Here is a 57671-nt window from a genome sequence, read left to right as displayed (position 1 = left end):
TACAGCTTTTTGATTTTTTAAGAAAATGCTTGTGAGGCCAGGAAATAGAGAAGCGCAGGATCGTTCTGCTTTTCGTTCCCGCGAATCATCATAAAATGTGCGACGTTTGTTTTCGTAAATCCTGCTTCTACAAGTGATGCATGCAGGCGTTCAGCTGTTTCTTCCTGCATATCTAAACGAAAGGCGCCAGAATAAGACGTGAGAAGTGATTGAATGAGTAATAGCGCCGTTTGTTCATCGTTTGCTGCAAGCGGGCCAATCATCAGATTAGCTGGTGTTTCCACACCAAACGCGAAGCCGGTGATTTCGTGGTGTTCATCCTTTGCGATCAGTTTAAATGCTGCTCGCTCCATTCGTTTTATTAAGAAGTTTGATCGATTGGTTCCTGCGCCTTTTTCATCCAGTCTTTCAATAGACGGGAGGTGCGTTTCATCAGCGGGAAAAAGATGAATCTGATGTGACGGATGAAGCGCACTAGGGTTTGTTTTTTGTGCTTTGTATGTATGAATATAACCGGCTGTCTGAAAGCCGATTTTTTCATAGACTGGCTGTCCTTGTACAGTAGCCGTTAAAACGACAGGGACACTTGGATCACTATGACGAAGCAGTGTGTCAATCATTTGACGGGCAAGACCGAGGCCTCGATGTGTCTCAGATACAATGACCGCTCCAATTGATGCCACACTGTCATACTGAAAAAGTCCAGCGCATGAAATGACTTGTCCTTCAGTTGTTGTAAAACCGGTAAAATGTCCATTTGTTAAAAGAGATGTGAGCTCTTCCGCATTGTAATCAGGCCAATCGACCTCTTTTGACAATGCGACAAGGTCTGGTATGTCATCAAGGGTTAAAGATCGTTGAATAACGTTTGGCAATACACGCAACTCCTTCTTAGCTGATTTCTCTCTATGTATCGTACCATAAGAACGCATAAGAAAAAGGAAAAGGGGATACCTTTTCCTTTTGTCTAGTTTAATAATTGAGGTCACGGTTGTATTCATATTCAAAGGTGAGCTGTAAGTTCTTAATTGAGACAACGCCTACTTTGATTAACCGTCCACCGATCAATTGAGGAACCTCGGTTGCATTAAAAGAAACAAAAAAGCGGTCTTTTGCTGGCACTTGACTTGTTTTATAAGAAGAGATGTCAACTTTTTGACCGTTCCAAGGTACGTTCACTGTTCCGCCTTTTAAGGAAGAGACGGTGAATACATAATTATATGCATTTGTACTACCTTTTTCAGCTTCTAATGACAGGCCAGTGACAACGGCATCCTGCGGCAAGCTGCTTAAATCAAAAGAAGAATTGGGAGATCCGGCTTCATTGAAACTATTCAATGTGGCAGGTGATCCATATCGTTTGGTTGTGCCTTTTTCAATACTTTTATCAAAGACAATACGATACATGTTGTCCTCTTCATTTAATAATTGCTTTGGTTTGACGGCTAAATAGTAGTCAGTACTGGCGGCAATTTTCGGCATATGGATGATTTCATTTTGGTTGTTTGTTCGCACAGAGGAAGACACGAGTGACCCGCTCTGATTGTAAAGATAAAGATCGAAATCATTTCCAGCTTTCACATTGACGAGTTTGATAGAAAAGCGGCCATCTGCTCCATCAAATTTAGAGCTGGTGAACCGGTAAAAATCAATGTCATTCATAGAAGAGATACTGCCTTCGTGATATAAATAGGTCTTGTTTAGATGAAGAGAGTGCTGTAAGAATTGAGCTTTGTCCATCGTATCATTGTTTGCATAATCACTGTCTGGATACAGATGCTCCAATTCTTCTGTATAATATTTGGTTTGTTTAGTAGACGTTTCACTTGCTTGAGCAGGTGATTGGAAAAGAGGGCTAGCGATAAAGAGGCCTGTAAGCAATAAAACCCCGATCTTCTTTTTGAACATGACAAACATCTCCTTTTAAGTAAATGACTTTCATTTATAATATCGGTAAATAAACTTAATTTTTCATATTTATTCCATTTTTATTTATAAAAAGAACCTCCAATTCAGGAGGTTTTTTTAGTGAACGTTAAAATATCGAGCTTCAGGATGAGAAACGACAATGGCTGAAACGGATGCTTCAGGCTCCATCATAAACCCTTCTGTGAGATGAATCCCGATTTTTTCTGGCTGCAGCAGGTGGAATAGTTTTTCTTGGTCTTCTAGATTAGGGCACGCTGGATAACCAAAGGAATAGCGCTGACCTTGATATTTGGCTTGGAATCGTTTCTCCATCGTGAAATCGACTGGGTCTGGGAATCCCCATTTATCACGAATTACTTGGTGCGTTCGTTCAGCCAATCCTTCTGCAAGCTCAAGTGCTAAAGCTTGGACAGCATGCATTTTCAAATAGTCACCCTCTTGTTTAAATTGCTGCGCAACTTCTCGTATGCTGGCACCAGCCGTCACTGCAAATAAGGCGATATAATCTTTCTCGTTCTCTCCGGTTTTCCGCACATAATCAGAAATAGACCGGTACGGAAGTTTTTCCTGTCTTGGAAATTGGAATGTCTCAATGACGCGGTCAGGCGCTTCTGGATCATAGATATGCAGGTCATTCCCATTTGAATTGGCAGGGAAGAATTGATAGACGAATGCAGGTGCAAACCAGTTTTTCTCTCTGCCTTCTTGAAGAAGATCTGTGATCAGCTGTTTTAACTCCAATGCTTTTGGATGCTGTTCAGCCAAGAGCTTTTTGACCTTTCCTTTTAAACCGAGGTGATGGCCGATCAGCATTTGCTCATTGACATAGGGCATTATGTGGTGCAAATCAATATCCCGTACATAATGGCGTTTCGTATTTTCTGGCGTGAATATCGCTGCCTCCGGAAGTGTCGCGCGTTTTTCTAGTAATTCAATCACAGCTTTTGGCTGCGTTGTTTCTTTTTCCTTATGGAGCGTTTCTTGATCCTCTAAGGGTTTTGTTTGAAATTGAAGAGGGTTCGTTCTTAATTCATTCGCTAAAGACAGACCGTCCATTGCATCTTTGGCGTAAAGGACGGGGCCATCATATTGAGGCGAAATTTTCATCTTCGTAAACTTCCGTGAAAGCGCCGCGCCGCCCACCAAAATGGGAACAGAGATGTTTGCTTTTTGTAAATCTTGAGCGGTCAAGACCATTTGCTGTGCTGATTTGACAAGTAAACCTGATAGTCCAATCATATCTGGCTTTTCTTTTTGCACCGCTTCAATCAATGTTTGTGGGGTTACTTTGATTCCGAGATCGACGACTTGAAAGCCATTATTGCTCAAAATGATGTCGACCAGGTTTTTCCCTATATCATGGACATCTCCTTTGACGGTGGCGAGGAGAATCTTCCCTTTGCCGCTTGCGTCCTTTTTCTCCATAAATTGCTCAAGGTATGAAACAGATGCTTTCATGACCTCAGCGGATTGAAGCACTTCAGCTACAATCAATTCGTTTTGATTAAAAAGGCGCCCAACCTCTGACATTCCCTGCATTAATGGTCCATTGATGATATGAAGAGGTGATTCAAATTTCTCCAAAGCAAGGGCAAGGTCATCAATCAGGCCTTCTTTCGTCCCTTCGACGACATAGAGTGCCAGTCTTTCATCAAGCGATAAGGAGATCTTTGGTTTTTTCTCTGTTTTCTTTTTCCCGCGATAAAATTGTGTGAACTCAGCAAGGGTTTGATCATTTGTTTCATAAAGTAAAGTTTCAGCCAGCTTGATTTCTTCCTTTGGAATTGAAGCGAAGCGTTCAAGCTTTTCAGTATTCACGATCGCATAATCAAGCCCTGCTTTGACGCAGTGATACAAATAAACGGCATTCAATATTTCTCTACCAACTGGCGGGAGTCCGAAAGACACGTTACTAATGCCTAAAATGGTGAGACATTCAGGCAGTACTGCTTTGATTCGCTCAATGCCTTTAATCGTCTCTTCAGCAGCACCAATATACTGTTCGTCTCCAGTACCTACTGGAAAGACAAGCGGGTCAAAAATGATATCACTCGCAGGGATTCCATATTTTTTCGTGAGCAGGTCATGGGATCTTACGGCAATTTCAAGTTTTCGATCTGCTGTGACGGCCATCCCTGTTTCATCGATTGTTCCAACAACAAGTGCGCCGCCATATAGCTTGACAAGCGGAAGAATCTCTTCAAAGCGCTCTTCTCCATCCTCTAAATTAATAGAATTAATAATGGCTTTTCCTTGAGAATACATGAGTGCTTTTTCGATGACATGTTTATCGGTTGAATCAATGACAAAAGGAGCTTTCACTTTTTTCATGGCTTCTTTTAAAAAGCCTTCCATGTCTGCTATCTCATCACGATCAGGGTCTGCTAAACACACATCAATGACGTGAGCGCCATTTTTCACTTGAGCACGGGCAATTTCTGCTGCCTCTTCAAACTTTTGTTCTGCGATGAGCCGTTTGAATTTGCGTGAACCAATGACATTTGTGCGCTCACCAACAAAGAGGGGGCGCATCGCTTCTTCATAAATGAGGGGCTCGATTCCTGATACGGTATGCGGTGATGACTCATGCGACATGCTGCGGGGCTGAAGCGGACGTACTTCATCTGATAATGCCTTAATATGTGCAGGCGTTGTACCGCAGCAGCCGCCAACGATATTTAACCAGCCTTCTTTTGCAAAAGCGGCGATTTTTTTAGCAAGCGAAGCAGGGGATTCGTGATATTGTCCTTCTTCATCAGGGAGACCAGCGTTTGGATAGCAGCTGACAGCCGACTTTGAGATGGAGGAAAGTGTACGGATATGGTCTGTCATAAATTCTGGACCAGTTGCACAGTTTAGTCCGACGCTGATTGGTTTCATATGCTCAAGTGAGATATAAAAGGCTTCAATATCTTGACCGGCAAGGGTGGTGCCCATTGGTTCGATCGTCCCTGACACCATCAGTGGTAGCTCAATACCGGTTGCGTGAAAGGCTTCTTGAATGCCTTTAAATCCAGCTTTGACATTCAGCATGTCTTGACTCGTTTCTAAAAGAAGAGCATCACATTTCCCATCAATCAGGGCGCGGGCTTGTTCTTCATAATTTGCAACGAGCTCTTCAAACGTTGTGCCGCCTGTCACGGATAATGTTTTTGTAGTGGGCCCCATTGCGCCTACTACAAAGCGGGGCCAGTCTGGCGTCGACAAACGGTCTGCTTCACGCTTTGCCAGCTGAGCTGCTTTTACGTTCAATTCATAGGCGAGATGGCCAAGTCCATATTCATCGAGAACGAGCTTCGTCGCACCGAATGTATTTGTTTCAATGAGGTCAGCACTTGCCTCTAGGTATTGCCGGTGAATCGTGGAGATAATGTGAGGGGCTGTGACGTTTAAATATTCGTTACAGCCCTCATACTCTTCTCCGCCGAAATCCTCTGCTGTGAGATCGGCGTTTTGAATCATTGTGCCCATTGCACCGTCAAGGACGAGGATGCGTTTTTTGAGCTGTTCAGTGATAGTTGGCATGGATGTTTGGCTCCTTTTCTTTCTGATGGATGTAAGTTGTCAGTTCTGCTGTTAAATCTGATCGAAGGAAAGGGGTAATTAAATAGATACCATTAAACAATTCGCAAGCTGTATCTAATAAAGAGCGGGCAATCGCTAACCCTTCTGTCCGCTGCTTTTCTTTATTTTCGCCTGCCTTGGCCATAATCTCACGAATCGAGTCAGACAATTTAATGCCGGGAATTTCATGATGAATAAACTCTGCGTTTCGGCTGCTTGTTAGCGGCATAATGCCGATGTAAATCGGTTTATCCAAATGTCGGCTTTCTTCATGAATCTTCACAAGCTGTTCCTCAGAGTAAACAGGTTGTGAAATAAAATAATCGGCACCATATTCGATTTTCTTCTCGAGGCGTTTGACCGCTTTATCAATATGACGGACATTGGGATTAAACGCGCCAGCCACTGAAAAATTAGTCTTTTTCCCGAGCGGTTTCCCAGAGAAAGATAGCCCCTCGTTAAATTGTTTGATCAGACGGATCAAATCAAAGGAGGTTAAATCATACACAGATGTCGCACCTGGGAAGTCCCCAATTTTAGACGGATCGCCTGTGATGGCTAAAATATCGGTTAGTCCAAGCGTGTCCAGCCCCATTAAGTGGGATTGGAGTCCAATCAAATTGCGATCACGACATGTGATATGGACAAGTGAACGCATATCAAGCTGCTGTTTTAATAAAGCGCCGCATGCTACATTGCTAATACGCGGGGTAGCTAGAGAGTTATCGGCCAGCGTGAGGGCATCAATGCCTGCACTTTTTAATTCGTTCGCTGCGACGAGGAATTTTTCAAAGTTCAGCTTCTTCGGCGGGTCCAGCTCGACGATAATCGAACGTTTTTTCACAGCCAGCTCGTCAAGACCTGGTTCTGTCCGTTGATCTTGGATGGAAATAATTTCTTCTTTTAATACTTTCACTTCTTTTTCGGTGATAGGTGCTAAATCTTTGACCGCCTCTGCCATGGCGCTTATATGCTGAGGGGTTGTTCCGCAGCAGCCTCCAATGATTCGTGCGCCCTGATTTCTAAACTCAAGTGCACTTTTTCGGAAATAATCATTATCTGTATCATAGACGAGTCTGCCTTCTTCAAGGGAGGGGAGACTGCTGTTTGGATAGACAGATAAATGAGAATTTTCCAAAAGTGGAACACCTTCAAGTGCCTGAATCATATGATAAGGGCCCAGCCGGCAGTTAATGCCGACGACATCAGCGCCAAGTGAGGATAATTCAGATAAACCGTCTTTTAGCGGTGTCCCGTCCTGCAATACACCTTGCTCATGCATGGAGACGTTCATGACAATCGGAAGCGCTGTTTCTTTGCGAGCAATCTCAAGAACGGCTTTTGCTTCTTCAATATCGTAATATGTTTCAAGCAGTAATCCATCAGGCTCTTCATTTAAAAGGATATAGAGCTGTTCTCTAAAGCTCCGTTTAATCTCGTCTAAAGAGTAGGCATTTTTGTTAAATGTTCGAATGCCACCGATCGTTCCAAGGACATAAGCTGAGCCAGCGGCTGCTTTGGCAATTTGTACAGCTTTTGTGTTAATGCGTTTTGTTTCTTCTTCTAAACCGTAGCGGGATAGTTTAATATAATTCGCACCGTATGTGTTCGTTTGAATAATGTCCGCTCCAGCTTGCACATATGCCTCGTGCACTCTTTTGACTTCATCTTCTTTTGATAAATTTAATTCTTCAAAGCAACGGTCAATGCCATAAGAGTATAAAAGTGTTCCCATTGCTCCATCAGCAATCAGTACGCGATTTTGTAAGTCTTGTAATAGGCCCATTGGTTTCCTCCTTATTTCTATGTAACAAAAAAAGCCTTCTGATAAGAAGAAGACTTTTTGGCTGTATTGAAATTCTTCTCCTTATCTTCCAAGCAGTTGCTTGCTGGATTTAGCACCTTGGTCATAGAAAATAGATTTCTACTACACCGGTTGCTGAGGCTTCACAGGGCCAGTCCCTCTGCCTCTCTTGATAAGAAAGCGATATGAACATGTCAATGAATTGAACTTCCATCAACTGTATCGAAAAAATCGGAAATAATCAATGGAAAATTTGAAATTTATCGAAAATTTATAAATTGGACGTCAATCGGTAAATCTGCCTTACGCATGAGTGCCATCACTTCTTGTAAATCATCTTTATTTTTTCCTGTCACACGCACTTGGTCATCTTGAAATTGCGACTTTACTTTCATACCAGATTGTTTGATCAAGGCATTGATCTTTTTGGCATTGTCCTTATCAATCCCGCTAATCAGCTTTGCACGCTGGCGAACGGTTCCACCTAGGGCATGTTCTGTTTTTCCGTAGTCAATGTTTTTAGTCGGTACGTTTCGTTTAATCAGTTTTGTCACAAGGACATCCTTTAGCTGCTCCAGCTTGAAGTCATCATCAGAAATGAGAACGAGTTCTTCTTTTTCTAGTGAAATATCACTTTTACTTCCTTTAAAATCATAACGGTTTTTAATTTCTTTCAGTGCTGCTTGAATGGCGTTTTGCACCTCTGGCAGCTCCACCTTCGAAACAATATCAAATGAACTTTCTTTTGCCATCACATATGACCTCCAACTATAGATATTGCGTCTATTTTATCATGCCCATAGGGGAAGAAGAAACTTTATCGAGGAGAGTTCAGATGTATGCGGTATAATTCAAGTACAGTTTGTCCACTTTAGCTAACAGAACTAGAGATGTTCATGATGACAGAAGTATAGTAGAATAAAGTGAATCAAAAGATGAACGAACGCTCTTTTAAGGGCAGATAGGAAGGAAGAGAACATGAGACCAGGTGAGCAACTGACCTTGCAAATAGATAACGAGATGGAATACGGCTACTTTTTAACAGATGGCGAAGATTCTGTTCTCCTACATCGCAGTGAGATGACAGAGGATATTGGAGATCGTGATGAAGTAGAGGTCTACCTATATGTAGATCATGAGGAAAGACTGGCAGCGACGATGAAAATTCCTAAAATCAATGCACATACATACGATTGGGTAGAAGTCGTAGACGTTGTAGAAGATATGGGTGCTTTTGTCGATATAGGTTTGTCAAAGGATGCACTTGTTGCAACTGAACACCTCCCGCCTTTTGAGGAAGCGTGGCCGAAAAAAGGCGACAAACTATACTGTATGCTCAAAGTGACAAGTTACGGGAGAATGTTCGCAAAACCAGCCACTGAAGATGTGATCAGTGAATTGTTTACTGAAGCGCCAGAAACGTTAATGAACAAAGAAATTACTGGAACGATTTATCGCTTAATTGCGACAGGTTCTTTTATGCTGACGGATACAGGCGTGCGTGGGTTTATCCACCGCACGGAACGAAAGGAAGAGCCTAGATTAGGATCGACCGTGACAGGACGCGTCATTGCAGTGAAAGAGGACGGAACCGTGAACGTTTCTCTGCTTCCTAGAAAACAGGATGCATTATCTGTCGATGCAGAAGAAATCTTAACTTATATGAGAACGAGAAACGGTGCAATGCCTTACGGGGATAAAAGTGATCCAGAAGATATCCGGGAAAGATTTCAAATGAGCAAAGCAGCCTTCAAACGAGCATTAGGTCATCTGATGAAAAATGATCTTGTTTACCAAAAAGAAGGATGGACATACGAGAAAAAGTGAGCATTTGCTCACTTTCAGCGTGTAGACAAACCCTCGCATTCTTTGTCAGTCCTGCGCGCTGGTACTCACGAATGTCAAATTCGCTCCGTGCCAGTGCTCGTCCTTCCTAGACTGCAAAGGTTTTCTATCACGCTGAAAAGAAGACAAAGGGCTAAAATCAAGTTCATTTTAGCCCTTTGTCAACAATCTGAAGTGAGCATTTGCTCACTTTTTTTATTTTTGTCATAAATAATGGTTTTTTTCAGTGAAAAAAGTCATGAAAAAAGCTGAAAATCCTTCACTTTATCATTGAAACAATGACTCTCAAATCCGATAAATAAGGGGTAAGGATGATAAAAGGAGTGTGTTTTTGGATGAAAGTGAAGATTTCATTACTTCTGATGGCAGCTATGATCATGGTACTCGCCTCATGCAGCAATCAGCAGGGAGGACCACCGGTATCAAATACGAAGCATATTGGTGTCATGCTGACGGATGATGGTCTTGGTGATCAATCATTTAACGATTCATCATTTAAGGGATTAGAAAAAGCACGTGATGAGCTTGGCATTGAATTCGATTATAGAGAAATTGCAGAAACCGATACATATGAAAAAGGGCTGACCGAGCTTGTGAAAGATGGAAATGACCTGATCATCGGTGTAGGTTTCAGTATGCAAGAAGACTTAGAAAAGGTAGCGAAAAAATATCCGAAAAAGCAATTTTTACTCATTGATGCTGTGTCTGAATTGAAAAATGTCACATCAGTGACTTTTAAAGAAGAGCAGGGCAGCTATTTAGCGGGAGCACTTGCTGCCATGACAACAAAAAGTGATGTCATTGGTTTTGTGGGCGGAGTCGATGCAGAGGTGATCCATCGATTTGAACAAGGCTATCAAAAAGGCGCAAAATTAGTGAATCCGAAAATCAAGGTCGTATCCACGTATGCTGGCACATTTAGTGATGCAGGCAAAGGCAGTAAAATAGCGAAAGACATGATCAAAAAGAAAGCAGATGTTTTATATGCCGCAGCCGGTTATACGGGTGTTGGTGTATTAAAAGAAGCGCAAACGCAAGGCAAATATGCAATCGGCGTGGACAGCGATCAGTATTATACAGCTGAAAAAGCCGTTATTTCGTCTATGGTCAAAAAAGTAGATGAAGTCGTCTATCAATTCAGCGAACAGCTCGTCAAAAGCAGCAAAATCAAAAGTGGACATATCGTTTATGACTTAAGTAATGACGGAATCGATATGGCAAGAATCCGGGTGCTCAAAGATGCTGAGAAATTGACCAAAAAATTAAATGGACTGAAGCAAACACTTCTGAAAGAAGAGGGGGCAGCATCATGAGCTTACGCATCAAAATTTTGCTCAACTCACTCATTTCACTTCTTTTAGCGGTTGGCGTAATTGCCTTTATTATTGTGAGCATGACAAAGATTCAGTCATCAAGCGAAACAGAAGTTCAAACCTTACTGAATGTACAAAAAACGAAGGCCAGCTTTGAAAGTGTCGAACAAGCCATGACCAATTATTCCATGACCCTTTCAGATGAACAGCTAGAGGTCGTTCAAAACGATATATCGACAGCGAAAAAACAGCTGCAAACGTTAAACAAAAACGCAGGAAATATGAACAAAGAAGCCCTAACACGGTTAAATTCAAAGTTTGACACATGGACGCAAGAAGCAAACAATGCCATTGGTGAAAAAAATGCCTCTGATGCCAGACGAGTGGCTGCCAGAATTGACGGTGTTTTAAACGACGTGCATACGATGAATAAAAGAGCACAAGAAGCGTATGAATACCATTTAGAGGAGGCGGCAGACAATGTGCAAAGGATCATTACCAGCGCATCTGTCGCAGCCCTCACGCTGATTGTCATCGCCGTCTTTTTAAATATTGGGTTAACGAGATCCATTGTGACACCAATCAAATCCCTTTCTTACCGGGCAAAACAGATTGCCGAAGGAAACCTCGCTGTGGAGCGGATGAACATCAAGCGGAAAGATGAAATCGGCGGATTAAATGAGTCGTTCAATCAAATGACGGATCAGCTGATTAGCTTGATTCAAGAAATCAGCCATGTCTCAAGCCAAGTAGAATCATTCTCGATTCAGCTAGATGATGAAAACAAAAAGCTTATGGAATCGGCCAATCAAGTGTCTGTATCGACAGACGAAATGGCGAATGGTTCACAAGCGATTTCAGAAGACCTTCAGCATGGCGTTAGTTTGATTGAGAAAATGGATTCACATGGCCGTAAGAATTCCGAAAGATCACATACAGTCATCCGTAGTACAGAGGATGCCATTGAAGCGGTGGATAGCGGAAAGCACACGTTAACAGAAACAAAAGCAGCCATTGAAAAAAATACACGTGCGACGAGACAAATTGAAGAGTCAGCAGGAGAATTCACTCAGTACGCAAGCGGAATCTCCGCAATGGCCAAAACGGTTTCTGATATTGCGGACCAGACAAACCTCCTCTCGCTTAATGCGGCGATTGAAGCGGCAAGAGCAGGAGAAGCTGGCAAAGGGTTTGCCGTCGTAGCGGACGAAATCCGTAAGCTGGCAGATGAATCGTCTCGTGCAACAAGACAAATTTTTGACATGGTGAGTCATATTGAAAAAGGCATTCAATCCATTAGCCAAACTGTACAAGAAGGGGTCAAGCTATCACTTCAGCAGCAAGATGCAATGGACAAAACCTCACACTCCTTTGAAGATATAGAAACAAAAGCACAACATATTAAGCAAGAAATGGCGGTCTTAAATGACCAAATCATTCAATCAACAGAGCTTGGTGGACAAGTGCTGCACTCGATTGAAAATATTAGTGCCGTTGTAGAAGAAACGGCAGCGGGCAGCGAAGAAATTTCTGCCTCGGCAAACGAACAGCTGCAATCTTTCCATCAAATGAACAAACAAGTAGAAGAACTGATGAATATGACAGCAAGGTTAAACGAAACCGTTCATCGATTTAAGCTATCATAAGAAAAGCACCCTTCCCGTGATGTTTCAGGGAAGGGTGCTTTTTATGATGGGCTGCCTGTAAAGAAGATGGCAAGTGTGCTAGGGCCTGAGTGGGACCCAACAGCCGCGCCGATGACCTGGATGTCGATTTCTTTTGGGTGAAATTCCGCTTCGATTAATTGTCTCATTTCTTCTGCAAGTGCAGGGTCATCTCCATGACTAATGCCAACAGTTTGACTAGACCAGTCAGATCCGCGTTCTTTCATCAGCTCGATAATGCGTTTCAATAATTTTTTACGGCCACGAATTTTTTCAAGGGGTATCAGTTTTCCATCCTCAACGTGTAAAATGGGTTTAATACTTAACAATCCGCCAACAAATGCGGACGCTTTACTGATTCTTCCGCCTCTTGCTAAATACGATAAATCGTCTACAGTAAAAATATGTTGTAAAGATTCACAAAAATGCTTTACAGACGTTTCAATTTCTTGTATTGTATTTCCGTCAATGGCAAGTGATTGAGCGTGTTTGACAGCTAGTCCATAACCAAGTGAAGCACATTTAGAATCAATGATTCGTAAATCGAAATCAGGGTATTCTTCCTTCACTTCGTTTGCCATCATCACAGCGGTTTGGTATGTACCTGAAAGCTCTGATGAAAAGGCAACATAGATAGCGGATGTATGGGTTTGGGCTGCAGAAACAAAGGCTTCTTTGATCCGGTTCGGTGAAGCTTGTGATGTTTTTGGACTTGCGCCTTGTCTCATCGCATCAAATACTTGTTTTGGTTCAATGGTAATCAAATCCTCAAATTCCTGCTCGCCGAGTAACACACGCAGCGGAATGAGTGTCATGTTTTGTTCATCATAATAAGAAAGAGGCAGATCAGCAGCACTGTCTGCTATGATATGAACAGTCATCAAAATCCCTTCTTTCTAAAAAAATCAACCATATTTTACATCTTTTTAGCCTAACTATATCATAGAAAATCATTTTTTCGTGTTCAAATTCTAAATTTTAGGGAAAACCATAGAGAGAATGGTAAGTGGAGGAATGACAACATGTTCATTGGAGAAGCAAAAAAATTCATCGTCGTCGTCATTGGTGCCTTACTCAATGCGATTGGGCTGAATTTATTTTTAATCCCTGCTGACGTATATGCAAGTGGTTTTACAGGGGTTGCCCAGCTATTATCTAGTTTAATCGATCAATATGCACCGTTTTATTTATCAACAGGAATCCTATTATTTATTTTAAACATTCCGGTCGGCATTTTAGGCTGGATGAAGGTTGGTCGTTCCTTTACTTTGTATAGCATTATTAGTGTGGCACTGACAACGATTTTCCTCGGCATTTTACCAGAGACAAGTGTTTCTGAAGATATTTTATTAAATGCTGTATTTGGCGGAGTCATTTCTGCACTTGGCATTGGGATTACCCTGAAATATGGGGCATCTACAGGCGGCCTTGACATTATTGCGATGATTTTAGCGAAATGGAAAGACAAACCAGTCGGCACGTATTTCTTCATTTTAAACGGAATTATCATTTTTACAGCAGGATTGTTACAAGGTTGGGAGAAAGCTTTATATACCCTTGTCACATTATATGTGACGACTAGGGTAATTGATGCCATCCATACGAGACATGAAAAGCTGACCGCCATGATTGTGACAAAGAAAGCAGATGAAATCAAAGAAGCCATTTATGGAAAAATGGTCAGAGGGATTACGACTGTTCCGGCCAAAGGGGCATTTACCAATGAACAAAAAGAAATGATGGTCATTGTCATTACAAGGTATGAGCTGTATGAACTTGAACAAATTATAAAGGAAGTCGATCCAAAAGCCTTTACAAATATTGTTCAAACAACCAATATTCTTGGATTTTTCAGACGAGATTAAAAGGTGGGTAGAAGATGAAAAAAGGGTTAGTGCTTTTTCTCGTTCTATTGGTTTTAACAGCTTGTGGACAACAAAAAAAGGATGAACCAGACAAGGAGGTATCCGGTCAAATGGGAGAAAAAACCGTTGTGCTCACAGTAGACCCCGTCCAAAAAGGTTCTTCGGTTCAATTTCATATGTCACTCAAAAATGAATCAGATCGAGATATTGAATTCACGTTTAACACAAGCCAAAAATTCGAATTGAGTGTGTACGATGAAGACGGAAATGAAAAATACCGTTACTCGAAAGACCGTATGTTCACACAAGCCATCCAATCCTTTGTGCTGAAAGCAGATGAAACATATGACTTCCAAGATACGTGGTCAAACGGTGTGGAGCCGGGAACGTATGAAGCGGTCGTCACATTTAAAGGAAAAGCAGAAGGGCTAAAGCAAATCACTGAGAAGAAAACGTTCCAAGTGAAATAAGCATAAGAAAAGCTGTCCACAAAGCGGACAGCTTTTTTCGTTAAAGATCATCAAGCAGGTCTTGGAACGTATGCAGCTGGTTTCTTTCTGCATCTGTCGAATTAGCAAATGCAGATGATACGGCGTTTTTAGCTCGCTGAACTGCTTGTTGACGCTCTAAACCAGATGGAAATGAAGAAGTAAGGGCTTCCTCAGTAAATGATTTGGCTTGATCAAAAAGTTCGTTTCTCACAATGAACCTCCAGAAGCATCAGTCTTCATATTTCCCCTGTCCTCCGCAGCTTCTTCAAGTGTGGAACGATACGGAAAACGTGCGTCATGCAGACTGACTGAATCTTTACCTTGTTGTATAAAGCGTTTCGATTTGCTTCTTTTACCCATTCGGAATCCGCCCCTTTACACAAGCTGACAGGACAACCTGTCTAACGGTAGTATGCCCGCTTCGACCTGCTATGTATGAATGGAAAAATTAAAGCGAGAAGTAATTCGTTAGGAATTTTGCAATCCCATCTTGTTCATTCGTATCTGTCACTTCATTAGAGACGCGTTTCACTGCATCAATCCCGTTGCCCATTGCAACCCCGCATCCAGCAAATTCAAGCATCTCTAAATCATTGTCTTCATCTCCGAATGCCACAATCCGTTCCTGAGGCACACCGTAATAATCACTAATTTTTTGCAGTCCAACGGCTTTGTTCATGCCTGTTTTAATGATTTCAATGACGTGCCACGGAGCAGCCCAGCGTCTGTGGTCAATCACTTCTGCATGAACATCTGTCAAATAGCTCCGAATCGCTCCGACGTCTTCTTCTTTTGCGTGAATTAAGACGCTTGTGACATTCTCTCCAAGATTGTTCCGAAGATCTCCAACGGTCACTTTGTTTGCATTCATATTAAATATATCAATGAGCTTTTCATCATGATAATGGAAATACAAATCGTCTAGCACTTCAGCTAACACATTGTGTACTTTATATTCCTCACTAATATCCACAAGCTGTTTTACGACTTGAAGATCAAGTGATGTGTGAAATCTGCCCCATTTTTCATCAAGAGGATGATGGACAAACGCTCCATTAAAGTTCACAATCGGAGAATCGAGCTGCAATTGCTGATAATAAGGAGAGCTGGAACGAAATGGCCGGCCAGTTGAAATACAGACATGATGCCCGCTGTCTTTCACTTTTTGAATGACATCAAGTGTGTGTGCTGAAATCGTTTTATCGTCTTTTAATAACGTGCCATCCAGGTCAAGTGCGATTAGATAAGGTTTAGTCTCCATAAAATCTCCTTTGATCTGTAAGTAATAGGAGGCAGCTAGTGCGGGTGCCTCCACCTATAGTGTATCTTTATCACATCTTCGTTGTCTACATGTTAAAATAAACAAAGACGGGAATGATAAAGGAGGATTCATAGGCTGTGATCACCATTGATGAGCAAATGACGCACGATATTCCATTTTTACATATCGTAAAAGCTGAAAATAAAGACAAACCACTGCCACTTGTATTTTTTATACATGGATTTACAAGTGCACGCGAGCACAACTTACACTTCGCCTTTCATTTGGCGGAAAAAGGCATGAGAGTCATTTTGCCTGACTGTGCTTATCATGGTGTAAGATCAGAAAACCTCAGCTTAGAGGAACTGGCATCAAAGTTTTGGGAAATCGTCCTAAACGAAATACGTGAAATCGATATACTTAAGACACATTTTCAAGAAAAACAATTGATTGAAGCTGATCTAATAGGTGTTGCAGGTACATCTATGGGAGGGATCACGACCTTTGGTGCACTTGCAAAGCATGATTGGATTAAAGCGGCAGTCAGCTTGATGGGCAGTCCGAAATATACGACATTCCTACAAGCACAAATCATGGACATGCGTCACAAAGGGTTGATGAAAGATATCACGGACGAAGAAGTCAATCAGCAATTAGACGCTCTGCGTCCTTATGATTTAACGCTGCAAACAGATCGATTAAACAAAAGACCGCTGTTATTCTGGCATGCAGAAAACGATCCAGTTGTCCCTTACAGACATGCAAAAGCTCTTTATGACGAGTTAGCAGAAACCCAATATAAAGAAGATCCGCACCTGATTCGTTTTATTACAGATGGACAGGCTGGCCATAAGGTCTCAAGACAAGCGATGTTTGAAACGATTGATTGGTTTGTGACACACCTGAAAAGCACAAACGTTTAGCCAAAAGGAAAAGTACGTTATACTAGTTGAAAAAGGAGTGGATATCATGGATGAAGCATTGAAAGAAAATATTTTAGGCGCCCTAGAACAGGTGATTGACCCTGAGTTAAACGTAGACATCGTCAACCTTGGACTTGTCTATGATGTCGATCTTGATGAGAATGGAAAAGCGGATATCACAATGACTTTAACATCAATGGGGTGTCCCCTTGCACCAGTTATCGTGGATGAAGTGAAAAAAGCATTAAGTGACTTGCCTGAAGTGAAAGAAACAGAAGTTCACATCGTATGGAATCCACCTTGGACACGTGACAAAATGTCAAGATACGCTAAAATTGCGCTTGGTATTCAATAAGCACAAAATGAAAAATGCCTGGTATGAGATAAACTCGTACCAGGTTTTTTTATGAAAAATTAAGGTAGAGGAGGAGTATGGCTTGATATAATGGATGTAATTTTATAGAACGGAGTACCTATAATGAAACGAAAGTGGATATGGATCGTTCTTTTGATGGGATATGGTGCTGCCTTTTTTGCATCAGTCTCTATACGTGAAGGTCAAGCACACAAAAGACAAGGACTTGAGGCGTTTACAGATGTGAGTCACCTCATGCCGGTCAAAATAAAAAAAGTCGTGCAAGGAAAAGAAATAGAATCTTTAAAAGAAGTATTAGAAGAAGCAAAAGAGAAAAATCTGCCCATTTCAATCGCCGGAAAGCAGCATAGTATGGGCGGCCACACGTATTATGAAAATGGCATTGTACTAGACATGACGAAATTTCGCCGAATCGTATCATTTAATGAAAAAAAGAAGACCATTCGGGTCCAAAGCGGCGCCACATGGGATGATATTCAAAAATATGTGAACCCATATGGTCTTGCAGTAAAGGTGATGCAATCTCAAAACATCTTTACAATTGGTGGCTCGTTAAGTGCAAATGCACATGGACGGGACATTCGCTACGGCTCACTTATTGACACTGTGCGCTCTTTCACACTGTTAAAAGCAGATGGAGAGATCATCACAGTAAAGTCTAGCGATGATTTATTTACTGCCGTGATTGGAGGATACGGCTTATTCGGTGTCATTTTAGATGTTGAGCTTTCCTTAACAAAGGATGAATTATATAAAATGGAGACAACCTCTTTACACTTCGATGAATACACTGATTATTTTCAAAAGCATGTAAAGAACAATAAAGAAGTGCGCATGCATCTCGCAAGAATCTCTACAGCGAAAACAAATTTTTTGAAAGAGATGTATGTGACGAATTATTCGCTTACTTCTGATCAACAGATCGATCCATACCGCGAGCTCAAAGAAGATCAGCTCGTCATCCCTTTAAAATTTATGCTCGGCCTTTCGAGAAGATTTGATATGGGGAAAGATTTGCTATGGAACTTGCAAAAGAAGTATTTTCAAAGTCAAAATGACCAGCTGATCACAAGAAATAACGTGATGCGGTCTGATTCTGCTTTTTTAGAATATGAAAATGAGTCAGATACCGATGTGCTTCAAGAATACTTTGTTCCAGTTGATCGTTTTCGTGCGTATATCGATGACATGAGAGGTTTTTTACAACAGGAAGAATTGAATTTAATGAACATCACGATCCGCTACGTACAAAAAAATGAAAAAGCGGATCTCTCATATGCGAAAGAAGATATGTTTGCACTTGTTTTGTTAGTGAATTATGGTTTTGAGAAAGAAGAGAAGGCAGAAGCAGAGCGGGTCATCCGGCAAATGACAGATATCACCTTGCGGCACCATGGAAGCTATTACTTACCATACATGCCTTATCAAACGAAAGCACAAATGAAACAAGCGTATCCAAAAACCGATCTATTCTTTCAAAAGAAAAAGCAAGCAGATCCAGATGGCAGATTTATCAACTACTTTTATGAAAGGTACAATACACAATGAATACTAAAGCAATGAAATGGTTCGTCTATTCACAAAGTCTACTGTTTTTCGCCAGTAGTCTCATTTTCCCTTTTTATATTCTTTTTATTAAAAATGTTGGGTCGAGCTATTCTCAATTTGGTCTTGCTTATGGTCTGTTTGGTTTGAGCGGTGCGTTCATTCATTTATTATTAGGAAAACTTCCTGAAACGACCGACAGGCGTCTCTTTTTAATCATTCATTCGTTTGGTATGGCGTTTCTTCTTCTCCTTTTTCCACATATCACAGAAGTAGAGCAAGTTTATATGATTCAGCTTGCCTTAGGTGTGCTAGGTGGTGTTCAGAAGCACGGAGAGAAACTACTCGTCACCGAACTCACAAACGAGAAAAAGCGAATGAAAGAAGTTGGGCACTATCATTTTTGGACAGCGCTTTTTTCATCCATCGCCATTATGCTTGGCGGCCTGTTTGCTGATTTCTTCACCATTCATTTGATTTTTTATGCAAGTTCCCTATTATATTTATGCAGTACGCTTCTGGTCCTCAATATGAAGAACAATAGATAAAATCCGCATGTCTCACGAAGATATGTGGATTTTTTTATGAAAAAAAATGAAAACAAATATTAAATATACAATTGAATTAATTTTTATACATGTTATAATGTTAAATAATTTCACAAAGATCAAGAGGGTGTATTGACGTTGAAAATAGGTATTATAGGTGCTACAGGGTACGGTGGTGTGGAATTAGTTCGTATCTTTAAGCAGCATCCACATGTGGAGGAATGTATATTGTATTCATCAAGTGGTGATGGGCAATTATACAGTCAATCTTATCCGCATCTGACAACGATTACTGACCAAACATTAAAAGCCATTGATCCGGCTACCATTGTGCAAGAAACAGATGCTGTGTTTTTAGCGACACCAGCAGGCGTTTCAAGTGAACTCACACCGAAGCTCATGAATCAAGGGGTGCCAATTATTGATTTATCAGGTGACTTGCGCATTCAAGATGGAACTGTTTATGAAGCGTGGTATAAACGAAGGGCAGCGGATGAAGCATCGGTTCAACAAGCTGTATACGGATTATCTGAATTGAATCGTGAAACCATTAAGCAAGCGGAAGTCATTGCAAACCCAGGCTGCTTTCCTACTGCAGTTCTTCTAGGATTAGCACCGCTGATGAAACAGAATTTAATCGATGAATCTATGATCATAATAGATGCAAAAACCGGGGTGTCCGGTGCAGGACGATCAGCCTCACTTGGCACACATTTTTCAGAGCTGAACGATAACTTTAAAATTTATAAGGTGAATGAACATCAGCACACACCTGAAATAGAACAAGTACTTAGAGAATGGAACCCGCAAACGGCGAACATCACATTTTCAACACATCTTGTCCCGATGACAAGAGGGATTATGGCGACGATGTATACACAATTGAAATCAGATGTCACAAAAGAAGAATTAATGAAACGGATGAAGGACTTTTATGAAGATTCCTATTTTGTAAGAGTGAGAGATCACGGGATATATCCGCAAACAAAAGAAGTATACGGCAGTAACTTCTGTGACATTGGTTTTCATTTAGATGAGCGAACAGGCAGACTGACGATTGTATCTGTCATAGATAATCTCATGAAAGGCGCAGCCGGCCAAGCGGTTCAAAACTTCAATATCATCAAAGGCTTACATGAAGAGGCGGGCCTCACAATGACACCTCTCTATCCATAAGAACAGGGGAGACAACAAACATGATCGAATTGAATGAAAAAAGTATTGTCAAAATTGACGGGGACGTATCATCACCAAAAGGTTTTGAAGCAAAGGGGATTCATATAGGATTACGCTATTCAAAAAAAGACCTTGGCTTGATCATCAGTGAAGTACCAGCAGCGAGTGCAGCGGTATACACTCAAAGTCACTTTCAAGCTGCGCCTCTTCAAGTCACACAAAAAAGCTTGAAAAAGACGGGCAAACTAAAAGGTGTCATTGTCAATAGTGCCATCGCCAACGCATGTACAGGTGAGCAGGGATTAAAAGATGCATACGACATGCAGGCAGCCTGTGCAGACATGTTAGGCACAGAGCCTGATTACATTGCTGTTTCTTCTACTGGTGTCATTGGAGAGTGTCTGGATATGGATAAAATCAAAACAGGCATCGCTCAGCTAAAAGAAGCAAAAGCAGGAAATGGCCACTTTGAAGAAGCGATTCTAACAACAGATACAGTCATTAAAAATACGACATACTCCTTGACGATAGACGGGAAAGAGATTCTCATTTCTGGTGCAGCAAAGGGCTCTGGTATGATTCATCCGAACATGGCAACAATGCTCGGGTTTGTCACAACCGATGCAAATGTCGAACAAGAAGCTTTGCAAAATGCTCTTCGTGACATTACAGATGTGACATTTAATCAAATTACCGTCGATGGAGAAACATCAACTAACGATATGGTGCTTGTGATGGCAAATGGAATGGCAGAAAACCAGGCACTGAATGAAGAACATCCAGAATGGCCATTGTTTAAAGAAGGATTAAAACTAGCCTGCGAAGATCTAGCAAAAGAGATTGCAAGAGACGGAGAAGGCGCAACCAAATTAATCGAAGCGAAAGTTGTTGGTGCAAAAAACAACTTAGAAGCTGGTATTATTGCAAAAAAAATCGTAGGTTCAAGTCTTGTGAAAACAGCCGTATACGGTACGGACGCCAACTGGGGCCGGATTGTCGGAGCAATCGGTCATAGCGCAGCTTCTGTCACGCCAGAAGAGGTTGAAGTTTACTTAGGCGGGCAATGTCTGTTTAAACATAATGAACCCCAGTCTTTCTCAGAAGAGGAAGCAAAAGCGTATCTAGAGCAGGATGAGATTACGATTTTCATTCAAATGAATGAAGGAAATGGTGAAGCGGCCGCATGGGGCTGTGACCTTACCTATGATTATGTGAAAATTAACGCGAGCTATCGCACATAATGAAGGAGATAGACATGGATAAAACGATCGTGTTCAAGTGTGGAGGCAGTGTCATTCGAGAACTTTCCGATACCTTTTATGAAAATGTCCGCTCACTTCAAGCTGCTGGATTTAAACTGGCTATCGTACATGGCGGAGGTCCTGAAATTACGAGCATGCTGCAAAAATTAGAAGTGAAAACGGAATTTGTAGATGGACAGCGCAAAACAACAAAGCCGGTGTTAGAGGTAGCCGAAATGGTCCTTTCAGGAACGGTGAATAAATACTTTGTTTCAGAGCTGGCAAAGCATGATATATCATCTGTCGGTGTATCTGGTAAAGATGGACAGATGCTTGTCGCCGATTTTCTCGATCAAGATGTATATGGGTACGTTGGCGAAATCAAAGAAGTCAATCCAGAGATGGCAGAAGCACTAATGGAGAAACAATTCATTCCCGTCATTGCGCCGCTATCTATGACCGAAGAATGCCAAACGTTAAATGTAAATGCTGATCTTGCAGCATCAGCAGTCGCAGGAGCTATGAAAGCTGATAAGCTCATGTTTGTCACAGATGTGGAAGGAATTTTAAAAAATGGTGAGCTGTTAGACGTTGTCACCGAACAAGAAGCGCTCAAGCTCATCGATGAAGGTATTATTTCCGGGGGAATGATTCCAAAAGTGCAATCTGCGCTAAGTGCTTTATCAGGAGATGTGGATGAAGTCATGATTGTGAATGGAAAAGGCAGTATTTTTACAGGAGATACCTTTAAAGGAACTCGAATTGTAAAACAAAAGGAGGCGGTCCTGTGAGTCATCTCTTTCAAACGTACGGACGGTGGAATGTTGAAATTAAAGAGGCAGAAGGTTCTTGGGCAGTTGATACAACTGGGAAAAAATATTTAGACTTTATACAAGGCATTGCGGTCACGAATTTAGGTCACAATCATCCAAAGGTCAATCAAGCCATCAAGAAGCAGCTTGACGAGGTCTGGCACGTATCAAATCTATTTGAAAATGGACTGCAAGAAAAAGCAGCGGAAAAGCTGGCAGCAAACAGTTCAGGAGATCTCGTATTTTTCTGCAACAGCGGGGCTGAAGCGAATGAAGGGGCTATCAAATTGGCCCGAAAAGCAACAGGTAAAACAAATATTGTGACGTTTTTGCACTCTTTCCATGGGCGCACGTATGCTGGTATGGCTGCCACAGGTCAAGATAAAATCAAAACTGGTTTTGGACCGATGCTGGAAGGCTTTCATTATATACCGTTTAATGACCCTGAAGCGATCACAGCGTGTGAAATCGATGATGTCGCAGCTGTCATGCTGGAAGTGGTGCAAGGTGAAGGTGGAGTGAATCCAGCTACAGCTGAATTTCTAGAAGCCGTTCAAACGTTTTGCAAAAAACATCAAGCACTTCTGATTGTAGATGAAATCCAAACGGGTATTGGGCGAACAGGGACAGCATTTGCCTATGAGCAATCGGGACTTGATCCTGATATTATTTCAGCCGCAAAAGGTTTAGGAAATGGGTTTCCAGTCGGTGCAGTGATAGGGAAAAAAGCTTTAGGGGATGCATTTTCTCCAGGCTCTCATGGCACAACATTTGGTGGGAATATGCTCGCTATGTCAGCTGTGAACGCAACCCTTGATGTAATATTCAAAGAAGACTTTCTTTCAGAAGTGAAAGAAAAGGGTGCGTACCTCTTAAAGAGACTACAAGAAGTCAAACAGCTGAACATCGTGAAAGAAGTACGAGGCAAAGGATTAATGGCAGGAATTGAGTGTCATCAGCCAGTAGGTGATTACATCACAGCCCTTCGAGCGCAAGGTTTGCTGGTGCTTCCAGCTGGTCCGAATGTCATTCGTTTATTACCTCCACTGAATGTCAAAAAAGTTGAATTGGATCAAGCAATAGAAGCGATCATTCAAGTGTTAGCAAATGAAGCAGTAACGGTCTAAATTTTTTTACACTAGAACGCATAAACATGCATTTATATTATTAATTATTCAATATGGGGTGACACAAGCATGAAAGGTTATTTAAATTTAGAAGATGGAGCCTCTTTTGAAGGAGATCTGACAGGAGAAGCTGGCATGACAGGTGAAGTGGTCTTTTTTACAGGGATGACAGGTTATCAAGAGGTGCTCACAGATCCTTCTTATAAAGGACAAATCATTGTCTTCACATATCCGCTCATTGGAAATTACGGCATCAATCATGAAGATTTTGAGAGCAAAAAACCACAAGTAAAAGCGGTCGTTGTCTATGAGGCGGCTGACCATTTTTCTCATCACCTTGCAGCCGTAAGCTTAAAAGATTATTTACAGAAGTGGAATATTCCGCTTCTTACACATACAGATACTCGCGCAGTCGTGCAGAACATTCGAGCAAATGGAACGATGAATGCAGTGCTTAGTTTAGACGAAAATGAAACGCCACCTGCAATGAAGCAAGACAATGTGGTTGAGCAGGTCACAGAAGATGAAGTATACACACAAGGCAGCGGCGAGGATCATGTAGCGCTCATTGATTTTGGCTTTAAAAAATCAATTGCGGACTCACTCGAAGCGCGCGGCTGTAAAGTCACAGTGATTCCGTACAAACAAATGGAAAAGGTATTTGATATCAAGCCAGATGCGATCCTTTTGTCAAATGGACCTGGAGATCCAAAAACAATGAAGCCATATTTAAAAACCATTCATGACATCATGATGACCTTCCCGACACTAGGCATTTGCTTAGGTCATCAATTAATTGCTCTTGCGCTTGGCGGGGATACGTATAAGCTTCCTTTTGGCCACCGCGGGGCGAATCATCCGGTACAAGATACAGAATCAAAACGTGTCTTTATGACAAGCCAAAATCATAGCTATGTGGTCAATGAAAAAAGCATGAATGACAAAGAAGTGGACGTCAAATTCCTCCACGTGAATGACGGATCTGTTGAAGGATTCATTCATAAAGAGAAGCTGATAATGTCCGTTCAATTTCATCCAGAAGCACATCCAGGCCCTGCAGAAAGTGAATGGGTATTCGATGATTTTATTGAGAAAGTGAAACAAGCAAGGAGAGAAGTCGCACATGCCTAAAGATCAAAGCATACAAACCATTCTAGTCATCGGGTCCGGTCCAATCATCATTGGTCAGGCAGCAGAATTTGATTACTCAGGAACACAAGGTTGTATGGCCTTAAAAGAAGAAGGCTACAACGTCATCTTAGTGAATAACAACCCAGCAACCATTATGACAGACGAGTCATTTGCTGATGAAATTTATTTTGAACCGCTTTCAGTTGATTCAGTGACAAGAATCATTGAAAAAGAGAAACCAGATGGTCTTTTAGCCAATCTTGGAGGACAGACGGCTTTAAACCTTGCTGTCGAGTTGGAAAAAGCCGGTGTGCTGAAAAAGCATGGGGTAAAACTGCTCGGAACGTCAGTTGAAACAATTGAAAACGGTGAAGATCGTGAGAAATTCCGTGCTCTCATGAAGCATTTGAATGAACCTGTACCAGAAAGTGAAATTGTGGATAATGCGAAAGACGCCCTTCAATTTGCAAAAGAAGTGGGCTTTCCTGTCATTCTTCGACCAGCCTACACACTTGGTGGTAAAGGGGGAGGCATCGCTTTAACTGAAGAGGCTTTTAAACCGCTGATTGAAGGTGCTCTTCTAGCGAGTCCGATTCATCAGTGCTTAGTTGAAAAAAGCATTGCTGGCTTTAAAGAAGTCGAGTATGAGGTCATGAGAGATTGTCAAAATACGTGTATCACTGTATGTAACATGGAAAATATCGATCCAGTTGGTGTGCATACAGGTGACTCGATTGTCGTTGCACCGTCACAGACATTAACGGATCAGGATTATCAAATGCTCCGTTCAGCGAGCTTAAAAATCATTTCAGCGCTTGATGTCGTTGGCGGCTGTAATATCCAGTTCGCTCTTGATCCACTTAGCAAAGAATATTTTGTCATTGAGGTCAACCCTCGGGTCAGCCGGTCTTCTGCTCTTGCATCGAAAGCAACAGGCTATCCGATTGCCAAAATGGCGGCAAAACTTGCGGTCGGTTATACACTAGATGAATTGAAAAATCCGCTTACAGGAACAACGTATGCTAGCTTTGAGCCGGCACTCGATTATGTCGTGGTGAAATTCCCGCGTTGGCCGTTCGATAAATTTAAACAGGCAGACCGGAAATTAGGCACAAAAATGAAGGCGACTGGTGAAGTCATGGCGATTGACCGTAATTTAGAATCTGCCATTCAAAAAGCCGTCGCATCACTTGAAATCAAAACAAAGGGCTTCCACTTGCCTGAACTGAAAGAACATTCGACTGAACAGTTATTTGAATTAATCAAAACACCGGACGATCGCCGTTTCTTCGCTGTCATGGAGCTGCTTTCCAGACAAGAAACCGTTGAAACGATTCATGAAACGACGAAGATTGATCTGTTTTTCTTACATGTTTTCAAGAATATGATCACACTCGAACAAGAATTGAAGAACCATCAGGGGACGCTATCCAAAGACACCTTAAGAAAGGTGAAAGAAAAAGGCTTCCTTGATGAAACAATCGCTTCTCTGACGGATCGCAGTGAACAAGATATCAGACAGCTTCGCCAAGAGTATGGCATTGCCGCTTCATTTAAAATTGTCGATACATGTGCGGCTGAATTCGATGCAAAAACGAATTACTTCTATTCTACGTACTTTGGCAAAAGTGATGGAGAGCATCAAGAGAAAACAAAGGAGCGTGCACTCATCATTGGCTCTGGTCCGATTCGAATTGGGCAAGGGGTCGAGTTTGATTATAGTGCCGTTCATGGCGTTCTTACTTTACAAAAGCTTGGATTTGAAACCATCATGATGAACAACAATCCAGAAACGGTTAGTACCGATTATGAGATTGCAGATCGTTTATACTTTGAGCCGATCACGTTAGAACATATTTTAAACGTAGTTGAAGCGGAGCAAATTGATTTTGTCATCGTTCAATTTGGCGGGCAGACAGCAATCAATGTGGCGGAAGGTTTAGAAAAAGCCGGCGTTACCTTGTTAGGCACGTCCTTTGACACACTAGATGCATTAGAAGATCGCGATTTATTCTATCAGCTTCTTGATGAACTGAATCTTCCTCATGCAAAAGGAGATACAGCACATTCAAAAGAAGAAGCACTGGAGCATGCTGCAAGCATCGGGTACCCTGTTCTTATTCGTCCATCATATGTCATTGGGGGAATGGGCATGATCGTTGTCCATACAGAAGCTCAATTGGTAGCAATACTTGATCAGCCAGATCATTTACCTTATCCGATCTTAATTGATGAGTACGTCGCTGGAAAAGAAGTGGAAGTGGATCTCATTTCAGACGGAAAGACGACATTCATTCCAACAATCGTTGAGCATATTGAAAAAGCGGGCGTACACTCAGGTGACAGCTTTGCCATCTTGCCAAGTGTCTCTATTAGTGAAGACATCAAAGAGCAGGTGTATAACGCTTCTGAACAAATCGCAAAGAAATTAGCTTTTAAAGGCATTATGAATATTCAATTTGTGATAAAAGGGAACCAGGCGCTCGTATTAGAGGTGAATCCTCGGGCAAGCCGGACTGTTCCAGTTGTAAGTAAAGTCATGGGTGTTGACATGATCCCAATGGCGACTCAGCTGTTAGCTGGTGCAACGCTTGAAGAATTGAAACCGGCAACGAAGAATAAGGGGGGCACAGCTGTTAAATTCCCAGTCTTCTCCTCACATGCCATTCAAGATATTGATTTAAAGCTCACACCTGAAATGAAAGCGACGGGTGAAGGAATGTGTGTAGGAAAGAACGTCGAAAGCGCCTTGAAAAAAGTGTTTGCACCGATCTGGAAACAGAAAGGAAGCCTCTTTATACAAGGCAGTGAATTATTCGTAGATGAAGCAAAACGAGCAGGCTTTGACGTCTGGACTGGCAGCTTTGAATCGTGGCTGAAACAAGACGATAAATCGCTTCACATTCATTTAGGTGATGATGAAGAGGCAAAAGAACAGCGTGTAAAAGCACTCACACATGGTGTTCAAGTTCTAACCGAATATGAAACAGCGCAAGCGTTCCTGCAAGGAAAAGATGGAGATGTATCACCAGTATCTCTCCACGAATTATATAAAAAGGAAGTGACGGCATGAGCCAAGTCGACGTGCAACCGGCATTATACGGAAAAGACTTTTTATCGTTAAAAGACTTTTCGATCAATGACATTGCGTACTTAATTGAAAAAGCAGAAGAAATGAAACAACATCCATATCAAGATTTATTCAAAGGAAAAACATTAGCGATGATCTTTGAAAAATCTTCAACTAGAACCCGTGTCTCGTTTGAAGCGGGCATGACGCAGCTAGGCGGACATGCGCTCTTCCTCAGCTCAAATGATCTGCAAATTGGCAGAGGAGAAACGATTGGTGATACAGCGCAGGTGCTGTCTGGGTATGTAGATGGCATTATGATTCGAACCTTTGAACATGAGAAGGTAGAAGAACTTGCAAAATACGCCTCTATTCCAGTGATCAACGGACTAACGGACTACTCTCATCCATGTCAGGCACTGGCTGATTTACTGACGATTAAAGAAGCAAAAGGCACACTAAAAGGTGTGAAAGTGGCGTACATCGGTGATGGGAATAATGTGGCTCATTCCTTAATGGTTGGCTGCGCGCAGTTAGGCTGTGACATTGCCGTTGCATCACCAAAAGGCTATGAACCTCTTCAAGAAGTGACAGAGACTGCCCAGGCGTTTGCAAAACAATCAGGCGCAGAAGTCATCGTCACAACAGATCCAGTAGCTGCTGTTCAGGATGCAGATGTCATTTATTCAGACGTATTTACAAGCATGGGACAGGAAGCTGAAACAGAGAAACGTCTAGCTGAATTTAAAGAATATCAAGTCAATGAGGAACTCATGCAACATGCAGCAGCAGATTATATCTTCCTTCATTGTCTGCCGGCACACCGAGGAGAAGAAGTGACGGCTGATATCATTGATGGACCACACTCTAAAGTATTCCAGCAAGCAGAAAATCGCTTGCATGTGCAAAAAGCGTTAATCAAAGAGCTCATGTATCAACAACCTAAATAAATCACAAGTGTCCCTGTCTCGACTGAGCAGGGACTTTTTACATGTTGGATTGGAGAGACAATGGACGGGACATAATAACATCAATCGAGAAAGGAGGATGGAAATGGGTCAACAGCATCAGTTTAAATCTGGTAATAAGGCACCTAATAATGGTGTTTATATCGAAATCGGTGAGACCGGTAGTATGGTGAAAGATCCTTTAAAGATAAAGCTTAAAGCAGGAGACGTCTTTCCGGATAACTCGAACCATAACCGTGTTTGGACTTACCAAAGAAAGCCGTAAGCAATTGACTAAGAGTCCATATGAATAAGTCTTTAGAGGCATGTGTCATGCCTCTTTTTTCTTTATAATAAAAAACAATTAAGTTCCAATTTTCAAATAAATAGTATGAAAAAAAGAAAGATTAAGGTAAAATATGTAAGAATAGTATAAGGTTGAAAGGATTTGTGTGATGGAAAAGATGAATCTCAGTGAAAGTGTTTGGAATAAACGCTTCACCTCATTGTTCATATCAAGACTCATAAAAAATACAGGAGAAAGTTTTGCTTTTACATCCGTTCTTTGGTTATTGATTTTAAGAGGGGATGGAGCGCTCGGTACCGGACTTCTTCTAGCAGTGACAGTTCTTCCTTCATCATTGTTGGCCCCAATACTAGGACCTCTTATGAAAAGACATCATTTATCTAAATGGATGTTTGCTTCAGATGTCATTCGAGCAACCATTGTACTCATTATTCCACTACTGCATTTTTCGCACATATTGCCTCTATGGTTATTGATCTCATTAATGGTTATTCAATCGGCAACAGGTGCAGCCTATAACCCGGCTTCTGTGGCTATCCTTCCGCAGATTGTTCCAAAGCATCTCATTCAAAAAGCAAATGCGATCCTGCAATCATCTTTTGAAATTGTCGCACTTGCTGCGGTGATGGTCGCTGGTCTTTTGGTCAAATTAATTGGACCTGCAGATACGCTCCTGATCACCACTGCTTTATTTATCATATCGGGCTTGTTCATTATTGGCGTTAAACTCCAAAAGTCAGATGCAGAAAAAGCAGCAGACATTAAACAAGCAAAGAATACATATCTGTATAACTTAAAAAGAGGCTTTCTAGTCGTTAAAAATCATCATATTTTATTTGCACTGACCCTTTATTGTATTTTAATGAATGTCGCTGCAGCTCCGTGGCAGGCATTATCCGCTGTATATGTAGCAGAAGCGCTGCAAAGTGATTCAATGGTGTATTCCATTTTAAGAGGTGTCGCCGCAGTCGGTGCGTTTATGATGGGCTTTGCACTGGCGAAGGTGAAAATCAAAAGGTTTGGCTTGTTCTTTATTGTCGCAGGCATGATTGAAGGAGCTGCATTCTTTATCACTGGAATGAGTACATGGCTTCCAGTCGTTCTTCTAGCTTCCTTTATTTTTGGTGCAGCCGTCAGTGCGATCAATGTTCCAGAGATGGTCATTATTCAAACGTCTGTTGACCAAGAAGATCAGCCGCAAGTATATGCCGTGATCAATGCGTCATCAAATGTCTTTCTCCCGCTTGCAGCCGTCATATCGGGCGTCCTGGCAGAACGCTTTGGAGCAGGACCTGTCATTGCGGGGGGCGGTGTGCTTGAAATTTTATCGGGCATCGCGATCTTCCTGTTCACAGGGCTTGCGAAAAGCCATTTGTCAGCAGACAAACAGAAGTCCGAAACGGTTGAGGTGTAACTCAAAAACCCCCTGTAATTAACGGCAGGGGGTTTTAGCGTGCGCTCTCAACTTCTGGTCATCATTCTGAAAAAAAGAAAAAGAGCTAATCTCAAATCATTAGCTCTTTTCCAGCAATATTAAGAATGTTCTGTTGAACTTTCTGTTTCTTTCATTGGACTTACTTCAGCAAAGATGAATAAAATAACCGTAAACACTATGGCAAGAATGGAAGTTAACGTAAAATCATAAGCAGCTCCATTCATAGATGCAACGATGTAACCAGCCATATGTGTCAGCAGAAAAGTCCAAATGAGGGTGATAATGTAATGCATTATTCCACCGTCCTTTATGTAACAATCTATTGACTATCATACCATAGATACGAGTTCAGAGAAAAGACTGTTTTCCGCCTTTATGTGACCATTTTGAGACCTTCTACTATAAAAATAAAAAGAATTCTTCTGTCTTTAGGGGATTTCCTTATTCCTACAAGAGTTGTTGTTCATATCATAGAAAGCAGAATCACTGAAAGGAGGCTGGCCATATGGGTGTAAGCGAACGTTTTTTCCAGCTTGGTTCCCAGTGGAACGTCATTCACCTTCCTCAAAAACCAAATGGCTTTGGCATTCTAATCCTCGGTGACCGAAATCACTTTGTGCAGGAAAATACATCATTCTGGCTTCAGCATTACGGAAGAAACCAGCTTTTAACTGCTTTAAAGGATGAAGGATATACATTGTTTAATAGTCATCTTCATGGGAATCACTGGGGATGTGAAGATGCTGTTTTTAGTGCGAAACAGCTTGTTCATCACACATTAAAACAAGAAATATTAAACCGGGAAATTCATGTGCTGGCAGAGGGAATGGGTGCACTTGTCGCCATGAGTCTTGCCGAAGAAATGCCAGAAGTGCTAAGGTCTATAGCCATGATGAATCCATGTTTACACCTGCAAGCACAAAGAGAAAGAGAAAAGGAACACAAATTCTTCTACAAACAGTTCATGAAAGAACTCGCACAGAGCTATGGGTGCTCTGCAAAGGAAGCAGAAACGTATCCACTTCCTTCTTGCCCCGTTCATTCAGCTCATGTACCGATTCATATATGGCAGAGACTAAACGGCGCACCGTATGCCTATGAACTACATGCAAAGCCTTTTATTGATCAACATATGATGAATCCAGACCATTGTCAGATGGACCTTACCTTGCATATGTTTGATCATCCAAGAAGAATCTTTCAGTCCATTCACAAGTTTTATAAATCGCATGAAAGAGAATTGTAATGAATAGGATGATAACAGCCCTTCATGGAAAGGGCTCTTCTTTTTATTCGATATGCTAAAAAAGGGGACATGAACATGGAAACAGGACTGATCATAGGTGCAGATGAATTTTTTGGCCTGACACTTTGTGAATATATGATGAAAGAGGGCATACAAGTGGATATCACATATCCTAAGGAGAAGTCAGAGGAGCAAAAAATGTTATTAGAAGAGCGGATGATGTGGCTTGGCCGCAATGATCTTGTCCGCGTTATTGATGGTCAAGATAGGAAAGAGGCATATGACCTGATCTTTTTTCAATCAGATGATTCAATGAACAGAGAGACAGACCTCGAAGCGAAGCATGGCATATACCGCTTGTTTTACGAAGAACCCCAAAGCCATTCGCATGAACAAAGCGTTTCGGCTGTTATCCTTCCACGCATGTTTGGTCCGTGGTCACTCCATGAAGAGAGACGAACAAAGGATGATCACGCATTTTTTGTAGAAGATGTCGCAAAGGAGCTTTTAAAGTGGGCACGCACCGATCAAAGGCAGGAAATGATCCATCAATTAAAGGTAGAAAGACAAACAGGTGACAAACAAGCAGAAGAAATCATAGCAGAATGGAAAAGACAAAACTCAACATTTTTCGACAAAAAGCAAGAATGATCTTCCATCTTATCTTTTTTCAGTATAAAATAAACCTATATTTAACATACAGGTTCATGCCTGCGTGTTGCAAAGGGAGTTGAACATGGCATGAAGTACCAGCGGCTTGTCATGATCTTTTCGTTCCTTCTTCTTATGCTATCTGCCTGCTCGCAGGCGCCGTTAAAAGGACATATTGAGAAGGTGGGTTTACTCGTCCCCGATACGATTAATGATCAAGTTTGGGGAACGAAAGGTTATAAAGGCTTATTAAATATCCAATCAACATTTGGTGTAGATGTTTATTATAAGGAAGGGATGGTCGACAAGGAGAAAATCGTTGATGCCATTGAAGAATTTCATAAAAAAGGAGTCAATTTGATTATTGGCCATGGCAATGAATACAGCGAAATTTTCAACTTGATCAGTGAAGATTATCCGAAAACACAATTTATCACGGTCAATGGAGGCAAGCCTCAAGCTGATAATGTCACAAACGTCACGTTTAAAGGAGAAGCAATGGGCTTTTTCGGAGGCATGACAGCAGCACATATGTCCAAAACAAAAAAGATTGGTATTCTGGCTACATATGATTGGCAAAGTGAAGTAGACGGTTTTATCAAAGGTGCAAAATATCAGGACGAACATGTGCAAGTCCTAGCGGAATTTGTCGAAAACTGGGATGATGCTGACAAAGCGGTGAACCTCTATCAAAAATTGAAAAAACAAGGTGTAGATGTTGTGTATCCAGCAGGTGATGGTTATAATATCCCTGTCATTGAACAAATCAAAAACGACAATTTATCTGCGATCGGATATGTCACTGATCAATCCAACCTTGGAAGCCATACGGTGTTAACTAGCACAGTACAGCATGTCGATAAAGCGTACAGTATCATTGCGAAGAAGTTTAATGAAGGCAAGCTAAACGAACAAGGTGAGTACTCCTTTGACTTTAAAGAAGGAGTGATCGAAATGGGGAAATTTAGCTCAACCATAGACCGTGCTTTTGTGAAAGACATTGAGAAGGATATTGCGAATTACAAAAAAACAGGCAAATTGCCAAATGAAAAGTGAGGACGTTAAACATGCAGCACGAAAAATCGATGGAGTTTTTACAAATTGCGATGAAGTATTTTCCACAAGCAAAAGAAGAATTAGATAAAGCAGGTATTCAGCTTGATCCACAAGCACTTCAGCCGCTTCTCTCTTTGTTTACATCTGTCATGCAAGAGGCATATGAGCTTGGAAAAGCAGATGCAGCATCAGAAAAAGCCACAGAATAGTGGCTTTTTTTTATGATAATTTTTTCTTGAAGGCACTAATCATAGGGCCGACATCTTTAAACACAGGCTTCAGCTCATCGATGGAGTTCATAATGTTTCCAATTTGATTCATGACATGCATGTAGTCAATGGAGTCATCACTTGAAGAAGTCTCTGCACGCTCCTCCTTTTTCTCTGTCTTGCTTTTCTCCTTTTCAAGCGGCTGACCAAACATCATTGCTGAGAAAATATCCTTTTGCGCCATATCACATGTTCCTTTCTACTATTGGTATATCATTAATCTATGAAAAAAGTGAGAGGAAAGGTTAGACGTTTGTATTGCCAAGGAGAAAAAAATAAGGTAAAATTAGTACCAGATACTAATATAAGATCACAATATCACATGCTCGTATGAGTAAAAGGAGTCTTATTCAATGAATGCTGGAATTATTGGCCTTGGCCGCTATATACCTGAAAAAGTATTAACAAATCGTGATTTAGAAAAAATGGTTGAAACTTCTGACGAGTGGATTCGTACTAGAACAGGTATAGAAGAAAGAAGAATTGCATCTGATGATGTCAATACATCTCATATGGCGCTTGCTGCTGCAAAAAAAGCATTAGCTGACGCAGATGTGGCTGCAGAAGATATTGATATGATTCTTGTAGCGACAGTTACGCCAGATCAAGCATTTCCGACAGTCGCTTGTATGATTCAAGAGCAGCTCGGTGCACATAAAGCATGTGCAATGGATATTAGCGCTGCCTGCGCTGGCTTTATGTATGGGCTTGTTACTGGAAAACAATTTATCGAATCAGGCACTTACAAACACGTGCTTGTCGTTGGTGTAGAAAAGCTTTCTCGCATTACCGACTGGGATGACCGCAACACAGCTGTTTTGTTTGGAGATGGAGCAGGTGCTGCTGTACTAGGAACAGTCAGCGAAGGCAAGGGAATTCTATCATTTGAGCTTGGAGCCGATGGAAGAGGCGGGAAGCACTTGTACTTAGATGAAAAAGATCATACAATCATGAATGGAAGAGAAGTATTTAAATTTGCTGTGAGACAAATGGGCGAGTCAAGCGTAAACGTGATAGAAAAAGCTGGACTATCAAAAGAAGACGTAGACTTCTTGATTCCGCATCAAGCAAACATTCGCATTATGGAAGCAGCACGCGAACGCTTAGAGCTGCCAGTTGAAAAAATGTCGAAAACAGTCCATAAATATGGAAACACATCAGCAGCATCCATTCCAATTTCACTATGTGAAGAAATCGAAGCCGGAAAAATTCATGACGGCGATGTGATTGTAATGGTTGGTTTTGGTGGCGGATTAACGTGGGGCGCAATCGCTATGCGATGGGGCCGATAAAAGAGTGGGGTGCACAAATTAATGGATAAGAAACGAGTAGTTGTTACAGGATTAGGTGCTTTGACACCTCTTGGCAACGATGTAGAGACAACATGGAAAAATGCTGTAGCAGGTGTATCAGGTGTTGGCCCGATCACACGTGTTGATTCAAGTGAATATACAGCAAAAGTAGCTGCAGAACTAAAAGATTTTAACATCGAAGATTACATGGAGAAAAAAGAAGCGAGAAAGATGGCACGCTTCACACAATATGCAGTCGTTGCTGCTCAAAAGGCTTTAGAAGATTCACGCCTCGAAATTACAGATGAAAACGCACCTCGTGTTGGGGTATGGGTTGGATCTGGTATTGGCGGACTTGAAACATTCGAAGAGCAATTCGAAGTGTATTCAAATAAAGGAGCAAGACGCGTAAGCCCGTTCTTCGTTCCAATGATGATTCCAGATATGGCGACAGGTCAAATTTCAATTGCACTTGGCGCAAAAGGGGTTAACTCTTGTACAGTGACAGCATGTGCGACAGGAACAAACTCCATTGGTGATGCCTTTAAAGTCATTCAGCGCGGAGATGCAGATGCGATGATTACAGGTGGAACAGAAGCACCATTAACGAAAATGTCGTTTGCTGGTTTCTGTGCAAACAAAGCCCTTTCGACAAATCCTGATCCAGATACAGCAAGTCGTCCATTTGATAAAAACCGTGACGGATTTGTTATGGGTGAAGGAGCGGGAATTGTTGTTCTTGAAGAATTAGAGCATGCGTTAAAACGTGGTGCGACCATTTATGCAGAAATCGTTGGCTACGGTTCAACTGGAGATGCATACCATATCACAGCACCTGCTCCAAACGGAGAAGGCGGCGTACGTGCAATGAAAGAAGCAATTCGTGATGCAGGTTTAACAGTGGAAGAAATTGATTATATCAATGCCCACGGAACAAGCACACCGTATAATGATAAGTTTGAAACAATGGCGATTAAAGAAGTGTTTGGAGAGCATGCGAATCAGCTTGCGATTAGTTCGACAAAATCAATGACAGGTCATTTACTTGGCGCAGCAGGCGGAGTAGAAGCGATTTTCTCTGTTCTGGCGATTAAAGACAGTGTCATTCCGCCAACGATTAACCTTGAAACACCAGATGAAGAATGTGATCTTGATTATGTAGCAAATGAAGCACGTTCAAAAGAAGTACAAGTTGCGTTGAGCAACTCACTTGGTTTTGGCGGGCACAATGCGACAATTATCTTCAAAAAATACGAAGCGTAATATGTCTTAAGAAGGCGGCGATCTATAAACAGATCGCCGCCTTTTTGCATATGATGAAAATGGAGGTGTTCAGCGGTATGGGTCTGATCAATACACAATATCTCATTGAGCAATCATCATCATTTCAGGAGCTGGCGGCACGTTTTGTCCCTTATTTTAAAGGAGCGGAGAAAAAAGAAGGATCATCTATTCTCGCCCATTTACAACATCACGGAATGGTGCGATCATGGAACGCCTGCCAGGAAATGATCGACAAGCTCAAAGAAAAAGGGTATTTCAAGCTTGTGATGAAAGAATACAAAGCGCTGCAAAAAAAGTGGGGAGGTCCTGATGTCCCCGTCTTTATTTTGCCTGTTAATGAGAGCAGCAAAGAGATCAGAGAACAATTTTACTTTCAATCCGGCATGGCATTTGATGACAAAATCTTTCTTTTTTTATCCCCGCATACACCAAAGGAGCGAATCGGTACGTTGCTGACGCATGAATATCACCATGTATGTAGGTTGCATTTTCTCACGAAAGAAGAAAAAGATTTTACATTCCTTGATACAATCATGATGGAGGGGCTCGCTGAATATGCTGTGTATCATAGATATGGAGAAAGCTATACAGCAAAGTGGACGACTTTATATGACGAATCGCAGCTGCAGCGCATGTACAAGAAATGGGTATCCAGTCACCTTTATCAGAAAGTGCAGGACGACGAAAGGCTGATACAGAATCTCCTTTATGGAAAAGGGAACTACCCCAAAATGCTTGGCTATGCCACTGGATTTTATATCGTGAAAAAGTATTTCGATGAGCACCGAATCAGCGAGGAGTCTATGATTGCGGAGCCAGCGGAAACGTTTTTAAAGGCGATAGAATCGTAAAGACAAACATTCACAAAAAAAGTGACATATTACAATTTTACTAAATACTTCTTGATTTCGTCATGCTGATGTAATAATATACAAATATAAATTTTGATAATTCTTTTTATTCTAAAAAGACGGAATTTTTCGATTCGGTTCATTTGATCTATGGAGAAAGGGGCGAATGCATGAGCACACTGCTTGAAGTGCAAAACTTAAAAACCTATTTTTTTCGAAAAAAGGAACCAATACCTGCTGTTGATGGCGTTGATTTTAGTATCAAAAAAGGGGAAACAGTCGCATTAGTCGGTGAGTCTGGGTCTGGTAAAAGTATTACGTCTTTATCCATCATGGGTCTGATTAATGGGACTGGTGGGAAGATTATGGATGGTTCCATTAAGCTTGATGGAAAAGACCTTGTTACATATAGTGAAAAGGAATTGTGCAATATTCGTGGTAATGATGTATCCATGATCTTTCAGGAACCCATGACCTCACTTAATCCCGTCTTAACCATCGGGGAACAAATAACAGAAATCCTCATTTACCACAAAAAACTTTCAAAAAAAGAAGCGACCAAAAAAGCGATTGACTTGCTAAAGCTTGTAGGCTTTTCCAGGCCAGAACAAATCATCAAAGATTACCCGCACCGTTTATCCGGCGGTATGCGTCAACGAGTCATGATCGCCATTGCGCTAAGCTGTGATCCGAAGCTCCTCATTGCGGATGAGCCGACTACTGCGCTCGATGTGACCATACAAGCCCAGGTGCTGACCTTAATGAAAGATTTATGTTCGACCTTTGGTACATCTATACTTCTCATTACGCACGATTTAGGTGTTGTGTCGGAAGTAGCAGACCGTGTCATTGTCATGTACTGCGGACAGGTTGTTGAAAATGGAACCGTTGAAGAGTTGTTTGATCAGCCGCTTCATCCATACACAGAAGGACTGCTTGAATCCATTCCGGTCATTGACGGAGACATTCAGCCATTAACGGCGATAAAAGGGAATGTCCCTGCGCCAGATCAGCTTCCCGCAGGATGCCGTTTTGCGCCAAGATGCCCGAAAGTAATGGAACGCTGCATAGGTGAATTGCCCAAACTGACAACCTTTGAAAATGGTAGAAGCGTCAGGTGTTTCTTATATGAGGAGGCAAGCCAAACATGACACTTGCTGAAAACCAACCATACATGACAGATCGATCTGAGAAAGAAACCATCCTGGAATTAAAAAATATACGAAAACACTTTCCGATTAAAGCTGGGGTGCTGCAAAAGAAAGTAGGAGCAGTCAAAGCGGTTGACGGCATCGACTTAAACATTTATAAAGGCGAAACGTTAGGCATCGTTGGAGAGTCTGGATGCGGTAAATCCACATTAGGACGGACGATGATTCGTTTATATGAACCAACAGAAGGACAAATTCTATTTAAAGGGCAAGATATCTCTCATGTATCTGAATCAAAACTAAGACAATCAACAAGGAAAAACATCCAAATGGTTTTTCAAGATCCCTTTGCATCACTCAACCCTAGAAAAACACTTCGAAGTATCATCAAAGAACCCTACAAAACACATCACTTATATTCCTTAAAAGAAAGAAATGAAAAAGTAGAACAGCTTTTATCCAAAGTCGGCCTTCACCCAAGTTTTGCGAATCGATACCCGCACGAATTTTCCGGTGGACAAAGGCAGCGGATCGGTATCGCTCGTGCACTTGCCATGAATCCTGAAATGATCATAGCAGATGAGCCTGTTTCAGCGCTTGACGTCTCCATTCAGGCGCAGGTCATCAATTTGATGGAAGAGCTTCAAGAAGAGTTTGACCTCACCTATCTATTTATCTCTCACGATCTCAGTGTGGTCCGCCACATTAGTGATCGAGTGGGCGTCATGTATCTTGGCAAAATGATGGAACTTGCGGATAAGCACAGCCTGTACGATGATCCGCTTCATCCGTATACACAGGCGCTTTTATCTTCCGTTCCAGTCACCCGTAAAAAAGGTCAGGTGAAAAGGGAACGGATTATGCTGCAAGGGGATTTACCAAGCCCTGCAAATCCGCCAAAAGGTTGTGTGTTTCATACAAGATGCCCACACGCGAAAGAAGTCTGTAAAGAAAAAGTACCAGAATTTCAAGAATTAAAAACGAACCACTTTGTGGCCTGCCACCTCTACGACGCTTGATCACGCTTGTATGATCTCATCTTTGAGAGGGGGGATGAAACGGGCTTCTGTCATCATTTTTTAAAAAAGATAGGGGGAATTGTCTATGAAAGATAGAAAGAGAAAGTCCATTTTGGTCAGTTTACTGCTGATCTTTACATTGATCCTTGCTGCTTGTTCTGGTGGAAATAAAACGTCTGGAGACAGTGAAAAGAAATCCACAGGTAAACCTGTACAAGGTGGCGATCTTGTCATTGGTTCGATTGCAGAGCCTACATTATTTAACTCACTTTACTCAACAGACGTTGCAAGTTCTGATATTGAAGAGAGAATCTATAGCTTTTTACTGCAAACAGATGGAAAGCTTAACCCACAGCTGGCGTTGGCAGAAGATATTAAAGAATCCGATGACGGCAAACAGTTTGATGTGACCATTAGAAAAGGCGTGAAGTTTCATGATGGAGAAGAACTGACTGCTGATGATGTTGTGTTTACATACAGCATTCCGATCAATAAGGATTACAATGGTGAGCGTGGATCAGGCTTTGAAGTATTAGAGTCTGTCAAAAAAACAGGGGACTATTCGGTCGAATTTAAGCTGAATAAAAAAGATCCATATTTTTATAACGTCACGCTAGGAAGCTATGGCATTTTACCAAAGCATATTTTAGGTGATGTCCCTATAAAGGATCTTGGCGAAAATGAATTTAACCGAAAAAATCCAATCGGCTCTGGCCCATTTAAATTTGCCGAGTGGAAAGAAGGAGACTATGTCAAACTCGAAGCATTTGATGACTATTGGGATGGACGCCCATACCTTGATACAGTCACCATTAAAACGATTCCTGATCAAAATGCAGCCATGGCTCAGCTATCCGCAGGTGATATTGATTTCTTTGCAGTGCCTGGAGCAGAACTGCAAACAGCTGAAAAAGTTAGTAACATCAAAATCGAATCTGATCTAGGGCTTAATTATTCATATATTGGCTGGAATCAGAAAAACGAACTGTTCAAAAGTAAAAAAGTCCGTCAAGCGCTTACCCATGCCATTGATCGTCAAACCATTGTAGATCAAGTGTTAGATGGAGACGGGAAAGTAGCCAACATCCCAGAAAGCCCGCTGTCATGGAACTACCCTAAAAATGAAAATGTCCCAGTATTTGAATTTGATCAAGAAAAAGCGAAAAAGATGTTGAAAGAAGAGGGCTGGGAGGATACAGATGGAGATGGTTATCTTGATAAGGACGGTAAGAAGTTCTCCTTCGTCTTGAAGACGAACCAAGGAAACAAAGTCCGTGAAGATATTGCTGTCGTTGTCCAGCAGCAGCTCAAAGAAATTGGCATTGAAGCAAAACCGCAAATTGTAGAATTTAGTGCATTAATCGAACAAACAACCCCGCCAAAATGGGATTATGATGCGTTATTACTCGGCTGGAGCTTAGCGACATTCCCTGATCAATACAGTATTTTCCATTCAAGTCAGTCTGAAAAAGGCTTAAATAACATTTGGTATAAAAATGAAGAAGTCGATAAACTGCTAGTTGATGCCAAAAACTTGAGTGATCGAAAAGAGTATTCAAAGGCATATGAAAAAATTTATGAGCTGATTGCAGAAGACCAGCCGTATACGTTCCTTTATTATGCCAACTCACATCGTGCGATGCCATCTAATCTACAAGGCTACTCTTACCACCCAAAAGATGAATATTACAAAATCGAAAAATGGTGGATTGAACAGTAGTCTGCTAGTGAAGAAGGGGGAGGGGTCTCCCCTTTTTTCATCATAGTATGGCCATCCGATGAAAAAGGAGTTGTGCATATGGTTACATATATCATTAGAAGGACACTTCTTTCCATCCCAATTTTGTTTGGTATTACGATTTTGTCCTTTGCGATTATGAAAGCAGCACCAGGCGATCCGATGTCACTCATGATGGACCCGACCATTAGTGCCGCAGACCGGGAAGCCTTTATTGATAAGTACGGCTTGAACGATCCTGAATATGTGCAATATATGAAATGGCTCGGCAATATGCTTCAAGGTGACTTTGGCACATCCATTGTAAAAAAAGGAACGCCCGTGTCGGATTTGATTTTTGCCCGGCTGCCTAATACTCTCATCCTCATGATCTTTTCTACATTAGTTGCCCTGATCATTGCCATCCCATTTGGTGTTCTTTCAGCAAAACGTCCGTATACAAAACTTGACTATGGTATTACGGTTACATCATTTATCGGACTGGCTATTCCGAATTTCTGGTTTGGTTTAATCCTTATAATGGTGTTATCAGTGAATTTAGGATGGTTTCCGACCGGGGGTGTCTCTACCTTAAATGCAGATTTTAATCTATTTGACCGGCTTCATCATATTATTTTACCGGCCTTTGTTTTAGCAACGGCTGATATGGCCGGCCTTACACGTTATACAAGGTCAAGTATGCTCGATGTGATGCGGCAGGATTACATTCGCACGGCGCGAGCGAAAGGTTTTAGAGAGAACAAAGTCATCTTCAAACATGGATTGAGAAACGGTCTGATGCCTGTTATTACGATCTTTGGACTCATGATTCCATCCTTTATTGGCGGCGCAGTCGTGGTGGAACAAATCTTCACATGGCCAGGGCTTGGGAAACTGTTTATCGATTCTGCTTTTTCAAGAGATTATCCCGTCATTATGGCGATGACTGTTATCTCTGCTGTGCTCGTGGTCGTTGGAAACTTAATAGCGGATATTCTCTATGCGATCGTTGATCCGCGTATTGAATATTAGAAGGGAGCTGAGGCACAATTGGCACAACCTAATATGGGAACACCTCCTGTTGATCTCAAATTAAAAGAAGGCCTTCCGCCAAAACCAGAGACGATGCTTCGTTTATTTTGTGAGAAATTTTTCAAAAATAAATTGGCGGTTGCCGGCTCCGCTATTTTATTGATCATTATCTTTTCGGCTATTTTCGCTCCGGTGATCGCACCTTACGCACCGGAACAGCAAGACTTATTGAAACGGCTACAGCCTCCAAGTGCAGAGCATTTTATGGGAACCGACAAGTTTGGCAGAGATATTTTTTCAAGGGTGCTATACGGAGCGAGGGTGTCTCTATTAGTTGGCTTTGTCTCGGTAGTCGGAGCCATCACCATTGGAACCGTCATTGGGGCGGTAGCGGGATACTTTAAAGGCTTTGTCGATTCTGTGCTCATGAGAATGGTGGATGTGGTATTGTCTATTCCAGATATTTTTCTCTTGATCACGCTAGTGACAATTTTTAAACCGGGTATTGATAAATTGATTTTAATTTTTGCGCTGACTGGCTGGACAACAACCGCCAGGCTGATCCGCAGTGAATTCTTGTCACTTCGCACAAGAGAATTCGTACTCGCAGCAAGAACGATCGGAACGAAAAACCATGTCATCATCTTTTCGCATATTTTACCGAACTGTATCGGCCCTATCATTGTGTCTGCTACATTGAAAGTCGGTTCTGTTATTTTAGCTGAGTCGACACTTAGCTATCTAGGGTTTGGCATCCAGCCTCCAACGGCGAGCTGGGGAAACATGCTTCAAGATGCACAAAATTTCTCCATCATGGTGCAAGCATGGTGGTATCCACTGTTCCCAGGTTTACTGATTCTACTTACCGTTTTATGCTTTAACTTCTTAGGTGATGGACTGAGAGATGCCCTTGATCCTAAAAAGCTAAAATAAGGTTCTGCTTATAGAAGATCGTGAAAGGACTCTGCGAGACGTTCTCCTTTTCCCAGGAAATAAAGCCGTCCTTCCGTCAGGGCGAAGTTTTAATAAAGTTGGAATAATTTCTCTATCCCTTGCCCATACTGTGGACAACAGTTTTTAAAAAGTGAGGGATTGGTTATGTTATTTCTTCATGACGTATGGGTGAATTGGTTTGAAGGGGAAGAGAATGGCTATAATGTGTGTCATTTTCATGAGTGGCGCAAGGAGGACAGCGTGGAGCTGTTAGATCAAGTACCTTTACTCAAGGTGCAGAGTCCTTTGTTTGATTACATAGAGAATGATCTATCAGAGCTGCCAAAGACGCTGCTAGAGACTGTATTTGAGAAATCATATATTCGAAAAAATCATGAACGCCGTAAATTAGAGTATTGCTTTGTGGTCACGGACGGGATAAGAATCATCGCTGTGGATACGATTGGTTATTCCATTCCTGTGAGAAAGAGCCGATTGATTCCAAGACAGGAGCAATTGGTATATGAAATGGTGAAAGATGTGAAGGCAGAGGAGTATGAATTCACGCCGGACAGCCTTGAATCGACGAAAGAATATCACATCCTATCATTACCACCGCAGCATATCAGCGGATTAACGAGAAAAGAAAGACAGCTGAAGCAGCTGATGTTTATGGCGTTAGATCAACTAAAGGGGCTTCAAAACCGAGCAGAAATTGCCTATTGGTATACAGAATGGAATCCGCGTATGTACAACCAGATCAAACGAATGTCTTTCGAGGAAATTTGGAACATGCTTTATAACGAAACCATTGATGGATGGTCAGAAAACCATTTAGCCTTTTGTGAAAAAATGATTAAAGGACAGCCATTTTTTGAAAAACTTTGGGAAATGGAAAACGAATCGAAAGTCAATTAGAAAAAGCTTGCAGCTGAATATGCTGCAAGCTTGTTTTATTTGCGTTTCCGGCCAAGACCCATCGCATTCTCCATTTTTTTCAGCATTTTGTTTGCCGCACGGTTAGCCTTTTCAGCACCTTCATCTAAAATGCGGTCAAGCTCATCTGACTCAATGAGTTCATAATAGCGATCTTGAATCGGTTTTAATGCATCCACAACAACGTTCGCAAGATCTTCCTTAAATTCACCATAACCTTTGCCTTCGTATTTTTGTTCAAGCTCTGCAATCGATACGTTCCCTAATACAGAATAAATCGTCAGTAAGTTGGCAATTCCAGGTTTGTTTTCTTTGTCATATTTGACGATGCCTTCTGAATCAGTCACAGCACTTTTGATTTTCTTTTCAAGCTGTTTTGGCTCATCTAATAAGGTAATGAAAGATTTTTGGTTCGGATCAGATTTGCTCATCTTTTTCGTTGGGTCTGCTAAAGACATAATCCGAGCGCCTTCTTTTGGAATTTTGACTTCAGGTACAGTAAAAATGTCGTTATACTTTCGGTTAAAGCGTTCAGCAAGCGTTCTCGTTAATTCAAGATGCTGCTTTTGATCTTCTCCTACAGGAACTAAGTCCGTACCGTATAACAGAATATCGCCAGCCATTAATGGCGGATACGTTAATAGTCCTGAAACGACTGCTTCCTTACCAGCAGATTTGTCCTTAAATTGAGTCATTCTTTCTAATTCTCCAATATAAGCGACACATTGCAGCATCCATCCTGCCTGGGCGTGGGCAGGTACCTCTGATTGGATAAACAATGTTGCCTTCTCTGGATCAAGTCCCACTGCCAAATAAAGAGCGGCTAAGCTTCTAATATTTTGTCGAAGGGCTAAACGATCCTGACTGACCGTAATGGCATGCTGATCGACCACACAAAAGTAGCCGTTGTAATCATGCTGAAGATCGACAAATTGCTTCATCGCTCCAATGTAGTTCCCCAATGTCACAGAACCGCTAGGCTGAATGCCTGAGAAAATCGTCTTTTTTGTCATACTAAAACCTCTTTTCTTCAATATAAAAAGGCCCACCCATCACTTTTCAACAGAAAAGGGACGAATGAACCGTGGTACCACCCTTGTTATTTCAATACGAAATCACTCAAGACGTTGATATCGGAGACTGCTCCGTCTAAGCCTACTAACTCTGTCAAGTGTTCGGTTAGCTGCTCCAAAGCCCATTCCATACATGCCATTATCTGCTTGCACCAACCGCAGACTCTCTGTAAATGGTGAATATATGTACTCTTCTTTTTCATCGCAAAAATGTAATTTCATTCATTATAAATAAGCAAAAATCAAAAGTCAAAACCTACATATAATAAATCAAGAGCAATATTAACATTTCAATGAGTAAACTCAAACCTAATGTTCTTAAGGTTGAAAAGTTACTTTGAAAAGATGATGATAAATGTTTGTTTAAACTGTCATCAACATGGTCCTTTTGCTTATTTAAAGAATCAAACACCTTTCGGAAGCTGTAAGATATTTGATCAAAAAATCCACTTTTTAAAGTGATGAACGATAACCACACTAGCAAAGTGCCAGAAGCTAAATAAAATGTGATGTTAATCATGCTTAAGAAAGATATGTGCCCATAAAAGAGGAAGCTTAAAATGAAAACAAGGCCATTAGAACTAAGTAAAAGAATAAAAAATCTAATAACAATCACTCCTGCGCATTAAAACTTTACTGTACTAAAATAGCAATAAAAACATTTAATTCAAGACTTTCACTATATAAGAAAAACGAAACAAGGAACGAAGCTGTTGTTTTAATCAATTTCTTGATATCAGTTTACAATGAATCATGAAGATTGCCAATTGTATAGACAGGATTACCTCTGATTAGGTATTTAAGATCACAAAATCTCAGAAAAATAACCAAATTATTTCAATTTTTTAATAAAAATATTAAAAAACAGTGGAAATATGAAAATTTTCTTAAAAAAATGAATGCACAATTACTTATTTGCTAGTATAATAGTTCCTGTAGTTCATTTATGAAGGGGAGGTCAACAACTAGATGAAAAAGTCTAAATTTTCACTGCTTTTAGTTTTTTTATTGGTGCTGACTATTTTTGTATCTGCATGTTCAGGTAAACAAAGTAGCGACAAGGGCACTGCATCCAAAGATTCAAAACAAGAGGCTACAATTTTAGAATCACAGGAAATGCCTGCAATGGATACAATCCAAGCGAGTGATACAATCAGTTTTACGACTATGAATAACGTGTTTGAAGGTTTGTATCGTTTCAACGATAAAGAAGAATTAGTGCCTGGTATGGCTGATGGGGAACCAGTTGCTAACAAAGATAAAACAGTTTACAACATCAAAATTAAAGATGCAAAATGGTCTAATGGTGACCCAGTTAAAGCTCAAGACTTCGTATATGCATGGCAACGTGCTTTAGATCCAGAACAAAAGTCTGAGTATGGCCCATATATGATGGTTGGTAAAATTAAGAATGCTGATAAAGTATACAACAAAAAAGCAAAGCCTGAGGAACTAGGAATTAAAGCTGTAAGCGATAAAGAACTGCAAATTACACTTGAAAAACCAATTCCTTACTTCCAATCTCTGCTTTCATTCCCAACATTCTACCCAGTGAATGAAAAGTTCGTTAAAGAACAAGGTGACAAATATGCGAAGACTGCAAAGAACCTTGTATACAACGGACCATTTGAGCTTTCTTCTTGGGATGGCCCACAAGCAACTACTTGGGAATACAAAAAGAATGAAGAATATTGGGACAAAAAGAACGTCTCTATGACAAAACTTACTTTTAAAGTATCTAAAGATCCACAAGCAGCTGTTAACGCATTTGAAGCGGGAGAAGCTGATATTACACCTAAATTATCAACACCTGCCATCATCTCTCAATACGAAGGTGATAAGCGGATGAAAAGATTACTAGAACCTACTGTGTTCTGGTTGAAAATGAACCAAGGAAATAAATCTTTAAAGAATGAAAACGTTCGTCGCGCAATTGCAACGGCAATTGATAAAGAAGCGTTTGTAAATGATGTGTTGCAGAATGGTTCAGTTGCTGCATACTATCAAATTCCAAAAGATTTCGTACATGATGAAAGCGGAAAAGACTTCCGTGATGGAATGCCTAAATACTTAGAAACTAATAAAGATGAAGCGAAAAAGCTTTTTGAAAAAGGGTTGAAAGAATTAGGAACGTCTAAAGTAACGCTTAATTACTTAGGTGATGATTCTGAGACAGCTAAAACAATCGGTGCTTTCATTAAAGATCAGCTCGAGAAAACTTTACCTGGCTTAGATATCAATATTCAAAGTGTTCCTTTCGCTACTCGTATTGATCGTGATAAGAAAGAGGATTACGATCTTCAGATGGCTGGATGGGGTCCAGATTACCTTGATCCGATCACGTTCTCTGACTTGTTCATCACAGGTGGCGGAAACAACCACATGGGTTACTCAGATAAAAAATATGATCAGTTGTTAAAAGATGCATCTGGCAAATTAGCTGCAAAACCTGAAGAACGCTGGAAAGCTTTACAAGAAGCTGAAAAAGTATTATTACAAGATGACGCAGCACTTTCACCAATTTATCAGAGAGCAACTAACTATCTGATTAATAACAAAGTAAAAGGATTTGTCATTCACAAAGTTGGACCTGAATTCAGCTACAAATGGATGAAAATTGAAGGATAATTAACAATCTTATAGAAAAGAGAGTGTATTCTCTGAATATACTCTCTTTTTCACTGAGAGAAATATGTCGAAATATACAGAAAAGTCAGTTTTATCAGGAGGTGCAAGTATGCTGAAATACTTAATTAGACGGGTTGCCTACATGGTTGTTACCCTCTTCATCATTGTTTCAATCACTTTTTTCTTAATGAAACTTATTCCGGGTTCTCCTTTTGTTAATGCGCAAAAGTTGTCAGAAGCTCAACAAGCTGTACTTAATGCAAAATATGGACTAGATCAGCCAATTCCTGTTCAATATTTTCATTACATGATTAATACATTCACTGGGGATTTAGGTGTTTCATTCCAATTCAACAATACCTCCGTAACAGAACTTCTTTCATATCGAGTAGGACCATCTGCTGTCCTAGGCCTTCAAGCGATTATTTTAGGAACGATTGTTGGTATCTTTTTGGGAGTAGTTGGAGCTTTAAGACAGAACACATGGGTGGATTACTCTGCTACTTTCTTGGCAGTTATCGGTAAATCAATTCCGAGTTTTGTATTCGCTGGATTACTTCAGTACTATATTGCGGTGAAATTGGGGTTATTACCAACTCAATTTTGGAATGGGTTTGAATATACAATTTTACCTACTATAGCGTTAGCAATGTTCCCTATCTCCATTTGTGCTCGTTTTATGAGAACAGAAATGGTTGAAGTACTTGAGACAGATTACATTTTGCTTGCAAAAGCAAAAGGAGCAGGCTATTTTGAGATCGCATTTAAACATGCAATGAGAAATGCTTTAATACCTGTTGTCACAGTACTTGGTCCATTGACTGTTAGTTTAATGACGGGATCACTAGTAATAGAAAAAATCTTCTCAATTCCTGGAATTGGTGAGCAGTTTGTTAAAGCCATTACAGTAAACGACTACCCAGTCATCATGGGTACAACTATCTTATTTGCCGTTCTTTTTGTAGTGGTTGTATTTATTGTCGATATTCTATATGGAATTATCGATCCTAGAATTCGTGTAGCGGGAGGTAACAAATAATGAAACAGCAAGAAGAAAATATTGATAAAAGTCTGTTTGAACCCGCTGGTGTTGATACATTATCTGCTGAAAAAATTGAAAAACCAAGTCTAAATTATTGGCAAGACGCATGGCTTAGAATTAAAAAGAATAAAGCCGCTGTTGTTAGTATGGTGATTTTATTTTTAATTGTATTCATGGCGCTCGTCGGACCATTAATTAGTGGCAAAGACTTTAGTACTCAAACAACGTCTGAAGCGAACTTACCGCCTCGAATCCAAGGATTAGAGCATGTTAGTTTCTTACCTTTTACTGGTGAAAGAACACTAAAAAATGGTGATGTGGTTAATCCATATGAACAAAAAGGGATTGAACATTACTACTGGTTCGGTACCGATAATCTTGGGAGAGATCTATTTACACGTGTGTGGAAAGGAACTCAAATCTCACTGCTTATTGCTGTTGTTGCAGCTGTGATCGATTTAATTATTGGTGTTGCCTACGGCGCTATTTCTGGTTATTTCGGTGGGAAAATTGATAATGCGATGCAGCGTATTTTGGAAGTTCTAATGGGGATTCCAAACTTAATCGTTGTCATATTAATGATTCTCGTCTTAAAACCAGGGATTATTCCAATTATTATTGCACTAAGTATTACCGGGTGGATCAGTATGGCTAGGGTCGTGCGTGCTCAAGTCATGAAGCTGAAAGAACAGGAATATGTACTAGCCGCTAGAACTTTGGGATTAAGTAACTTTAAAATTATCTTTAAGCACATGTTGCCAAACTTAACAGGTGTGATGATTATTAATACAATGTTCACTATTCCTAGTGCGATCTTCTTTGAAGCTTTCTTAAGCTTTATTGGATTAGGTCTGCAAGAGCCGCAAGCTTCACTAGGGACATTAATTGAAGATGGGTTTAAATCAATGATCGCTTTCCCATATCAGATGGTTTATCCAGCAATTATCATTAGTGTTATCATGATCGTCTTTAACCTTGTTGCCGACGGTGTGAGAGATGCACTTGATCCAAAAATGAAAGATTAGTACGGGGCGGTGATGTTGATGAATAAACAAGAAACGATTTTAAAAGTAAATGACTTAAATATTTCATTCCACACATTTGCTGGCGAAGTTAAGGCAATTCGAGGTGTGAATTTTGAATTGAAAAAAGGTGAGACGCTTGCCATTGTTGGAGAATCAGGCTCTGGTAAATCGGTAACTTCTAAATCAATTATGGGTCTGCTTCCTAAATCTAACTCCGAAGTGAAAAAAGGAGAGATTTTGTTTCAAGGTAAAAACCTAACAAAACTTTCTGACAAACAGATGCAGAAAATAAGAGGGAAAGATATTGCCATGGTCTTTCAAGATCCAATGACATCTTTGAATCCGACTATGACAATTGGCAAGCAAATTATAGAACCCATCTTAAAACATCAAAATGCAAGTAAAGAAGAAGCTAAAAAAAGAGCACTTGAGCTTTTGAGTCTTGTAGGTATTCCGAAACCGGAACAGAGGTTCAAGCAATACCCTCATCAATTTTCTGGTGGGATGCGACAAAGGGTTGTCGTTGCAATAGCTCTTGCTTGTAATCCGAAAATTTTAATTGCAGATGAGCCAACTACTGCTTTAGATGTAACCATTCAAGCCCAAATCTTAGAACTGATGAAAGATCTTCAAAAGAAGATTGAAACATCTATCATCTTTATCACACATGATTTAGGGGTCGTTGCGAATGTAGCAGATCGTGTAGCGGTTATGTATGGTGGTCAAATTGTTGAAATTGGCACCGTAGATGAGATTTTCTATAACCCAAAACATCCATATACTTGGGGATTACTGAGCTCTATGCCAAGTCTTGATGCAAAAGAGGAGAAATTGTTTGCCATTCCAGGTACGCCGCCTGATTTGTTGAATCCTCCAAAAGGAGACCCGTTTGCGGCTAGAAATCAATTTGCAATGAAAATTGATTTTGAACAGCAGCCGCCTTTATATCAAGTATCAGAAACTCATTTTGCAGCTACATGGCTTTTACATCCTAACGCACCAAAAGTAGAACCTCCTGAATCAATTAAGCAAAGAATGCGACAATTTAATGCGCAAAAAGGGGGGGATCACATTGAGTGAAAAAGATGTTATTTTACAAGTGAAAAATCTTAAGCAATATTTTAATGTAGGTAAACCTAATGAAGTAAAAGCTGTTGATGATGTCAGCTTTGACATTTATAGAGGTGAAACATTGGGCCTTGTAGGTGAATCTGGTTGCGGGAAATCCACTACTGGGAGAACCATCATTCGTCTATACAATGCAACAGGTGGCGAAGTTATTTTTAACGGGCAGAATGTGCATGATAAAAAATCAACAACAGATCTTAAACAATTTAACCGAAAAATGCAAATGATCTTTCAGGATCCATATGCCTCCCTCAATCCAAGAATGAAAGTTGTGGATATTATTGCTGAGGGTATCGATATTCATGGTCTTGCAAAATCAGCACAAGCACGTAAAGACCGTGTGTATCAATTGCTTGAAACGGTTGGTTTGAATAAAGAGCACGCAAATAGATACCCACATGAATTTTCAGGCGGTCAAAGGCAGCGTATTGGGATTGCTCGTGCGTTAGCTGTTGAGCCGGATTTCATCATTGCCGATGAGCCAATCTCTGCACTAGATGTGTCGATCCAAGCGCAGGTCGTCAACTTAATGAAAGAACTGCAAGAAGAAAAGGGCTTAACGTATTTATTCATTGCCCATGACCTTTCCATGGTCAAATATATCAGCGATCGTATCGGCGTGATGTATTTTGGGAAATTGGTTGAGCTGGCACCAGCGAATGAATTATATGAAAACCCGCTTCATCCATATACAAAATCATTACTATCTGCGATTCCGCTTCCAGATCCTGATTATGAGCGTAACCGCAAACGGATTAAATACGATCCATCTGTTCATAAAGGAACAAATACGGAATTTCGTGAAGTGAAGCCAGGTCACTTTGTCAGCTGTACTGAGGAAGAATTCAAAGAGATCAAAGCAAAACAATAAGAACAGAGAAGAAGCACTGCGATATCAGTGCTTCTTTTTTTTATTTTACAAAAAAACAAGTTGATGGTAATTTTTATGTAAAATGAGTAAACCAGGAGGAAATCAAATGTTGTTATGGAAGACGTTTCGCTATTTATGTCTTCACCTTTTTATCGTCACGATGCTTTTTTCAATATCTTTTTTAATGGAACCAAATGGAGGAAAGTGGATGATCGCATTTTTAGTGCTCATTTGCATCATTTCGTTTTCAGTTGAATTTGCTCTGTATCGGCGCATGAATAAACAGAAGGAAGAAGTCCGGCGTATGAAGTACCTTTATTTCATCATGTTTCAGATCGCCATGACACTTCTTTTGTTTGCTTGCTTTCAAATGCTCATGAATCGTTCGATATAAAACTTTTTTGCTTTCTCTTGAAAAAAAGTGAAACCACCAATGGCATTGCTGCGTCTTACTAGTACAGGCGTTTAAATAGCAGGAAATCGGGAATAGATAAGGAAGTGGTTCTTAACTACATCATAAGGAGCGGATCCATGAATTGGTATGAAAAGCTCAGTGAATACTTCCCGATAGAAGAAATGAAGTCAAAAGAGCATATGGAAGCTTTATTAAAGGAAAGAAGTGATATTTATCATAAAGAAGAAGGGCCTCATCATGTGATGATGTACGCTGAATTTGATTCTTTCATCTTTATTGATTATTTATTTGTTTCCAAGGATGCAAGAGGTGAAGGCCTCGGCTCAAAGCTCATTCATAAGCTGAAGGAAAAAAGAAAACCGATCTTGCTTGAGGTCGAGCCTGTAGATGAAGATGATGCAGATACTGCAAAACGCCTAAAGTTTTATCAGAGAGAGCACTTCAAGCATGCTGAATCAATTGGTTATAAACGCAGGTCACTTGCAACGAATGAAGTGAACCGCATGGAAATTCTTTATTGGTCGCCTCGTACAGATAATGAGGAAGAAATGATGGAGGCCATGAGAAAGACGTACGAAGGAATCCATACGTATAAAGACGAAGAATGGTATGGACAATCGTATGAGGATGTTGATGATGTGCTGAAGCTCGTTGAAAATAGAAAACAAAAAAATATTTTCGATCATCTCGACTAAATGAGAATGTTCAGACTTCAAACATCAGCACAAAAAGAATGAAATTGTCTAGTTTTTGTCACAAAAATTGCAAGAAAATCTGTTCACACTTACTTTTTTATAGTATAATCACTATAAAGATTACTTATTTAGAACAATTTTAATTTAAGAATACAGATCAATATTCATTCTACAAATTGAGGAGTGAAGATTTATGGTAACATTATACACATCACCAAGCTGTACATCATGTAGAAAAGCAAGAGCGTGGTTAGAAGAGCACAATATTCCATACCAAGAGAGAAATATCTTTTCTGAGCCTCTTTCAATCGATGAAATCAAAGAGATTCTTCGTATGACGGAAGATGGTACAGATGAAATTATCTCAACACGTTCTAAAGTATTCCAAAAACTAAATGTAAATGTTGAGACAATGCCGCTTCAACAATTGTATAAACTAATCAATGAGCATCCTGGTCTTCTAAGACGTCCAATTATTTTGGATGAAAAAAGACTGCAAGTTGGGTACAACGAAGATGAAATTAGACGTTTCCTTCCTAGAACGGTTCGTACATTCCAACTTCGAGAAGCTCAGCGACTTGCTAACTAATAGACAACACGAAAAGCTGCCGATCATTTGGCAGCTTTTTTTATTTATTTTCAGCCGTTTGTTCGTAAAAGAGACTGGCCAAAATAACGGTTGCGACGGTTAAAAAAGGAAGCAACAATTCAAGTGTTGTATGCTGCGCCATAAATTCATTCAGTTTTACATCACGGACAATCATTTCTCCGCCAGTAAAAGCTAAAAGGGCACTCCCTCCGTATAAAAGAATCGGAAACTTGGTTAGTGCTGCATGAATCAGCTTACTCCCCCAAATAATAATCGGAACTGAAATCATTAAGCCAAAGGCAGTGAGCACCATGTTCCCTTTAGCTGCCCCTGCAACAGCGATCACATTATCAAGTGACATAAAAAGATCTGCAATCACGATGGTCTGAACAGCACGCCAAAGCGAGCCGCTGCTTTTAATCCGAATGGATTCTTTCTTTTGTTCAATTAGCAAATTGTATCCGATATAAAGGAGAAAGAGACCGCCGATAAATTGCAAATAGGGGATGGTCAATAAATAAACGGCAGCACCAGTCATGGTAATTCTCATCAGCACTGCCAAAAGTGTGCCGATCCATATGGCTTTGTTTCGTTTTTCATTTGATAAGCTTCGACTGGCCATCGCAATGATTAATGCATTATCTCCGCCTAATATGAGGTCTATGCCAATAATCATCAGTAAGGATACGATCCACTCTGTTTCCATCCAGTTCACCTCATTTCACTAAAATAGCTCGTACAACCAATATATGAAGACGATTCAAATATATGTTTCTGCAAGTTTTCTCTGCAAAAAATGCGTTTTTATTTCTTTTATTCATCTTTTATCATAAAATAGACAGTACACAGCAATACCTCATTTCTTTAAATGGTTAACATGTAGACGGAACGGGTAAAGTGTAGTAAAGTACTATTAATTGGGAGCTTGTATGTCCCTTCAACATCTTATATAGAAGGGAAGGTTGGCAAAATGGAAATCGAAAGAATAAATGAACATACAGTCAAATTTTATATTTCCTACGGTGATATTGAAGATCGCGGTTTTGACCGTGAAGAGATTTGGTATAATCGTGAGCGCAGTGAAGAGCTGTTCTGGGAAGTGATGGACGAAGTGCACGAAGAAGAAGAATTTGCAGTAGAGGGACCACTTTGGATTCAAGTACAGGCACTTGATAAAGGTCTTGAAATTGTCGTGACAAAAGCCCAACTTTCTAAAGATGGACAAAAGCTCGAATTGCCGATTCCAGAAGATAAAAAAGATCAAACAGATGAAGAAAGTTTAGATGCTCTGCTTGATGATTTTCATAAAGAAGAGCAAGATCAAGAAGATCATAATGAGAAGGACAAAAAACTTCAACTTCAGTTCGTATTGAAAATGGATGACTTTGAAGATTTGATTGCACTTTCTCAATTAAATATGCAGGATTTTACGACAAGTTTATATTCGTTTGAAAACCGTTATTATCTATATGTTGACTTCCACGAGGATTTGTCAGATGAGCAGGTGGAGAATAAGCTTAGTATTCTGCTTGAATATGCTCATGAATCAGTGGTCAGCATCTACAGACTGCAAGAATACGGTCAGCTGATTGTCAAAGAGAATGCGCTTGAAACGATTCAACAGCACTTCTCGTAACAACCAAAAGTCGATTTCTATAGAGGAATCGACTTTTTTATCTGAATGAAAAAGTAAACAAAGTGATCGGCAAGGAGAAAATGAAATGAGAAATGTAGTCAAAGTTCTATTTTTTCTTATCATTACGATAGGTGCTTATTTGATTATCCAAATTTTTGCCGGTGATCTAGCGGTAAGTGTATTAAGTTCCGTCAGTGTTCTATTCACTTTATCGATTATTTTCATCGGGTTTGTCATTTTCTTAGAAAACAGAAACCCCTCTCAAACGATTACGTGGCTTGTGCTGCTTGGGAGCTTTCCGCTTTTCGGGTTTTTGTTTTATATTTTCTTTGGACGCAATATTAAAAAGCGCAGACTTTTTGAAAAGAAAGCGGTACTAGACGAACAGCTTGTCCAGGAAGATGAACGTATCCACAGAGAAGCGATTGAAAAAATGACTCATATGGGTGACCATCAGCAGCTCTTATTTAAGCTGGCCCACAGACTTGGACATACCCCTATTACGTATCGCACATCCTCTAAAGTTCTGACCAATGGAGAAGAAACGTTCTCTCATATTTTTGAAGAGATCAAAAAAGCAACACATCACATTCACCTAGAATATTATATTCTCCGTCATGATGATCTGGGACAAGAATTAAAGGACATTTTAATCGAGAAAGCAAAAAGTGGTGTGATTGTCCGCTTTTTATATGATGATGTAGGCAGCCTAAAACTTTCCCGTCAATATATTGCTGACTTAGAAAAGGCTGGCGTGCAGATCGTTCCGTTTTTACCAGTGAGACTGCCCTTATTAAATAATAAAATCAATTTCCGAAATCACCGGAAAATCGTGGTGATTGATGGAGAAGTAGGATTTGTCGGCGGACTTAACATTGGGGACGAATATATGGGGAGAAGCAGACAATATGGATTTTGGCGTGATACGCACCTGATGATTAAAGGTGAGGCCGTTCGTGATTTGCAGCAGATTTTTATGCAGGATTGGTATTACATGACCAATGAAAGGTGCTCGGGTGTGGATTATTTTAAAGATTTCAGCCATATGGAGAGTAGAGCAGAAGGCGTACAAATGATTGCTGGTGGTCCTGATAAACAGTGGGAAGTCATTAAAAATCTCTTTTTCTCCATGATTATCTCAGCCAAAAAATCAATTTGGATTGCTTCACCTTATTTTGTACCTGATGATGATATTTTGTCCGCACTGAAAATTGCTGCTTTGAGCGGAGTCGATGTACGAATCATTGCACCGAAAAATCCAGATAAACGCATTGTATTTCATGCGTCCCGTTCATACTTCCCCGAACTTTTAGAAGCAGGTGCGAAGGTATACGAATATGATCAAGGCTTTATGCATAGTAAGTTTATCATTGTGGATAGTGAGCTAGCATCAATTGGTACAGCAAATATGGATATGAGAAGTTTTCATCTGAACTTTGAAGTGAATGCTTTCCTCTATAAAACAAAAAGTACAGAGAAGCTGGTCAACGACTTCTTAGGTGATTTAGAGCAGTCGCATGAAATTGTTCCAGAAGAATTTGCGAAGAGACCTTTGAGGGTGAGGCTGTTTGAATCAACAGCAAGATTATTATCACCTCTTTTATAAAAATTGTATTTTCCCCCTTTTCTAAAAGGGGGATTTTTTATTTTAATAAGGGAAAGTAGGTTAAAATCGCGTTTTGATACGATAAAAGTTCATTTTCGATATTCGCTTCCTGATGAGAGAAAAAGCTATAATACGGTCATCAAAGAGCAAGGGGTGAAATATATGAATGCAGCGATCATGGAGAATGGCAAGCTGATTCGCATCACACAACATCTGACTAAAAGGCGGCTAGAGCATGTAAGAGCTACATGCAAATTTTACTGTCCTGAATGTAGGCAGGAGGTTCTATTAAAGCTAGGTGAGCATCGTGTCCATCATTTTGCACATAAACAGCTCTCGGCATGTCCATTAGCGTCCACCGGTGAAACAGCTTATCATCAGGCAGGGAAGATTGCTCTTAAGGATTGGCTCACGCAGCTTGGATATGAGCCGTTACTAGAGAAATATGTTTCAAACATTCAGCAGCGCCCTGATGTGACCGTCGATATAGAAAATAAAAGCTATGCCATTGAATTTCAATGCGCAAATATTTCGTGGAAAGAGCTGCATAAACGAACGGAAGGTCTCCGTGCTGCGGGGCTCTATCCTATATGGATCATAGGGGCGAATCGTTTAAAACGAATGGCTGGCCAGCTCTTTTCATTCTCCTCCATTCATTGGGGAATTTTAAGGCAGTCAAAGAATAGGAGACTCATTTTTTATTGTCCGATCCAAAATAGATTTATCCACCTGGATCAACTTCTCGTGTTTCAGCCAACGAAAATATGTGCTTCAATGACCGTTAGACCGCCTTCAGCTTATCGCCAACTACCAGCACTCTTATCTGTTTCCTCGAGCAATCATCGATTGTATAAAGAGTGGCTCAAGTGTATTCGGCAATTTAGGGAGCGGCCACCCCGCATTTTAGCAAATGAAAGCAAGCGTTTAAGAACCATTTTTTATGAGCATCATCAAACAGCATGGCCATTTCTACCGACAGAACTATTTATCCCCCTGACAGAAGCATATATCTTTTCAAGCCCTGTTTATGTGTGGCAAGGATGTCTTTATGATTGGATGGTTCGAACGGGAAAAGAACAAGTGACCATTCATCTTCTTTTAAAAGAAATTGAGCGATGTGTCCAGAATAAAGAAGTGAAGCTCCGATATACC

The 57671-nt window shown here is 40.7% G+C and carries 56 protein-coding genes, 1 riboswitch and 1 other annotated feature (1 of these 58 cut by a window edge); of the genes, 42 read left to right on the top strand and 14 right to left on the bottom strand.

Translation table 11 applies throughout. The features are described 5' to 3' along the window. Positions 1-17 precede the first annotated feature (17 nt). The 5 genes from N521_RS17885 to N521_RS17865 form a co-directional block, all read right to left on the bottom strand. On the bottom strand, positions 18-875 hold the full coding sequence (locus tag N521_RS17885; RefSeq protein WP_035392462.1) for a GNAT family N-acetyltransferase: 858 nt from the start codon (positions 873-875) through the stop codon (positions 18-20). Between the two features lie 97 nt (positions 876-972). Beyond that, positions 973-1908 (bottom strand): hypothetical protein, encoded by a 936-nt coding sequence (locus N521_RS17880; RefSeq protein WP_008348558.1) that lies wholly within the window; start codon positions 1906-1908, stop codon positions 973-975. Positions 1909-2025: 117 nt separating this feature from the next. Beyond that, a complete protein-coding gene (gene metH, locus N521_RS17875) occupies positions 2026-5454 on the bottom strand; it encodes a methionine synthase (protein WP_035392460.1) in 3429 nt (1142 codons plus the stop codon). After that, on the bottom strand, positions 5438-7279 hold the full coding sequence (locus tag N521_RS17870) for a bifunctional homocysteine S-methyltransferase/methylenetetrahydrofolate reductase (RefSeq protein ID WP_035392459.1): 1842 nt from the start codon (positions 7277-7279) through the stop codon (positions 5438-5440). Before N521_RS17870 ends, metH begins: the two co-directional genes overlap by 17 nt. A 78-nt stretch (positions 7280-7357) precedes the next feature. After that, positions 7358-7476: riboswitch (SAM riboswitch) on the bottom strand. A gap of 81 nt (positions 7477-7557) precedes the next feature. Then, complete coding sequence (locus tag N521_RS17865) at positions 7558-8049, bottom strand: YajQ family cyclic di-GMP-binding protein (protein ID WP_035392458.1); 492 nt, start codon at positions 8047-8049, stop codon at positions 7558-7560. A 226-nt stretch (positions 8050-8275) separates the two neighbouring features. Between N521_RS17865 and N521_RS17860 the strand changes: the two genes are divergently transcribed. The 3 genes from N521_RS17860 (at position 8276) to N521_RS17850 (ending at position 12101) form a co-directional block, all read left to right on the top strand. Further along, positions 8276-9124: a CvfB family protein gene (locus N521_RS17860; protein WP_017360190.1), complete on the top strand. Its 849-nt coding sequence runs from the start codon at positions 8276-8278 to the stop codon at positions 9122-9124. A gap of 353 nt (positions 9125-9477) precedes the next feature. Beyond that, positions 9478-10455 carry a BMP family lipoprotein gene (locus N521_RS17855; protein WP_035392456.1) on the top strand — a complete coding sequence of 326 codons (978 nt, stop codon included), beginning with the start codon at positions 9478-9480 and terminating at the stop codon, positions 10453-10455. Further along, positions 10452-12101 carry a methyl-accepting chemotaxis protein gene (locus tag N521_RS17850; RefSeq protein WP_035392454.1) on the top strand — a complete coding sequence of 550 codons (1650 nt, stop codon included), beginning with the start codon at positions 10452-10454 and terminating at the stop codon, positions 12099-12101. Before N521_RS17855 ends, N521_RS17850 begins: the two co-directional genes overlap by 4 nt. 41 nt (positions 12102-12142) lie before the next feature. Here N521_RS17850 and N521_RS17845 read toward each other — a convergent pair whose 3' ends face one another. Beyond that, entirely contained in the window at positions 12143-13000 is an 858-nt protein-coding gene (locus N521_RS17845; protein ID WP_008348544.1) for a DegV family protein, read from the bottom strand. Positions 13001-13141: 141 nt separating this feature from the next. Here N521_RS17845 and N521_RS17840 point away from each other — a divergent pair, with 141 nt between their 5' ends. Next, entirely contained in the window at positions 13142-13984 is an 843-nt protein-coding gene (locus N521_RS17840) for a YitT family protein (RefSeq protein WP_007499067.1), read from the top strand. A gap of 14 nt (positions 13985-13998) precedes the next feature. After that, positions 13999-14454, top strand: a complete 456-nt coding sequence (locus tag N521_RS17835) for a BsuPI-related putative proteinase inhibitor (RefSeq protein ID WP_008348542.1) — start codon at positions 13999-14001, stop codon at positions 14452-14454. 40 nt (positions 14455-14494) lie between these two features. Here the strand turns inward: N521_RS17835 and N521_RS17830 are convergent, their stop codons facing one another. The 3 genes from N521_RS17830 to N521_RS17820 all read right to left on the bottom strand — a co-directional run bounded on the left by N521_RS17830 (position 14495) and on the right by N521_RS17820 (position 15736). After that, on the bottom strand, positions 14495-14686 hold the full coding sequence (locus N521_RS17830; protein WP_008348541.1) for a DUF3813 domain-containing protein: 192 nt from the start codon (positions 14684-14686) through the stop codon (positions 14495-14497). Continuing rightward, complete coding sequence (locus N521_RS17825; RefSeq protein WP_008348539.1) at positions 14683-14835, bottom strand: hypothetical protein; 153 nt, start codon at positions 14833-14835, stop codon at positions 14683-14685. The genes N521_RS17830 and N521_RS17825 overlap by 4 nt, the downstream gene beginning before the upstream one ends. 88 nt (positions 14836-14923) lie before the next feature. Then, positions 14924-15736 (bottom strand): Cof-type HAD-IIB family hydrolase, encoded by an 813-nt coding sequence (locus N521_RS17820; RefSeq protein ID WP_008348537.1) that lies wholly within the window; start codon positions 15734-15736, stop codon positions 14924-14926. A 137-nt stretch (positions 15737-15873) separates the two neighbouring features. On the opposite strand from N521_RS17820, the gene N521_RS17815 reads away from it, so the two are divergent. From N521_RS17815 to N521_RS17755, 13 genes are all read left to right on the top strand, one after another. Beyond that, on the top strand, positions 15874-16659 hold the full coding sequence (locus tag N521_RS17815; RefSeq protein WP_017360185.1) for an alpha/beta fold hydrolase: 786 nt from the start codon (positions 15874-15876) through the stop codon (positions 16657-16659). A 46-nt stretch (positions 16660-16705) separates the two neighbouring features. Continuing rightward, positions 16706-17014 carry a metal-sulfur cluster assembly factor gene (locus N521_RS17810; RefSeq protein WP_003211530.1) on the top strand — a complete coding sequence of 103 codons (309 nt, stop codon included), beginning with the start codon at positions 16706-16708 and terminating at the stop codon, positions 17012-17014. 123 nt (positions 17015-17137) lie between these two features. Continuing rightward, entirely contained in the window at positions 17138-18583 is a 1446-nt protein-coding gene (locus N521_RS17805; protein WP_035392452.1) for an FAD-binding oxidoreductase, read from the top strand. Next, on the top strand, positions 18580-19128 hold the full coding sequence (locus tag N521_RS17800) for an MFS transporter (RefSeq protein WP_035392451.1): 549 nt from the start codon (positions 18580-18582) through the stop codon (positions 19126-19128). The genes N521_RS17805 and N521_RS17800 overlap by 4 nt, the downstream gene beginning before the upstream one ends. Positions 19129-19266: 138 nt before the next feature. Beyond that, positions 19267-20304: an N-acetyl-gamma-glutamyl-phosphate reductase gene (gene argC / locus N521_RS17795; protein WP_035392660.1), complete on the top strand. Its 1038-nt coding sequence runs from the start codon at positions 19267-19269 to the stop codon at positions 20302-20304. 20 nt (positions 20305-20324) lie between these two features. Next, on the top strand, positions 20325-21545 hold the full coding sequence (gene argJ / locus N521_RS17790; protein WP_007499060.1) for a bifunctional ornithine acetyltransferase/N-acetylglutamate synthase: 1221 nt from the start codon (positions 20325-20327) through the stop codon (positions 21543-21545). 14 nt (positions 21546-21559) lie between these two features. Beyond that, positions 21560-22336 carry an acetylglutamate kinase gene (argB, locus tag N521_RS17785; protein WP_017360181.1) on the top strand — a complete coding sequence of 259 codons (777 nt, stop codon included), beginning with the start codon at positions 21560-21562 and terminating at the stop codon, positions 22334-22336. Continuing rightward, entirely contained in the window at positions 22333-23484 is a 1152-nt protein-coding gene (locus tag N521_RS17780; protein ID WP_035392449.1) for an acetylornithine transaminase, read from the top strand. The genes argB and N521_RS17780 overlap by 4 nt, the downstream gene beginning before the upstream one ends. A gap of 69 nt (positions 23485-23553) precedes the next feature. Continuing rightward, positions 23554-24615 (top strand): carbamoyl phosphate synthase small subunit, encoded by a 1062-nt coding sequence (locus N521_RS17775; RefSeq protein ID WP_017367005.1) that lies wholly within the window; start codon positions 23554-23556, stop codon positions 24613-24615. After that, on the top strand, positions 24608-27688 hold the full coding sequence (locus tag N521_RS17770; protein ID WP_035392446.1) for a carbamoyl phosphate synthase large subunit: 3081 nt from the start codon (positions 24608-24610) through the stop codon (positions 27686-27688). Before N521_RS17775 ends, N521_RS17770 begins: the two co-directional genes overlap by 8 nt. After that, positions 27685-28635, top strand: coding sequence for an ornithine carbamoyltransferase (gene argF / locus N521_RS17765; protein WP_017360177.1), 951 nt, complete (start codon positions 27685-27687; stop codon positions 28633-28635). Before N521_RS17770 ends, argF begins: the two co-directional genes overlap by 4 nt. A gap of 103 nt (positions 28636-28738) precedes the next feature. Further along, on the top strand, positions 28739-28918 hold the full coding sequence (locus N521_RS17760) for a YjzC family protein (RefSeq protein WP_008348517.1): 180 nt from the start codon (positions 28739-28741) through the stop codon (positions 28916-28918). 169 nt (positions 28919-29087) lie between these two features. Then, a complete protein-coding gene (locus N521_RS17755) occupies positions 29088-30353 on the top strand; it encodes an MFS transporter (RefSeq protein WP_007499050.1) in 1266 nt (421 codons plus the stop codon). 119 nt (positions 30354-30472) lie between these two features. Here N521_RS17755 and N521_RS17750 read toward each other — a convergent pair whose 3' ends face one another. Continuing rightward, positions 30473-30667, bottom strand: coding sequence for a YjzD family protein (locus N521_RS17750; RefSeq protein WP_008348514.1), 195 nt, complete (start codon positions 30665-30667; stop codon positions 30473-30475). A gap of 212 nt (positions 30668-30879) precedes the next feature. Here N521_RS17750 and N521_RS17745 point away from each other — a divergent pair, with 212 nt between their 5' ends. From N521_RS17745 to N521_RS17730, 4 genes are all read left to right on the top strand, one after another. Further along, positions 30880-31620, top strand: a complete 741-nt coding sequence (locus N521_RS17745) for a hypothetical protein (RefSeq protein ID WP_007499048.1) — start codon at positions 30880-30882, stop codon at positions 31618-31620. A gap of 75 nt (positions 31621-31695) precedes the next feature. Next, a complete protein-coding gene (locus N521_RS17740; RefSeq protein WP_017360175.1) occupies positions 31696-32271 on the top strand; it encodes a hypothetical protein in 576 nt (191 codons plus the stop codon). Between the two features lie 90 nt (positions 32272-32361). Further along, positions 32362-33327, top strand: a complete 966-nt coding sequence (locus N521_RS17735) for a BMP family ABC transporter substrate-binding protein (protein WP_008348509.1) — start codon at positions 32362-32364, stop codon at positions 33325-33327. An 11-nt stretch (positions 33328-33338) separates the two neighbouring features. Then, on the top strand, positions 33339-33536 hold the full coding sequence (locus N521_RS17730) for a ComZ family protein (protein WP_008348507.1): 198 nt from the start codon (positions 33339-33341) through the stop codon (positions 33534-33536). A 10-nt stretch (positions 33537-33546) separates the two neighbouring features. On the opposite strand, the gene N521_RS17725 is transcribed toward N521_RS17730, so the two are convergent. After that, a complete protein-coding gene (locus N521_RS17725; RefSeq protein WP_008348506.1) occupies positions 33547-33780 on the bottom strand; it encodes a hypothetical protein in 234 nt (77 codons plus the stop codon). A 169-nt stretch (positions 33781-33949) separates the two neighbouring features. On the opposite strand from N521_RS17725, the gene N521_RS17720 reads away from it, so the two are divergent. The 9 genes from N521_RS17720 to N521_RS17680 all read left to right on the top strand — a co-directional run bounded on the left by N521_RS17720 (position 33950) and on the right by N521_RS17680 (position 43793). Continuing rightward, positions 33950-34888: a beta-ketoacyl-ACP synthase III gene (locus N521_RS17720; RefSeq protein WP_024720058.1), complete on the top strand. Its 939-nt coding sequence runs from the start codon at positions 33950-33952 to the stop codon at positions 34886-34888. A 21-nt stretch (positions 34889-34909) separates the two neighbouring features. After that, positions 34910-36151 (top strand): beta-ketoacyl-ACP synthase II, encoded by a 1242-nt coding sequence (fabF, locus tag N521_RS17715; RefSeq protein WP_008348501.1) that lies wholly within the window; start codon positions 34910-34912, stop codon positions 36149-36151. 77 nt (positions 36152-36228) lie between these two features. After that, positions 36229-37023 (top strand): DUF2268 domain-containing putative Zn-dependent protease, encoded by a 795-nt coding sequence (locus N521_RS17710; protein WP_017360172.1) that lies wholly within the window; start codon positions 36229-36231, stop codon positions 37021-37023. Between the two features lie 170 nt (positions 37024-37193). Next, positions 37194-38174 (top strand): ABC transporter ATP-binding protein, encoded by a 981-nt coding sequence (locus N521_RS17705; protein ID WP_035392443.1) that lies wholly within the window; start codon positions 37194-37196, stop codon positions 38172-38174. A 23-nt stretch (positions 38175-38197) separates the two neighbouring features. Continuing rightward, positions 38198-39193, top strand: a complete 996-nt coding sequence (locus tag N521_RS17700; protein ID WP_025207148.1) for an ABC transporter ATP-binding protein — start codon at positions 38198-38200, stop codon at positions 39191-39193. Between the two features lie 85 nt (positions 39194-39278). Then, the gene (locus tag N521_RS17695) at positions 39279-40913 is read left to right on the top strand and encodes a peptide-binding protein (protein ID WP_008348494.1); all 1635 of its coding nucleotides are present in this window, start codon (positions 39279-39281) and stop codon (positions 40911-40913) included. Positions 40914-40991: 78 nt separating this feature from the next. Beyond that, a complete protein-coding gene (locus N521_RS17690) occupies positions 40992-41942 on the top strand; it encodes an ABC transporter permease (RefSeq protein ID WP_008348492.1) in 951 nt (316 codons plus the stop codon). A gap of 33 nt (positions 41943-41975) precedes the next feature. Continuing rightward, positions 41976-42875: an oligopeptide ABC transporter permease gene (gene opp4C / locus N521_RS17685; protein ID WP_017360169.1), complete on the top strand. Its 900-nt coding sequence runs from the start codon at positions 41976-41978 to the stop codon at positions 42873-42875. A 165-nt stretch (positions 42876-43040) separates the two neighbouring features. After that, entirely contained in the window at positions 43041-43793 is a 753-nt protein-coding gene (locus N521_RS17680) for a YjbA family protein (protein WP_025207150.1), read from the top strand. A gap of 35 nt (positions 43794-43828) precedes the next feature. Here N521_RS17680 and trpS read toward each other — a convergent pair whose 3' ends face one another. Together trpS and N521_RS19465 are read right to left on the bottom strand one after the other, a co-directional pair. Beyond that, positions 43829-44824: a tryptophan--tRNA ligase gene (gene trpS / locus N521_RS17675; RefSeq protein ID WP_025207151.1), complete on the bottom strand. Its 996-nt coding sequence runs from the start codon at positions 44822-44824 to the stop codon at positions 43829-43831. 53 nt (positions 44825-44877) lie between these two features. Then, positions 44878-45096, bottom strand: a binding site (T-box leader). A 44-nt stretch (positions 45097-45140) separates the two neighbouring features. After that, positions 45141-45404, bottom strand: coding sequence for a DUF3899 domain-containing protein (locus N521_RS19465; protein ID WP_223255625.1), 264 nt, complete (start codon positions 45402-45404; stop codon positions 45141-45143). A gap of 449 nt (positions 45405-45853) precedes the next feature. Between N521_RS19465 and N521_RS17670 the strand changes: the two genes are divergently transcribed. The 8 genes from N521_RS17670 (at position 45854) to spxA (ending at position 53277) form a co-directional block, all read left to right on the top strand. Continuing rightward, positions 45854-47512 carry a peptide ABC transporter substrate-binding protein gene (locus N521_RS17670; protein ID WP_035392439.1) on the top strand — a complete coding sequence of 553 codons (1659 nt, stop codon included), beginning with the start codon at positions 45854-45856 and terminating at the stop codon, positions 47510-47512. A 109-nt stretch (positions 47513-47621) separates the two neighbouring features. Further along, the gene (opp3b, locus tag N521_RS17665; RefSeq protein ID WP_035392438.1) at positions 47622-48551 is read left to right on the top strand and encodes an oligopeptide ABC transporter permease; all 930 of its coding nucleotides are present in this window, start codon (positions 47622-47624) and stop codon (positions 48549-48551) included. Further along, a complete protein-coding gene (gene opp3C, locus N521_RS17660; RefSeq protein WP_035392435.1) occupies positions 48551-49579 on the top strand; it encodes an oligopeptide ABC transporter permease in 1029 nt (342 codons plus the stop codon). Before opp3b ends, opp3C begins: the two co-directional genes overlap by 1 nt. A gap of 18 nt (positions 49580-49597) precedes the next feature. After that, positions 49598-50659 (top strand): ABC transporter ATP-binding protein, encoded by a 1062-nt coding sequence (locus N521_RS17655; protein ID WP_035392433.1) that lies wholly within the window; start codon positions 49598-49600, stop codon positions 50657-50659. Further along, a complete protein-coding gene (locus tag N521_RS17650) occupies positions 50628-51578 on the top strand; it encodes an ABC transporter ATP-binding protein (RefSeq protein ID WP_370648313.1) in 951 nt (316 codons plus the stop codon). Before N521_RS17655 ends, N521_RS17650 begins: the two co-directional genes overlap by 32 nt. 106 nt (positions 51579-51684) lie before the next feature. Beyond that, positions 51685-51972: a hypothetical protein gene (locus N521_RS17645; RefSeq protein WP_035392429.1), complete on the top strand. Its 288-nt coding sequence runs from the start codon at positions 51685-51687 to the stop codon at positions 51970-51972. Positions 51973-52109: 137 nt separating this feature from the next. Continuing rightward, positions 52110-52688: a GNAT family N-acetyltransferase gene (locus N521_RS17640; RefSeq protein ID WP_007499012.1), complete on the top strand. Its 579-nt coding sequence runs from the start codon at positions 52110-52112 to the stop codon at positions 52686-52688. 193 nt (positions 52689-52881) lie between these two features. Beyond that, positions 52882-53277: a transcriptional regulator SpxA gene (gene spxA / locus N521_RS17635; RefSeq protein ID WP_003211421.1), complete on the top strand. Its 396-nt coding sequence runs from the start codon at positions 52882-52884 to the stop codon at positions 53275-53277. A 40-nt stretch (positions 53278-53317) separates the two neighbouring features. Here the strand turns inward: spxA and N521_RS17630 are convergent, their stop codons facing one another. Continuing rightward, positions 53318-53983, bottom strand: coding sequence for a TerC family protein (locus tag N521_RS17630; RefSeq protein WP_007499010.1), 666 nt, complete (start codon positions 53981-53983; stop codon positions 53318-53320). Between the two features lie 264 nt (positions 53984-54247). Here N521_RS17630 and mecA point away from each other — a divergent pair, with 264 nt between their 5' ends. The 3 genes from mecA to N521_RS17615 form a co-directional block, all read left to right on the top strand. Continuing rightward, the gene (mecA, locus tag N521_RS17625) at positions 54248-54913 is read left to right on the top strand and encodes an adaptor protein MecA (protein WP_008348474.1); all 666 of its coding nucleotides are present in this window, start codon (positions 54248-54250) and stop codon (positions 54911-54913) included. An 85-nt stretch (positions 54914-54998) separates the two neighbouring features. After that, positions 54999-56519 carry a cardiolipin synthase gene (gene cls, locus N521_RS17620; RefSeq protein WP_008348473.1) on the top strand — a complete coding sequence of 507 codons (1521 nt, stop codon included), beginning with the start codon at positions 54999-55001 and terminating at the stop codon, positions 56517-56519. A 162-nt stretch (positions 56520-56681) separates the two neighbouring features. Beyond that, positions 56682-57671, top strand: the 5' portion of a protein-coding gene (locus N521_RS17615; RefSeq protein WP_035392426.1) for a competence protein CoiA. Its footprint extends 171 nt past the window's final position; the window shows 990 of its 1161 coding nt (coding positions 1-990); it begins with the start codon at positions 56682-56684; the stop codon falls past the right edge of the window.

This window comes from Bacillus sp. UNC125MFCrub1.1 (assembly GCF_000701305.1).
GTDB classification, from domain to species: Bacteria; Bacillota; Bacilli; order Bacillales; family Bacillaceae; genus Bacillus; species Bacillus altitudinis.
Note: the sequence above shows the minus strand (reverse complement) of the source record. Positions and strands in the feature narration are given on the sequence as shown.

Excerpts from the sequence above, each read along its gene's own strand:
- N521_RS17865 (WP_035392458.1), bottom strand. The coding sequence starts at position 8,049 with ATGGCAAAAGAAAGTTCATTTGATATTGTTTCGAAGGTGGAGCTGCCA.
- N521_RS17840 (WP_007499067.1), top strand. The coding sequence starts at position 13,142 with ATGTTCATTGGAGAAGCAAAAAAATTCATCGTCGTCGTCATTGGTGCC.
- N521_RS17805 (WP_035392452.1), top strand. The coding sequence starts at position 17,138 with ATGAAACGAAAGTGGATATGGATCGTTCTTTTGATGGGATATGGTGCT.
- N521_RS17655 (WP_035392433.1), top strand. The coding sequence starts at position 49,598 with ATGAATAAACAAGAAACGATTTTAAAAGTAAATGACTTAAATATTTCA.
- N521_RS17760 (WP_008348517.1), top strand. The coding sequence starts at position 28,739 with ATGGGTCAACAGCATCAGTTTAAATCTGGTAATAAGGCACCTAATAAT.
- N521_RS17695 (WP_008348494.1), top strand. The coding sequence starts at position 39,279 with ATGAAAGATAGAAAGAGAAAGTCCATTTTGGTCAGTTTACTGCTGATC.
- N521_RS17690 (WP_008348492.1), top strand. The coding sequence starts at position 40,992 with ATGGTTACATATATCATTAGAAGGACACTTCTTTCCATCCCAATTTTG.
- N521_RS17680 (WP_025207150.1), top strand. The coding sequence starts at position 43,041 with ATGTTATTTCTTCATGACGTATGGGTGAATTGGTTTGAAGGGGAAGAG.
- N521_RS17860 (WP_017360190.1), top strand. The coding sequence starts at position 8,276 with ATGAGACCAGGTGAGCAACTGACCTTGCAAATAGATAACGAGATGGAA.
- N521_RS17670 (WP_035392439.1), top strand. The coding sequence starts at position 45,854 with ATGAAAAAGTCTAAATTTTCACTGCTTTTAGTTTTTTTATTGGTGCTG.
- N521_RS17745 (WP_007499048.1), top strand. The coding sequence starts at position 30,880 with ATGGGTGTAAGCGAACGTTTTTTCCAGCTTGGTTCCCAGTGGAACGTC.
- N521_RS17850 (WP_035392454.1), top strand. The coding sequence starts at position 10,452 with ATGAGCTTACGCATCAAAATTTTGCTCAACTCACTCATTTCACTTCTT.
- N521_RS17645 (WP_035392429.1), top strand. The coding sequence starts at position 51,685 with ATGTTGTTATGGAAGACGTTTCGCTATTTATGTCTTCACCTTTTTATC.
- opp4C (WP_017360169.1), top strand. The coding sequence starts at position 41,976 with ATGGGAACACCTCCTGTTGATCTCAAATTAAAAGAAGGCCTTCCGCCA.
- opp3C (WP_035392435.1), top strand. The coding sequence starts at position 48,551 with ATGAAACAGCAAGAAGAAAATATTGATAAAAGTCTGTTTGAACCCGCT.
- N521_RS17735 (WP_008348509.1), top strand. The coding sequence starts at position 32,362 with ATGAAGTACCAGCGGCTTGTCATGATCTTTTCGTTCCTTCTTCTTATG.
- argJ (WP_007499060.1), top strand. The coding sequence starts at position 20,325 with ATGATCGAATTGAATGAAAAAAGTATTGTCAAAATTGACGGGGACGTA.
- N521_RS17820 (WP_008348537.1), bottom strand. The coding sequence starts at position 15,736 with ATGGAGACTAAACCTTATCTAATCGCACTTGACCTGGATGGCACGTTA.
- N521_RS17835 (WP_008348542.1), top strand. The coding sequence starts at position 13,999 with ATGAAAAAAGGGTTAGTGCTTTTTCTCGTTCTATTGGTTTTAACAGCT.
- N521_RS17755 (WP_007499050.1), top strand. The coding sequence starts at position 29,088 with ATGGAAAAGATGAATCTCAGTGAAAGTGTTTGGAATAAACGCTTCACC.
- trpS (WP_025207151.1), bottom strand. The coding sequence starts at position 44,824 with ATGACAAAAAAGACGATTTTCTCAGGCATTCAGCCTAGCGGTTCTGTG.
- N521_RS17640 (WP_007499012.1), top strand. The coding sequence starts at position 52,110 with ATGAATTGGTATGAAAAGCTCAGTGAATACTTCCCGATAGAAGAAATG.
- N521_RS17650 (WP_370648313.1), top strand. The coding sequence starts at position 50,628 with ATGCGCAAAAAGGGGGGGATCACATTGAGTGAAAAAGATGTTATTTTA.
- fabF (WP_008348501.1), top strand. The coding sequence starts at position 34,910 with ATGGATAAGAAACGAGTAGTTGTTACAGGATTAGGTGCTTTGACACCT.
- N521_RS17700 (WP_025207148.1), top strand. The coding sequence starts at position 38,198 with ATGACAGATCGATCTGAGAAAGAAACCATCCTGGAATTAAAAAATATA.
- N521_RS17740 (WP_017360175.1), top strand. The coding sequence starts at position 31,696 with ATGGAAACAGGACTGATCATAGGTGCAGATGAATTTTTTGGCCTGACA.
- mecA (WP_008348474.1), top strand. The coding sequence starts at position 54,248 with ATGGAAATCGAAAGAATAAATGAACATACAGTCAAATTTTATATTTCC.
- metH (WP_035392460.1), bottom strand. The coding sequence starts at position 5,454 with ATGCCAACTATCACTGAACAGCTCAAAAAACGCATCCTCGTCCTTGAC.
- N521_RS17630 (WP_007499010.1), bottom strand. The coding sequence starts at position 53,983 with ATGGAAACAGAGTGGATCGTATCCTTACTGATGATTATTGGCATAGAC.
- N521_RS17845 (WP_008348544.1), bottom strand. The coding sequence starts at position 13,000 with ATGACTGTTCATATCATAGCAGACAGTGCTGCTGATCTGCCTCTTTCT.
- N521_RS17855 (WP_035392456.1), top strand. The coding sequence starts at position 9,478 with ATGAAAGTGAAGATTTCATTACTTCTGATGGCAGCTATGATCATGGTA.
- N521_RS17725 (WP_008348506.1), bottom strand. The coding sequence starts at position 33,780 with ATGGCGCAAAAGGATATTTTCTCAGCAATGATGTTTGGTCAGCCGCTT.
- N521_RS17770 (WP_035392446.1), top strand. The coding sequence starts at position 24,608 with ATGCCTAAAGATCAAAGCATACAAACCATTCTAGTCATCGGGTCCGGT.
- N521_RS17880 (WP_008348558.1), bottom strand. The coding sequence starts at position 1,908 with ATGTTCAAAAAGAAGATCGGGGTTTTATTGCTTACAGGCCTCTTTATC.
- cls (WP_008348473.1), top strand. The coding sequence starts at position 54,999 with ATGAGAAATGTAGTCAAAGTTCTATTTTTTCTTATCATTACGATAGGT.
- N521_RS17800 (WP_035392451.1), top strand. The coding sequence starts at position 18,580 with ATGAATACTAAAGCAATGAAATGGTTCGTCTATTCACAAAGTCTACTG.
- argB (WP_017360181.1), top strand. The coding sequence starts at position 21,560 with ATGGATAAAACGATCGTGTTCAAGTGTGGAGGCAGTGTCATTCGAGAA.
- N521_RS17810 (WP_003211530.1), top strand. The coding sequence starts at position 16,706 with ATGGATGAAGCATTGAAAGAAAATATTTTAGGCGCCCTAGAACAGGTG.
- N521_RS17710 (WP_017360172.1), top strand. The coding sequence starts at position 36,229 with ATGGGTCTGATCAATACACAATATCTCATTGAGCAATCATCATCATTT.
- N521_RS17870 (WP_035392459.1), bottom strand. The coding sequence starts at position 7,279 with ATGGGCCTATTACAAGACTTACAAAATCGCGTACTGATTGCTGATGGA.
- N521_RS17720 (WP_024720058.1), top strand. The coding sequence starts at position 33,950 with ATGAATGCTGGAATTATTGGCCTTGGCCGCTATATACCTGAAAAAGTA.
- argF (WP_017360177.1), top strand. The coding sequence starts at position 27,685 with ATGAGCCAAGTCGACGTGCAACCGGCATTATACGGAAAAGACTTTTTA.
- N521_RS17705 (WP_035392443.1), top strand. The coding sequence starts at position 37,194 with ATGAGCACACTGCTTGAAGTGCAAAACTTAAAAACCTATTTTTTTCGA.
- N521_RS17750 (WP_008348514.1), bottom strand. The coding sequence starts at position 30,667 with ATGCATTACATTATCACCCTCATTTGGACTTTTCTGCTGACACATATG.
- N521_RS17825 (WP_008348539.1), bottom strand. The coding sequence starts at position 14,835 with ATGGGTAAAAGAAGCAAATCGAAACGCTTTATACAACAAGGTAAAGAT.
- N521_RS19465 (WP_223255625.1), bottom strand. The coding sequence starts at position 45,404 with ATGATTAACATCACATTTTATTTAGCTTCTGGCACTTTGCTAGTGTGG.
- N521_RS17730 (WP_008348507.1), top strand. The coding sequence starts at position 33,339 with ATGCAGCACGAAAAATCGATGGAGTTTTTACAAATTGCGATGAAGTAT.
- spxA (WP_003211421.1), top strand. The coding sequence starts at position 52,882 with ATGGTAACATTATACACATCACCAAGCTGTACATCATGTAGAAAAGCA.
- N521_RS17775 (WP_017367005.1), top strand. The coding sequence starts at position 23,554 with ATGAAAGGTTATTTAAATTTAGAAGATGGAGCCTCTTTTGAAGGAGAT.
- opp3b (WP_035392438.1), top strand. The coding sequence starts at position 47,622 with ATGCTGAAATACTTAATTAGACGGGTTGCCTACATGGTTGTTACCCTC.